The 54,448-nt window shown below is 73.3% G+C and carries 56 protein-coding genes (1 of these 56 cut by a window edge); 29 read left to right on the top strand and 27 right to left on the bottom strand.

The window, feature by feature from the left end; genetic code table 11:
- On the bottom strand, positions 1-987 hold a 987-nt coding region (locus ABTZ54_RS32260), incomplete at its 3' end, for an asparaginase domain-containing protein (RefSeq protein ID WP_351670177.1).
- A 111-nt stretch (positions 988-1,098) separates the two neighbouring features.
- Here ABTZ54_RS32260 and ABTZ54_RS32265 point away from each other — a divergent pair.
- The 3 genes from ABTZ54_RS32265 to ABTZ54_RS32275 all read left to right on the top strand — a co-directional run bounded on the left by ABTZ54_RS32265 (position 1,099) and on the right by ABTZ54_RS32275 (position 3,370).
- Positions 1,099-1,554, top strand: a complete 456-nt coding sequence (locus tag ABTZ54_RS32265; protein WP_351670180.1) for an Lrp/AsnC family transcriptional regulator — start codon at positions 1,099-1,101, stop codon at positions 1,552-1,554.
- Between the two features lie 143 nt (positions 1,555-1,697).
- Complete coding sequence (tmpA, locus tag ABTZ54_RS32270; RefSeq protein WP_351670183.1) at positions 1,698-2,795, top strand: 2-trimethylaminoethylphosphonate dioxygenase; 1,098 nt, start codon at positions 1,698-1,700, stop codon at positions 2,793-2,795.
- The gene (locus ABTZ54_RS32275; protein WP_351670186.1) at positions 2,792-3,370 is read left to right on the top strand and encodes a phosphonate degradation HD-domain oxygenase; all 579 of its coding nucleotides are present in this window, start codon (positions 2,792-2,794) and stop codon (positions 3,368-3,370) included. Before tmpA ends, ABTZ54_RS32275 begins: the two co-directional genes overlap by 4 nt.
- 24 nt (positions 3,371-3,394) lie before the next feature.
- On the opposite strand, the gene ABTZ54_RS32280 is transcribed toward ABTZ54_RS32275, so the two are convergent.
- The 3 genes from ABTZ54_RS32280 to ABTZ54_RS32290 all read right to left on the bottom strand — a co-directional run bounded on the left by ABTZ54_RS32280 (position 3,395) and on the right by ABTZ54_RS32290 (position 6,248).
- A complete protein-coding gene (locus ABTZ54_RS32280; protein WP_351670189.1) occupies positions 3,395-4,150 on the bottom strand; it encodes a GntR family transcriptional regulator in 756 nt (251 codons plus the stop codon).
- A gap of 98 nt (positions 4,151-4,248) precedes the next feature.
- Positions 4,249-5,397 carry a glycosyl hydrolase family 18 protein gene (locus tag ABTZ54_RS32285; RefSeq protein ID WP_351670192.1) on the bottom strand — a complete coding sequence of 383 codons (1,149 nt, stop codon included), beginning with the start codon at positions 5,395-5,397 and terminating at the stop codon, positions 4,249-4,251.
- Positions 5,398-5,459: 62 nt separating this feature from the next.
- The gene (locus tag ABTZ54_RS32290; protein WP_351670195.1) at positions 5,460-6,248 is read right to left on the bottom strand and encodes a GntR family transcriptional regulator; all 789 of its coding nucleotides are present in this window, start codon (positions 6,246-6,248) and stop codon (positions 5,460-5,462) included.
- 166 nt (positions 6,249-6,414) lie between these two features.
- Here ABTZ54_RS32290 and ABTZ54_RS32295 point away from each other — a divergent pair, with 166 nt between their 5' ends.
- Genes ABTZ54_RS32295 through ABTZ54_RS32315 form a run of 5 tightly spaced genes read left to right on the top strand, consistent with a single transcriptional unit; the run spans position 6,415 to position 12,401 of the window.
- Positions 6,415-7,764: an ABC transporter substrate-binding protein gene (locus tag ABTZ54_RS32295; RefSeq protein ID WP_351670198.1), complete on the top strand. Its 1,350-nt coding sequence runs from the start codon at positions 6,415-6,417 to the stop codon at positions 7,762-7,764.
- Positions 7,761-8,690 (top strand): carbohydrate ABC transporter permease, encoded by a 930-nt coding sequence (locus ABTZ54_RS32300; protein ID WP_502997353.1) that lies wholly within the window; start codon positions 7,761-7,763, stop codon positions 8,688-8,690. The genes ABTZ54_RS32295 and ABTZ54_RS32300 overlap by 4 nt, the downstream gene beginning before the upstream one ends.
- On the top strand, positions 8,687-9,568 hold the full coding sequence (locus tag ABTZ54_RS32305) for a carbohydrate ABC transporter permease (RefSeq protein ID WP_351670204.1): 882 nt from the start codon (positions 8,687-8,689) through the stop codon (positions 9,566-9,568). The genes ABTZ54_RS32300 and ABTZ54_RS32305 overlap by 4 nt, the downstream gene beginning before the upstream one ends.
- Positions 9,565-10,836, top strand: a complete 1,272-nt coding sequence (locus ABTZ54_RS32310; RefSeq protein WP_351670207.1) for a 6-phospho-beta-glucosidase — start codon at positions 9,565-9,567, stop codon at positions 10,834-10,836. The genes ABTZ54_RS32305 and ABTZ54_RS32310 overlap by 4 nt, the downstream gene beginning before the upstream one ends.
- On the top strand, positions 10,833-12,401 hold the full coding sequence (locus ABTZ54_RS32315; RefSeq protein ID WP_351670210.1) for a glycoside hydrolase family 3 protein: 1,569 nt from the start codon (positions 10,833-10,835) through the stop codon (positions 12,399-12,401). The genes ABTZ54_RS32310 and ABTZ54_RS32315 overlap by 4 nt, the downstream gene beginning before the upstream one ends.
- A 45-nt stretch (positions 12,402-12,446) precedes the next feature.
- On the opposite strand, the gene ABTZ54_RS32320 is transcribed toward ABTZ54_RS32315, so the two are convergent.
- From ABTZ54_RS32320 to ABTZ54_RS32330, 3 genes are all read right to left on the bottom strand, one after another.
- A complete protein-coding gene (locus tag ABTZ54_RS32320; RefSeq protein ID WP_351670213.1) occupies positions 12,447-13,529 on the bottom strand; it encodes a CU044_5270 family protein in 1,083 nt (360 codons plus the stop codon).
- On the bottom strand, positions 13,526-14,146 hold the full coding sequence (locus ABTZ54_RS32325; protein ID WP_351670216.1) for an RNA polymerase sigma factor: 621 nt from the start codon (positions 14,144-14,146) through the stop codon (positions 13,526-13,528). Before ABTZ54_RS32325 ends, ABTZ54_RS32320 begins: the two co-directional genes overlap by 4 nt.
- A gap of 106 nt (positions 14,147-14,252) precedes the next feature.
- Positions 14,253-15,098 carry an SDR family NAD(P)-dependent oxidoreductase gene (locus ABTZ54_RS32330; protein ID WP_351670219.1) on the bottom strand — a complete coding sequence of 282 codons (846 nt, stop codon included), beginning with the start codon at positions 15,096-15,098 and terminating at the stop codon, positions 14,253-14,255.
- 115 nt (positions 15,099-15,213) lie between these two features.
- Here ABTZ54_RS32330 and ABTZ54_RS32335 point away from each other — a divergent pair, with 115 nt between their 5' ends.
- The 3 genes from ABTZ54_RS32335 to ABTZ54_RS32345 all read left to right on the top strand — a co-directional run bounded on the left by ABTZ54_RS32335 (position 15,214) and on the right by ABTZ54_RS32345 (position 17,561).
- On the top strand, positions 15,214-15,669 hold the full coding sequence (locus ABTZ54_RS32335; RefSeq protein ID WP_351670222.1) for a MarR family winged helix-turn-helix transcriptional regulator: 456 nt from the start codon (positions 15,214-15,216) through the stop codon (positions 15,667-15,669).
- Positions 15,670-15,922: 253 nt separating this feature from the next.
- Positions 15,923-16,723 carry an endonuclease I family protein gene (locus ABTZ54_RS32340; protein WP_351670225.1) on the top strand — a complete coding sequence of 267 codons (801 nt, stop codon included), beginning with the start codon at positions 15,923-15,925 and terminating at the stop codon, positions 16,721-16,723.
- Positions 16,724-16,844: 121 nt separating this feature from the next.
- Entirely contained in the window at positions 16,845-17,561 is a 717-nt protein-coding gene (locus tag ABTZ54_RS32345; protein WP_351670228.1) for a flavodoxin family protein, read from the top strand.
- Positions 17,562-17,567: 6 nt separating this feature from the next.
- On the opposite strand, the gene ABTZ54_RS32350 is transcribed toward ABTZ54_RS32345, so the two are convergent.
- On the bottom strand, positions 17,568-18,215 hold the full coding sequence (locus ABTZ54_RS32350) for a GntR family transcriptional regulator (protein ID WP_351670231.1): 648 nt from the start codon (positions 18,213-18,215) through the stop codon (positions 17,568-17,570).
- A 248-nt stretch (positions 18,216-18,463) separates the two neighbouring features.
- Between ABTZ54_RS32350 and ABTZ54_RS32355 the strand changes: the two genes are divergently transcribed.
- The 3 genes from ABTZ54_RS32355 to ABTZ54_RS32365 all read left to right on the top strand — a co-directional run bounded on the left by ABTZ54_RS32355 (position 18,464) and on the right by ABTZ54_RS32365 (position 21,282).
- A complete protein-coding gene (locus ABTZ54_RS32355; RefSeq protein ID WP_351670234.1) occupies positions 18,464-19,054 on the top strand; it encodes a hypothetical protein in 591 nt (196 codons plus the stop codon).
- A gap of 120 nt (positions 19,055-19,174) precedes the next feature.
- Positions 19,175-20,473: a VWA domain-containing protein gene (locus ABTZ54_RS32360; protein WP_351670237.1), complete on the top strand. Its 1,299-nt coding sequence runs from the start codon at positions 19,175-19,177 to the stop codon at positions 20,471-20,473.
- Complete coding sequence (locus ABTZ54_RS32365; RefSeq protein WP_351670240.1) at positions 20,473-21,282, top strand: hypothetical protein; 810 nt, start codon at positions 20,473-20,475, stop codon at positions 21,280-21,282. Before ABTZ54_RS32360 ends, ABTZ54_RS32365 begins: the two co-directional genes overlap by 1 nt.
- A gap of 99 nt (positions 21,283-21,381) precedes the next feature.
- Here the strand turns inward: ABTZ54_RS32365 and ABTZ54_RS32370 are convergent, their stop codons facing one another.
- The 4 genes from ABTZ54_RS32370 to ABTZ54_RS32385 form a co-directional block, all read right to left on the bottom strand.
- Positions 21,382-22,089, bottom strand: coding sequence for a response regulator (locus ABTZ54_RS32370; protein ID WP_351670243.1), 708 nt, complete (start codon positions 22,087-22,089; stop codon positions 21,382-21,384).
- Positions 22,086-23,390, bottom strand: a complete 1,305-nt coding sequence (locus ABTZ54_RS32375) for a sensor histidine kinase (protein ID WP_351670246.1) — start codon at positions 23,388-23,390, stop codon at positions 22,086-22,088. Before ABTZ54_RS32375 ends, ABTZ54_RS32370 begins: the two co-directional genes overlap by 4 nt.
- 82 nt (positions 23,391-23,472) lie before the next feature.
- Positions 23,473-24,693, bottom strand: a complete 1,221-nt coding sequence (locus ABTZ54_RS32380) for an acyltransferase family protein (RefSeq protein ID WP_351670249.1) — start codon at positions 24,691-24,693, stop codon at positions 23,473-23,475.
- A complete protein-coding gene (locus ABTZ54_RS32385; RefSeq protein WP_351670252.1) occupies positions 24,686-25,678 on the bottom strand; it encodes an alpha/beta hydrolase in 993 nt (330 codons plus the stop codon). Before ABTZ54_RS32385 ends, ABTZ54_RS32380 begins: the two co-directional genes overlap by 8 nt.
- Before the next feature lie 285 nt (positions 25,679-25,963).
- Here ABTZ54_RS32385 and ABTZ54_RS32390 point away from each other — a divergent pair, with 285 nt between their 5' ends.
- Positions 25,964-26,806, top strand: a complete 843-nt coding sequence (locus ABTZ54_RS32390; protein ID WP_351670255.1) for an alpha/beta fold hydrolase — start codon at positions 25,964-25,966, stop codon at positions 26,804-26,806.
- A 33-nt stretch (positions 26,807-26,839) separates the two neighbouring features.
- Here the strand turns inward: ABTZ54_RS32390 and ABTZ54_RS32395 are convergent, their stop codons facing one another.
- Genes ABTZ54_RS32395 through ABTZ54_RS32405 form a run of 3 tightly spaced genes read right to left on the bottom strand, consistent with a single transcriptional unit; the run spans position 26,840 to position 30,337 of the window.
- Entirely contained in the window at positions 26,840-27,412 is a 573-nt protein-coding gene (locus ABTZ54_RS32395; protein ID WP_351670258.1) for a dihydrofolate reductase family protein, read from the bottom strand.
- 40 nt (positions 27,413-27,452) lie between these two features.
- Entirely contained in the window at positions 27,453-27,932 is a 480-nt protein-coding gene (locus tag ABTZ54_RS32400; RefSeq protein WP_351670261.1) for a (2Fe-2S)-binding protein, read from the bottom strand.
- A 50-nt stretch (positions 27,933-27,982) separates the two neighbouring features.
- The gene (locus tag ABTZ54_RS32405) at positions 27,983-30,337 is read right to left on the bottom strand and encodes a molybdopterin cofactor-binding domain-containing protein (protein ID WP_351670264.1); all 2,355 of its coding nucleotides are present in this window, start codon (positions 30,335-30,337) and stop codon (positions 27,983-27,985) included.
- Positions 30,338-30,585: 248 nt separating this feature from the next.
- Between ABTZ54_RS32405 and ABTZ54_RS32410 the strand changes: the two genes are divergently transcribed.
- Positions 30,586-31,293, top strand: a complete 708-nt coding sequence (locus tag ABTZ54_RS32410; RefSeq protein WP_351670267.1) for an NADPH-dependent F420 reductase — start codon at positions 30,586-30,588, stop codon at positions 31,291-31,293.
- Positions 31,294-31,380: 87 nt separating this feature from the next.
- On the opposite strand, the gene ABTZ54_RS32415 is transcribed toward ABTZ54_RS32410, so the two are convergent.
- Together ABTZ54_RS32415 and ABTZ54_RS32420 are read right to left on the bottom strand one after the other, a co-directional pair.
- Positions 31,381-31,782, bottom strand: a complete 402-nt coding sequence (locus ABTZ54_RS32415) for a hypothetical protein (protein WP_351670269.1) — start codon at positions 31,780-31,782, stop codon at positions 31,381-31,383.
- Between the two features lie 71 nt (positions 31,783-31,853).
- Positions 31,854-32,927 carry a LacI family DNA-binding transcriptional regulator gene (locus tag ABTZ54_RS32420; protein WP_351670271.1) on the bottom strand — a complete coding sequence of 358 codons (1,074 nt, stop codon included), beginning with the start codon at positions 32,925-32,927 and terminating at the stop codon, positions 31,854-31,856.
- Positions 32,928-33,082: 155 nt separating this feature from the next.
- Between ABTZ54_RS32420 and ABTZ54_RS32425 the strand changes: the two genes are divergently transcribed.
- From ABTZ54_RS32425 to ABTZ54_RS32445, 5 genes are all read left to right on the top strand, one after another.
- A complete protein-coding gene (locus ABTZ54_RS32425) occupies positions 33,083-33,988 on the top strand; it encodes an ABC transporter substrate-binding protein (RefSeq protein ID WP_351670274.1) in 906 nt (301 codons plus the stop codon).
- Positions 33,988-35,097 carry an amino acid ABC transporter permease gene (locus ABTZ54_RS32430; protein WP_351670277.1) on the top strand — a complete coding sequence of 370 codons (1,110 nt, stop codon included), beginning with the start codon at positions 33,988-33,990 and terminating at the stop codon, positions 35,095-35,097. The genes ABTZ54_RS32425 and ABTZ54_RS32430 overlap by 1 nt, the downstream gene beginning before the upstream one ends.
- A gap of 7 nt (positions 35,098-35,104) precedes the next feature.
- A complete protein-coding gene (locus ABTZ54_RS32435) occupies positions 35,105-35,848 on the top strand; it encodes an amino acid ABC transporter ATP-binding protein (RefSeq protein WP_351670280.1) in 744 nt (247 codons plus the stop codon).
- Between the two features lie 26 nt (positions 35,849-35,874).
- A complete protein-coding gene (locus ABTZ54_RS32440; protein ID WP_351670283.1) occupies positions 35,875-36,621 on the top strand; it encodes a type 1 glutamine amidotransferase in 747 nt (248 codons plus the stop codon).
- Between the two features lie 86 nt (positions 36,622-36,707).
- Entirely contained in the window at positions 36,708-37,172 is a 465-nt protein-coding gene (locus tag ABTZ54_RS32445) for an OsmC family protein (protein ID WP_351670286.1), read from the top strand.
- Between the two features lie 22 nt (positions 37,173-37,194).
- Here ABTZ54_RS32445 and ABTZ54_RS32450 read toward each other — a convergent pair whose 3' ends face one another.
- The gene (locus ABTZ54_RS32450; RefSeq protein ID WP_351670361.1) at positions 37,195-37,887 is read right to left on the bottom strand and encodes an RraA family protein; all 693 of its coding nucleotides are present in this window, start codon (positions 37,885-37,887) and stop codon (positions 37,195-37,197) included.
- 206 nt (positions 37,888-38,093) lie between these two features.
- Between ABTZ54_RS32450 and ABTZ54_RS32455 the strand changes: the two genes are divergently transcribed.
- Entirely contained in the window at positions 38,094-38,861 is a 768-nt protein-coding gene (locus ABTZ54_RS32455; RefSeq protein WP_351670293.1) for a metallophosphoesterase, read from the top strand.
- Between the two features lie 25 nt (positions 38,862-38,886).
- Here the strand turns inward: ABTZ54_RS32455 and ABTZ54_RS32460 are convergent, their stop codons facing one another.
- The 3 genes from ABTZ54_RS32460 to ABTZ54_RS32470 all read right to left on the bottom strand — a co-directional run bounded on the left by ABTZ54_RS32460 (position 38,887) and on the right by ABTZ54_RS32470 (position 42,349).
- Entirely contained in the window at positions 38,887-39,444 is a 558-nt protein-coding gene (locus ABTZ54_RS32460; RefSeq protein WP_351670296.1) for a hypothetical protein, read from the bottom strand.
- Between the two features lie 116 nt (positions 39,445-39,560).
- The gene (locus ABTZ54_RS32465) at positions 39,561-41,045 is read right to left on the bottom strand and encodes a carboxylesterase/lipase family protein (RefSeq protein ID WP_351670299.1); all 1,485 of its coding nucleotides are present in this window, start codon (positions 41,043-41,045) and stop codon (positions 39,561-39,563) included.
- Positions 41,046-41,074: 29 nt separating this feature from the next.
- The gene (locus ABTZ54_RS32470) at positions 41,075-42,349 is read right to left on the bottom strand and encodes an MFS transporter (protein ID WP_351670302.1); all 1,275 of its coding nucleotides are present in this window, start codon (positions 42,347-42,349) and stop codon (positions 41,075-41,077) included.
- A 212-nt stretch (positions 42,350-42,561) separates the two neighbouring features.
- Between ABTZ54_RS32470 and ABTZ54_RS32475 the strand changes: the two genes are divergently transcribed.
- Both ABTZ54_RS32475 and ABTZ54_RS32480 read left to right on the top strand, forming a co-directional pair.
- Entirely contained in the window at positions 42,562-43,833 is a 1,272-nt protein-coding gene (locus ABTZ54_RS32475) for an ROK family protein (RefSeq protein WP_351670305.1), read from the top strand.
- A 70-nt stretch (positions 43,834-43,903) separates the two neighbouring features.
- Complete coding sequence (locus ABTZ54_RS32480; protein ID WP_351670308.1) at positions 43,904-44,278, top strand: hypothetical protein; 375 nt, start codon at positions 43,904-43,906, stop codon at positions 44,276-44,278.
- Here ABTZ54_RS32480 and ABTZ54_RS32485 read toward each other — a convergent pair.
- Both ABTZ54_RS32485 and ABTZ54_RS32490 read right to left on the bottom strand, forming a co-directional pair.
- On the bottom strand, positions 44,260-44,790 hold the full coding sequence (locus ABTZ54_RS32485; protein WP_351670311.1) for a GNAT family N-acetyltransferase: 531 nt from the start codon (positions 44,788-44,790) through the stop codon (positions 44,260-44,262). The two genes, ABTZ54_RS32480 and ABTZ54_RS32485, sit on opposite strands and share 19 nt — an antisense overlap.
- A 205-nt stretch (positions 44,791-44,995) precedes the next feature.
- Positions 44,996-45,367: a cupin domain-containing protein gene (locus ABTZ54_RS32490; protein WP_351670314.1), complete on the bottom strand. Its 372-nt coding sequence runs from the start codon at positions 45,365-45,367 to the stop codon at positions 44,996-44,998.
- Between the two features lie 289 nt (positions 45,368-45,656).
- Between ABTZ54_RS32490 and ABTZ54_RS32495 the strand changes: the two genes are divergently transcribed.
- Positions 45,657-46,040, top strand: a complete 384-nt coding sequence (locus ABTZ54_RS32495; protein ID WP_351670317.1) for a VOC family protein — start codon at positions 45,657-45,659, stop codon at positions 46,038-46,040.
- Here ABTZ54_RS32495 and ABTZ54_RS32500 read toward each other — a convergent pair.
- Positions 46,015-47,268 carry a cytochrome P450 gene (locus ABTZ54_RS32500; RefSeq protein ID WP_351670320.1) on the bottom strand — a complete coding sequence of 418 codons (1,254 nt, stop codon included), beginning with the start codon at positions 47,266-47,268 and terminating at the stop codon, positions 46,015-46,017. The two genes, ABTZ54_RS32495 and ABTZ54_RS32500, sit on opposite strands and share 26 nt — an antisense overlap.
- 256 nt (positions 47,269-47,524) lie before the next feature.
- Here ABTZ54_RS32500 and ABTZ54_RS32505 point away from each other — a divergent pair, with 256 nt between their 5' ends.
- From ABTZ54_RS32505 to ABTZ54_RS32515, 3 genes are all read left to right on the top strand, one after another.
- Positions 47,525-47,962 carry an SPW repeat protein gene (locus ABTZ54_RS32505; protein WP_351670323.1) on the top strand — a complete coding sequence of 146 codons (438 nt, stop codon included), beginning with the start codon at positions 47,525-47,527 and terminating at the stop codon, positions 47,960-47,962.
- Positions 47,963-48,160: 198 nt separating this feature from the next.
- A complete protein-coding gene (locus tag ABTZ54_RS32510; protein ID WP_351670326.1) occupies positions 48,161-48,517 on the top strand; it encodes a DUF805 domain-containing protein in 357 nt (118 codons plus the stop codon).
- A gap of 182 nt (positions 48,518-48,699) precedes the next feature.
- Positions 48,700-49,989: an ATP-binding protein gene (locus ABTZ54_RS32515; RefSeq protein WP_351670329.1), complete on the top strand. Its 1,290-nt coding sequence runs from the start codon at positions 48,700-48,702 to the stop codon at positions 49,987-49,989.
- A gap of 25 nt (positions 49,990-50,014) precedes the next feature.
- Here the strand turns inward: ABTZ54_RS32515 and ABTZ54_RS32520 are convergent, their stop codons facing one another.
- From ABTZ54_RS32520 to ABTZ54_RS32530, 3 genes are read right to left on the bottom strand one after another with little or no spacing between them, the layout of a single operon-like run.
- Positions 50,015-50,503, bottom strand: coding sequence for a GNAT family N-acetyltransferase (locus ABTZ54_RS32520; protein WP_351670332.1), 489 nt, complete (start codon positions 50,501-50,503; stop codon positions 50,015-50,017).
- A gap of 53 nt (positions 50,504-50,556) precedes the next feature.
- Positions 50,557-51,744, bottom strand: a complete 1,188-nt coding sequence (locus tag ABTZ54_RS32525) for a threonine synthase (protein WP_351670335.1) — start codon at positions 51,742-51,744, stop codon at positions 50,557-50,559.
- A 42-nt stretch (positions 51,745-51,786) separates the two neighbouring features.
- Positions 51,787-53,091, bottom strand: a complete 1,305-nt coding sequence (locus tag ABTZ54_RS32530) for a hypothetical protein (protein ID WP_351670338.1) — start codon at positions 53,089-53,091, stop codon at positions 51,787-51,789.
- Positions 53,092-53,299: 208 nt separating this feature from the next.
- Between ABTZ54_RS32530 and ABTZ54_RS32535 the strand changes: the two genes are divergently transcribed.
- Positions 53,300-54,448, top strand: partial view of a PP2C family protein-serine/threonine phosphatase gene (locus ABTZ54_RS32535; protein ID WP_351670341.1) — the 5' portion only. It continues 282 nt past the right edge of the window; only the first 1,149 of its 1,431 coding nucleotides appear in the window; the start codon lies at positions 53,300-53,302; the stop codon falls past the right edge of the window.

A 54,448-nucleotide genomic window follows, 5' to 3' on the forward strand; every position in this document is an offset into this window, starting at 1 on the left:
CCGGTACTTCGGCAGGTCGCCTTCGAGCAGTCGGGTGGTGGTGAGGCGGCCCGCGCCCTCGAAGCCGATGAGGCCCTCGCCCTTGCCGGAGCCGGCGAGCACCGCACCGGCGGCGGCGAGGTCGACGGCCCCGCCCCCCGTGTAGACCTCGGCGACGGGCCCGGACGCGACCCGGGTGGACAGGACGACGAGCACCCCCTGGGAGACGGCCTCACGGACCGCCTCGGCCATCTCGGGCGTGGCGTTGCCGGCCCCCGTCCCGACGAGGACGACCCCGCGGGCCCCGGCGCCGACGGCCGCGTTCAGGAACAGCGGATCGGCGTCGGAGTGGTGCATGACGATGTCGACCCGAGGCACGCCCCGCTCGACGTCGGGCATGGGCAGCGGCGCCGGCCGGACCGGCTCACGCTCGATGTCGACCTGCCCGAACCCGAGCCGTCCCACCCGCTCGCCCGACGGATCGGCGAAGGGATCGGAGGCGAGCGTCTTGGTCTTGACGGTCCCTCGGGCGGCGTGCACCAGCCCGTCGAAGACGACCAGCACACCCAGACCACGCACGGTGGCGGCGACCTGAAGCGCGTCGTACAGATTCCCGGGCCCGTCCCCGTCCCCCGTACCGAAGGGCCGCTGGGCCCCGGTGAAGACGACGGGCCGGGGATCGGAGTGATGCAGGTCCAGGAAGAAGGCCGACTCCTCAAGGGTGTCGGTCCCGTGGGTGACGACGACACCGTCGACACCGGGATCGGCAAGGGTCTCGTGAACGGCCCGCAGCAGCCCGAGCTGCCGCTCGGTCGTCATCCGGGAGCTGTTGACGTTGAAGAGATCGAGAACTTCGACCTCCACCGCGTCGGGCACGGCCGCGGTGGCCACGACGTCGTCACCGGAGGCGTCGGCGGCGTAGCCGCTGCCCGTCCAGCGGCTCGCGATGGTGCCACCGGTGCTGATCACCACGATGCGTCGCGGCCTGGCGTCGCGCGTCCACTTCATGCCCTTACGCCCCTTTCCTCAAAAAATCCCCCGCAAGGATAGGCCAAACAACACGCAAGACGATTGCGATTTCTCCCTGGAATCATGAACTCCGTGGCGAATAATTGCGCCATGGACAGAATCGATCTCCAGATCTTGCGTGAACTCCAGCAGGATGGCCGCCTGAGCAACCAGGAGCTGGCCCAGCGCATCGGCCTCAGCCCCTCCCCCTGCATGCGCCGGGTCCGCCAGCTGGAACAGGACGGCGTGATCCAGGGCTACCGGGCGATCATCGACCCGGCGGCCGTCGGCCGCGGCTTCGAGGTCCTCGTCTCGGTCGAGGTGAGGCGCGACCGGGAGACGGTCGAGGCCTTCGAGGAGGCCCTCCAGGACATCCCCGACGTCATCGAGGCCTACCGCCTCTTCGGCAGCCCCGGCTGCCTGCTGCGGATCGCGGTCGCGGACCTCGCCGCGTACGAGCGCCTCTGGATCGAACGGCTGACGACCCTGGCGGGGGTCACCGAGGTCAACTCCCAGATCATCATGAAACGGGTCAAGGAGCCCCGAGGCCTCCCGGTCGAGCGCTGAAACCGTTCGACTTCGACGCGGACGGCGCCGGGCCGCACCCCAGGCCCGCACCGGTGGCCACCCACCCGTAACCGCGATGTCACTCCGGCTTGCGAGGCTCCCCGCGTCCGGAAGAGTTGTCTGTACAACATGGAGCCGCGCTCATGCCCACCCTCGCGTCCGCACCGCCGTTCTGGCTGCGCGACAACTGCCCCTGCACCGACTGCCGGGACCCGCGCAACGGCCAGAAGCTGTTCCAGATCACCGACCTGCCCGCCGGGCTCACGGCGGCCACCGTCCGCGAGGCCCGTACGGCGGACGGATCGCCCGCGCGGGAGGTCGTCTGGGCCCCCGACGGCCACCGCTCCGTCTACCCCGAGGCCTGGCTCGACGCCCACCTCCCGGGCGACCGCACCGCCCCCGGCGACGGCCGTACCGAGGACGACAAGGAGCTGTGGGACGCGGCGGGGCTCGCGGGACGGTTCCCCGAGGCGGACTGGTCCGCGTACACCACGGATCCCGCCGTCACCGCCGCCGCGCTGGAGAACGTGATGCGCTTCGGCTTCGTCCTGCTGCGCGGCGTTCCCGCCCGCGACCGCCAGGTCCTCGACGTCGCGCGGACCTTCGGGTTCGTCCGCGAGACGAACTACGGTGAGCTGTTCGAGGTGCGCGTCGAGGCCGACCCCAACAACCTGGCCTTCACCGGCGCCCGCATCACCCCGCACACGGACAACCCCTATCGCGACCCGGTCCCGACCCTCCAGCTGCTGCACTGCCTGGCCAACGCGGCCCGGGGAGGCGACTCCGGGCTCGTCGACGGGTTCCACGCCGCCGCGCTGCTGCGGGCGGAGGACCCGGAGGCGTACGAGGTCCTCACCCGGGTACCGGTTCCGTTCGCGTTCGCCGACGCCCACACCTCGCTGGTCGCCCACCGGCCGCTCATCGGCACCGATCCGGGCGGCCGGATCCGGGAGATCCGCTTCAACAACCGCTCCATCGGCACCCTGCGCCGGCCCGCCGAGGAGCTCGACGCGTTCTACGCCGCGTACCGCGCCTTCGGCGAGCTGCTGCTGCGCGGCGAGCTCCAGGTGGAGTTCCGGCTCGCTCCCGGCGACTGCCTGATCTTCGACAACACCAGGCTGCTGCACGCCCGTACGGCCTTCGCCGAATCGGGCGACCGCCACCTCCAGGGCGCCTACGCCGACATCGACGGACTCGCGTCCACCCTCGCCGTGCTCCGCGGGAAGGAAGCCACCGCATGACCAGCGCCACGCACCCCGTCGAGACCCTGGCCCGGCTGTTCGAGGGCGAGGGCAGTGCCGAGTATCTCGGGGAGGCCGTCACGCAGGCCCAGCACATGCTCCAGGCCGGCGCCCTCGCCCAGGCGGCGGGCGCCCCGCCGCACCTCGTGGCGGCGGCGCTGCTGCACGACGTGGGCCACTTCCACGGCGCGGTCACCGGCCGCGACCTGATGGAGAACGGGACCGACAACCGGCACAGCCACACCGGGGCCGACTGGCTCGGCCAGTGGTTCGGACCCGAGGTGACCGAGCCCGTGCGGCTGCACGTCGCGGCGAAGCGCTACCTCTGCGCCGTCGAACCCGGCTACTTCGACCTGCTCTCCGAGGCCTCGGTCCACACCCTCCGCGTCCAGGGCGGCCCCATGACCGAGGAGCAGGCGCGCGCCTTCGAGGCCCACCCGGGCGCGCGGGACGCCGTCGCCGTACGCCGCTGGGACGAGCGGGCGAAGGACCCGGAGCTGCCGACGCCGGACTTCTCCCACTTCCGCCCGCTGCTGGAAGGACTGCTGCGCGCCGAAGGGGTGCCGACGCGCTGAGCCGCCGGGCGCCGGTGCGGCGGCTCAGCGGCTGAGCCGCCGCCCCAGCGCCGAGGTCGCCGTCGAGCTCCGCACGGTGAACGCGACCGTCCCCGGCAGGTAGCGGTCCTGGGACCACTCGACCGGCGATCCCGCCGGATCGGTCGAGAGCCGCCGCTCCCGCAGCAGCGCCTCACCGACCTCGCAGCCGAGGAGCTCGGCGTCGTGCTCGTCCGCCCTGGCGAGGTCGATGGTGTGCTGGGCGTCGGCGAAGAGCACCCCGTGGAGCTCCAGTTGCTCGGAGTGCGAGATCGTGTCCAGCGGCGTCCCGGCGACCAGCTCACCGATCCGCTCCGGGTACGAGGTCCGCTCCACCATCACCGGTGCTCCGGAGAGCGTCCGCAGCCGCAGCACCCGGTAGACGAACGCGCCGGGCTCCAGCCGGAGGCGCTCCGTCTCCTCCTCGTCCGCCGCCGCCCGGTCCAGCGCGACCACCCGGCCGCCCGGCTCCTCCCCCAGGGACCGCGCCCAGCGGGTGAAGCTCCGCAACTCGCCGAAGCCGTGCAGGCGGGGAGCGCCCAGCACCACGCGCCGGGTACCACGCCGGGAGGTGACAAGCCCGTCGGCCCGCAGCGAGCCGAGCGCCTGACGCACCGTACCCCTGGACACCCCGTAGCGGCGCCCGAGTTCGTCCTCCGTGGGCAGCTTCGCCCCGGAGCCGTACTCCCCCGCCGCGATGGCGGCACGCAGATCCGCGGCGACCTTCAGATACAGGGCTGTCCTCGGACGTGGCTCACTCACCCGCCCACCTTGTCATGCTTCGCCGGGCAGTTCGACCCCGCTCTGGTGGGCGACGAGTTCACGGTCCTGACGGACTCTCCCGTTGGCGCAGGCGACGGTCAGCTCACGCGTGCCCGCGGCGGGCCCTGATGGGTCGCCACCCCCGCGGTGTCCGAGAACCAGTGGTTGCCGCCGCCGAGCACCCACACGGACACGTTGTTCACGCCGAGGCCGCGGACCAGCGCCAACTTGCTGTCCAGGGCCTGCTGGTCGACGTAGTCGTAGAAGGTGTCGCCGACGCGCCAGCGGATCTCGCCGGACTCGGGGTCGCGCCGGGACTCGATCACCTTCGGGTCGGTGGAGAAGCCGGGCGCCTTGCGCATATCGGCGTAGGTGAGGTTGCCGACGATGTTCTGGCACCGCCCGGTGGCGGTGTACGCCTCCGAGGGGAGGCCCGCGACGAAGCGGTGGCGCTGGTCCTGCGGGATCTCGGCGAGGGCGCCCTCGATCAGGTCGGTGGCCCACTGGTAAGGCGCGAACGCGATGCAGGTGTCCCCGACCGGCGACTGGTACTGCAGGTCGTAGGCCATCATGACCACTTCGTCGGCCCCGGCGGCGAGCACGTCGCCGTAGTGGAACGCGGTGTCGATGTCCGGCGGGCCCTCGACCTGGAGGCGGAGACCCTTCGCGTGCAGGCCGGCGGCGAGCTCGCGGACGAACGTCATGAAGTTGGCGTGGTCGGTCGCCGACCAGTCCCAGTAGTTCTCGAAGTCGACGTCGACGCCGGTGAATCCGATGTTCTTGGCGAAGGTCGACAGGGTGTCGACGGCGGCTGCCCGCTTGGTCCTGCTGGAGGTGAGCCTGCGCTCGCTGGCCAGGTCGGCGAGGGAGACGGTCACGTACTGCTGGGCCGACCACGCCTTGACGTCGTTGGCGTTGGCCGTGCTGTAGCCGTTGCAGGCGTAGTCGCGGCGGGACGCGTCCATCCGGAAGGCGTCGCCCTTGGCGTTGATGCCGTAGTACTCGGGCTTGAGCGCACCCTGCTTGACCCGGCCGTCGTGGTACTCGGCCTTCGCCGAACAGGTGGTGCTGCCGGCCGGGCCGGGGTAGAGCCATTCCTGGTAGAAGACCCCGGCGGGGGCGGCGGCCCGCGGGCCGGGTGTGCCCAGCCGGATGTCGGTGGTGCCCGACGCCATGGCCTGGGGAACCACGACGACGGCGCCGAGGGCGATTCCGGCCATGACGCGGCGAACGGTGAGAAGTGACATGCGCCCTCCTGGGCGTCTGGGGGGGGGAGCCACGTCCGGGGACGCGGCTCACGGAGGGGGGGTCAGCCCTTCGAGAAGTACGGGTCGGTGGTCACCGTGTCGGCGCCGGGGATGGTGGCCGTGGCGTCCCACAGTCCCCCTTGCCGGCGATCGGAGAGTTTCAGCCGGGTCGTGATCCGGTAGCGGTCACCGCGGTAGACCGCCCGGGTGTACTCCACGATCCGTCCCGAGGTGTCCTCGGTGGTCCGCTCCAGCAGGAGTGCCGGGAAGTACAGCGGCACTCCGAGCAGGTCCGATTCCTCCTCGTCGGTGACGGTGGGTTCGATGCTCTGGACGGCCTCGTCGACCTCGATCCCGTACCGGGCCACGAGCAACTGGTAAAACGAGTGGTTCTCCAGGTCGCGCGCGGTCAGTCCGGGCACGAGCTCGTCGGGGACGTGCACCGTGTCGATGGAGATGGGCTCCCCGTCGGCGAGGCGCAGCCGGGTGACGCAGACGACCTGGGCCGCCGGGGCCAGCCGCATGCGTCGGCCGAGCCTGGCGCCGGCGTCGAACCGGACCAGGTCCAGGGTTCTGCTGGTCCAGACACCGTCCACGTGTCCGGGGGATTCGCCCAGTTCCTGGGCGATCTTCGGCTCGGCGACGAACATGCCGCTGCCGTGCCGGCGGACGAGCAGGCCGTCCCGTACGAGTCCGTCCACCGCCGCCCGTACGGTCGGGCGTGACACCCCGAGCTCCTCGCAGAGCTGACGCTCCGAAGGCACCGGAGAGCCGGGCGGCAACGACTCGATCAGATCGAGGAGATGCTCCCTGATCTGCTGCCGCTTGGGCGAACGATCCACACTGGTCACCTAACCACTTCCCGCGCATTTCCTTTGAAGCCGTTGACTGCGCCGCCAGCGTGGCGCAAACTCGCCGCACTGGTCAAGCAGTTGGACAACTGGTTCACTCGCAAAACTAACCACTTCGTCTCTGCTCGGTGCCGGCCTGTCCCCCATCGCCTTGGAGATCACCATCATGCATCGCCCCCTGCGCGCCGCGGCGACGGCGCTCGTCCTGGCCACGGCGCTCGTCACGAGCCTGACCTCCTGCACCTCCACCGCCGGCTCCTCGGGGCCGGACAAGGGCGCTTCCGAAGCCGACACCACGCCTGTCACGCTCACCTTCTGGCACGCCTTCAAGGACGATCGCGAGGTCGACGCCGTCGCCTCGGTCCTCGACGCCTTCCACCGGAAGTACCCGTACATCACCGTGAACGCGGTCAAGGGACAGGACGACAGCAAGATCAACCAGTCGCTGCGGGGCGGCACCGCGCCCGACGTCGCCGCCTCCTTCAACGCGGGCAACGTCGGCGGCTGGTGCTCCTCCGGCGGTTTCCAGGACCTGACGCCGTACATCACCCTCGACAAGCTGGACCTGGGACGGATCCCGAAGGCGGTACGGGCGTACACCGAGTTCGACGGCAAGCGGTGCACCATGCCCTGGCTGGCCGACGCCTTCGGCCTGTACTACAACAAGAAGCTGTTCGCCGAGGCGGGCATCACCTCCCCGCCGAAGACCATGACCGAACTCGCCGAGGCCACCAAGCGGCTCACCAGGTTCAAGGCCGACAAGTCGATCGACGTCGCCGGTTTCATGCCCTTCATGGGCGGCTACGAGATGCTTCCCGAGCATCTCGTGCCCAGCTTCGGCGGCACCTGGCTGCGGCCCGACGGCACGTCCAACACCGCCGCGGACCCCGCCTTCACCGCCGCGCTGACCTGGCAGAAGGACCTCGTCGACTGGTTCGGCGCCGAGAAGCTGAAGAGGTTCAAGGACAGCCTCCCCGACGAGTTCTCCGCCGAGAACGCCTTCCACACCGGCAAGATCGCCATGATGGTCGACGGCGAATGGCGCAACGCCTTCCTCAAGAACGACAAGGCGGCCGTCGACTACGCCACCGCCCCCATGCCGGTCGCGGACGACAAGCCCGAGCTGTACGGCTCCGGATTCGTCGGCGGCAACGTCATCGGCATCCCGCGCGGCGGCAAGCACCCGGGCGCGGCCTGGAAGCTGGTCAGGTTCCTCACCACCGACCCCGACGCACTCGCGATCATGTCGAACGTCACCGGCAACATCCCGACCACGCTGGACGCGTTGGACTCGCCCAAGCTGACCCTGGCGGGCGACCCGAACATGAAGGTCTTCTACGACATCTTCAAGCACCCGAAGACCTCCTCCACCCCGTCCAGCGCCGACGGCGCCGCGTACCTCACCAACTCCCTGCCGTTCGCGGAGAAGTGGCAGCTCGGCCAGGTGCCGGACCTCAAGGCCGGGCTCGCCGAACTCGACCGGCAGAACGACTCCTCCCTCGGACTCGGACGGTGACCGACGTGGCCACGGTGCCGCTGACCCGCCGCCGGCTGCGCGTCCTCGGGTTCCTGTCGCCCTGGCTCGTCGGCTTCGCGGTCTTCCTGCTCTATCCGCTGGTCACGACGGTCTATCTGTCGTTCACCAACGCCGATCTGCTCCAGCCCGCCGAATGGGTCGGCACGCGGAACTACGTCCATATGTTCACCGAGGACCCGTACGTCGGCAGGTCGGCCCTCAACACCCTCTGGATGATCGCCGTCATGGTGCCCGCCCAGGTGCTCTTCGCCCTCGGGGTCGCCATGGTCCTGGTCCGGCTGAAGTCCGGCGCGGGCTTCTACCGGACGCTGTTCTACCTGCCGTCGCTCGCCCCGCCGGTCGCCGCCACCGTCGCCTTCGTCTTCCTGTTCAACCCGGGCACCGGACCGGTGAACACCCTGCTCGACGCGCTCGGCATCCAAGGGCCCGACTGGTTCAACTCGCCCGCCTGGTCCAAGCCCGCCCTCACCCTGCTCTCCCTCTGGGGCATCGGCAACGTCATGGTGATCTTCCTGGCGGCGCTGCTCGACGTACCGGCCGAGCTGTACGAGGCCGCGGCCCTCGACGGCGCGGGGCCCTGGCACCGGTTCCGTCACGTCACCCTCCCCGCCATCTCCCCGGTACTGCTCTTCTCCGCGGTCACCGGCGTCATCGGCGCCCTGCAGTACTTCACCCAGGCGATGGTCGCCGCCGAGGCCGCCGGCGGCATCCACTCCGGCGCCGACCCGGGCTACCCGGAGGGCTCCACCCTCACCGTGCCGCAGTGGATCTACCGCACCGGCTTCACCCAGTTCCACATGGGCTACGCCTGCGCCCTCGCCGTCGTGCTGTTCGTGGTGTCCATGACCGTCACCGTGGTGCTGCTGCGCCGCTCGTCCGGCTTCCAGCCCCAGGAGGGCACATGACACTCACCGCCCGCCTGCCGCACTCCGCCCGCCGGGCCGCCCGCACCAGGGCCGTCACCCGCGGACGCCTGGTCTGGATCGCCGACCACTGCGTCGCGATCACCCTCGCGATCCTCTTCCTGGCGCCGCTGGTCTTCGTCGTCCTCACCTCGCTCATGACCGACCAGCAGGCCAACACCACCGACCTGTGGCCCCGCGACTGGCAGTGGTCGAACTTCTCCACCGTGCTCTCGGAAGCACCGATGGTCACCTGGTTCCGCAACACCCTGGTGTACGCGGTGGTCAGCACCGTGCTCGTGGTCTGCTCCAGCCTGCCCGTCGCGTACGCCCTGGCCAGATTCCGCTTCCGCGGCGCCAACCTGTCCTTCCTGGCCGTCCTCACCATGATGATGCTGCCGCCCCAGGTGCTGATCGTCCCGCTCTACATCCTGTGGGCCAACCTCGGGCTCACCGGCACCCTCTGGCCGCTGGTCGTCCCCTGCCTCTTCGGCGACGCCTTCGCGATCTTCCTGCTCCGGCAGTTCCTGCTCACCATCCCGCAGTCCTACCTCGACGCCGCCCGCGTCGACGGCTGCGGCGAGGTGCGGCTGCTGCTGCGGGTCGTGGTGCCGATGATCCGCCCCGCCCTCTCCGCCGTCGCCCTGTTCCAGTTCTTCGCGGCCTGGAACGACTACTTCGGCCCGCTGATCTACACCGGCGAGGTCCCCGGCCACTGGACCCTCGCGATCGGCCTCGCGTCCTTCAAGTCCGTGCACGCCGTCCACTGGAACCTCACCATGGCCGCGACCCTGCTCGCCATGGCACCCGTGATCGTCGTCTTCTTCTTCGCCCAGAAGTCCTTCATCGAGGGCGTCACACTGACAGGAGTCAAAGGTTGAAACTGGCCATCGTCGGCGGTGGGTCGACCTACACCCCCGAGCTCGTGGACGGATTCGCCCGGCTGCGCGACACACTGCCGCTGGACGAACTCGTCCTGATCGACCCCGACGCCGAACGGCTCCGGCTCGTCGGCGACTTCGGAAAGCGCATCCTCGCCCGGCAGGGCCACCCCGCCCGGCTCACCGTCACCGCCGACCTCGACGCCGGGGTCGAAGGCGCCTCCGCCGTGCTGCTCCAGCTCCGCGTCGGCGGGCAGGCCGCCCGGCACACCGACGAGACCATCCCGCTCGACTGCGGCTGTGTCGGCCAGGAGACCACCGGAGCGGGCGGCTTCGCCAAGGCCCTGCGTACCGTACCGACCGTGCTCGACATCGCCGAACGCGTCGCCCGGCACGCCCCCGACGCCTGGCTCGTCGACTTCACCAATCCGGTCGGCATCGTCACCCGCGCCCTCCTCGACGCCGGACACAAGGCCGTCGGCCTGTGCAACGTGGCCCGAGGTCTCCAGCACACCATCGGCGACTGGTACGGCGTCGACGCCGACCGCGTCCACCTCGACCACATCGGCCTCAACCACCTCACCTGGGTGCGCCGGGCCGTCGTCGAGGGCGTCGACCTGCTGCCCGAGATCCTCGACAAGCACGGCGAGGCCCTCGCCCGCCGCTGCCGGCTCCCCGTCGACATGCTCCGCCGCCTCGGCGTCGCCCCCTCCTACTACCTCACCTACTACTACGGCCACGACGAGGTCCTCGCCGAACAGCGCGGAGCCGAGTCACGCGCCCACGCCGTCGCCGCGATCGAGCGCGAGCTCCTGGAGATGTACGCCGACCCCGCCCTCGACACCAAGCCCGCCCTGCTCGAACAGCGCGGCGGCGCCTACTACTCCGAGGCCGCCGTCAACCTCATCGCGGGGCTCCTGGAATGCCGCGGCGCCCTCCAGGACGTGCCGCAGATCGTCAACGTACGCAACAACGGCGTTCTGCCGTTCCTGCCGGACTCGGCCGTCATCGAGGCCCCCGCCGCCGTGAACGCCCGGGGCGCCACCGCACTGCCCGCCGCTCCGCTTGACCCGCTCTACGCCGGCCTCGTCGCGCACGTCTCGGCCTACGAGGAACTCGCCCTCCAGGCCGCCCTGCACGGCGGCCTCGACCGCGTCGAACAGGCGCTGCTCGCCCACCCGTTGATCGGCCAGGCGACCACCGCCCGCACGTTGGCGGCCGACCTCGTCGCCGCCAACCGGCAGTACCTCCCGTGGGCCCGCGGATGAGCACCGAACGGGACCTGTACGGGTGGGCCGACGCCTGCCTGCTCCCCGGGTTCACCGGGTACACCGCGCCGGACTGGGTACGCCGCCGCGTCGCCGAGGGCCTCGGCGGCGTGGCCCTCTACCACGACAACGTCGCCGACACCGCGCAACTCTCCAAGCTCACCGGCGAGTTGCGCGCAGAGCGGGCCGACGTGCTGATCGCGATCGACGAGGAGGGCGGCGACGTCACCCGCCTGGAGATCGCCCGCGGCAGCTCCTGGCCCGGCAACCACGCCCTCGGCCGGGCCGACGACACCGAGCTGACCCGGCAGGTCGCCGCCGGGATCGGCCGCACCCTCGCCGAGACCGGGGTGAGCCTCGACTTCGGCCCGGTCGCCGACGTCAACACCACCGCGGACAACCCCGTCATCGGTGTCCGCTCCTTCGGCTCCGACCCGGAGCGCGTGGCCGCGCACACCGCCGCGTACGTCGACGGCCTCCAGTCGACCGGCGTCGCCGCCTGCGCCAAGCACTTCCCCGGACACGGCGGCACCGTGGTCGACTCCCACCACGACCTGCCCGTCGTCCACGACGCCGAGTCGGTCTTCGAGAGCACGGCGTTCCCGCCGTTCCGGGCCGCCATCGAGGCCGGTGTGCGGTCGGTGATGACCGCGCACATCACCGTCCCGGCCTTCGACACCGTGCCCGCCACCCTCAGCGCGCCGATCCTCACGGGGCTGCTCCGCCGACGCCTCGGCTACACCGGAGTGGTGATCACCGACTCCCTCGAAATGGAGGCCGTCAGCAGGACCTTCGGCATCACCGAAGGCGGGGTACGCGCCGTCATCGCGGGCGCCGACCTGCTCTGCACCGGCACGCGCGACGGCGAGCAACGCGTCCATGCCCTGCGCGAGGCCCTGGTCGCCGCCGTCCGCGACGGCCGCCTGCCCGAACAGCGCCTCGCCGAGGCCGCTGAGCGCGTACGTGCGCTCAGCGGCTGGACCGGGCGGGGTGGCGGGCGGGGGGCCGGCACGGGCGCTGGCCGGGGCGCCGAGCGGGGCACCGCCCAGGGGGCCGACCCGGGCGCCGGCACGGACGGCGGCCGGGGGTCCGGCCAGGGCGCCGCCCGGGGCGCCGAGACGCCCCTCGGCCTCGTCGCCGCCCGGCGCGCCCTGCACGCCGTCGGCATCACCCCGCTCACCGCCCCGCCCCTCGTCGTCGAACTCGGCGAGGAACCCAACCCGGCCGTCGGCCGCACCAGCTGGGGCCTCGGCCGTACGCTCCAGGAGGCGCTGCCCACCACCACCGTCCGCAGCTACCACGGTCCCGACGACCGCCCGCTCGACGAGCTGCGGCACACCGGCCCCGGCACCCCGCTGGTCGTCACCGTCCGCGACCGGCACCGCCACCCGTGGATCGCGGCCGCGGTCGCCGAGCTGGTCGCCGCGCGGCCCGACACCGTCCTCGTCGAGATGGGCCTGCCGTACGGAACCCCGCCCGCCCGCCACTACATCCACACCCACGGGGCGGCCCGGGTCTGCGCACAGGCCGCCGCCGAGCTTCTGCTCGGCCGGGAGCTCGGCTGACCCCCGCCGGGCGGGGCGGCACCCGCCGCCCCGCCCGGACCGCCCTCACGGCCGCCGGGGCGTGCGGCCTCCCTCTCCGAGCGCGTCGACGACGGCGCGGTCCAGCACCGCGGAGGCGTGCGTCACCGTGCCCGCGCTGCCGCGGGCGGAGTCCCTGGTCAGCCGGGACCGTTCGCCGAGGAAGGCCAGGCGGGACCTGTCGAAGATCCACTCGGTGCGTTCGCCCGCGCCCTTGTCCTCGCGTGCGACCGCGAGCCCGGGCCGTCCCGCCGCGTCGACGGCGTCGGCGACCTCGACGACGCCGGGGATCCGCGCGGCGGCCTGGTAGAGCGCAGCCGCCGTCTCGGGCGGCAGCACGGTCTCCTGGAGCAGCCCGCCGATGGTGAGGAACAGGGTCTGGGCCTCCTCCTGGCCCTCCACCGGCCGGAGCTCCGACTCCAGGCGCCGCAACAGGGCTTCGGGGTCGGTGGGCAGCGCCGCCAGCCACTGGTAGGTGGGCCGTTCCATCCCCGCCGGCCGACCGGGATGCGCGGCGGGGTCGGCCCCGTCGGGTACCCCCTCGACGATCGGCCAGTCCTTCCCGTACTCCCGGATCAGCCCCTGCTCGCGGGTCGGTCCGGAGACCTGCGTCGTCCAGACCTCCCGCTCGTGGGGCGCGCCCAGCTTCACGGGACCGCCGAAGGCGCCCTCGTTGGGCGTCTGCACCGACCGGACGTAGACGAACTGGTCCTCCCGCACCGTCAGGGCGCCGGAGGTGGCGGCCACGGTGGCGATCCGGTTCAGGAGCACGCTCGCGCGGGGCTCCTGCCCGGCCTGGGCGCGCGCCGGGGTGCGCGGGCCCGCGTCCGTCGCGGTGAGGGTGACGCCGAGGGCTCCGGCCAGCGCGAGCGCGGTGACGGGCAGCGCGACGGCCGGCCGGAGAAACCGGCGGGCCCCTCCCGAACGTGCGCGATCCCGGTCGTGGTCGCGAGCGTGGTCACGAGCGAGGTCGCGGTCGATCTCCTGCATGAGTACGTCCTTGTAGTGCCGGTGACGGCCCGGTCGCAGGTCCCGGTCCGCCGGGGCGGGCAGCAGGACGGCCAGCTCTTCGCGCTCGGCGTCCGGTGAGCCGTGGCCAGTGGTGTTCATCGGGCTTCCTCCTGGATGGGCCAGGCCGCGAACGCGGCCGCACTCTCTACCTCTCCGCGGCCGGAGCGCGGTTCCACGCGCTCCGCGGCGGCTCGTTCGTCGACGAGCCGCCGCAGCCGTTCCCGTGCCCGCGAGAGGCGCGACCGTACGGTCCCGACGGCGATCCCCAGCGCCTCGGCGGCCTCGGCGTAACTCAGCCCCGACCACACGCACAGGGCCAGCACCTCACGCTCCGGGCGGCGCAGCCGCGACAGCGCGTGCTGCATCGCGGCCAGCGTCCGCGCGTCGTCGAGGCGCCCCACCGCCTCGTCGGCGAAGTCCGCGACCTGCTCCGGCGCGGGACGGCGGGCGAGGAACGCCGTGCGCCGCCGCAGAGCGCGGTTGGCGTTGTGCGCCTTGTTCGTGGCGATGCCGAACAGCCACGGGCCGAGCGGACCGCCGTCCGGTTGCACCGTCGCACGCGTCCGCCAGGCCGTGAGGAAGACCTCGGACATGACCTCCTCGGCCGTGGACCAGTCGCCGGTCATCCGCAGAGCGTGGTTGTAGACGGCCCGCGCGTACGTCTCGTAGAGCTCGGCGAAGGCCTCGCGGTCGCCCGCCCTGATCCGTGCCCGCATGTGCGGCCCTCCTGTGTCGCCAGTAGTTCACATCTCCTGTCTCTCCGCGGGTGTCAGGGGGTTCCTGTGCTCTGTGTCACCCGCCGGGGCTGCTGTGAGGGGGGAGTCAGCGGAGCCAGCCGCCGGTGAGTTCCTGGACGGCGGCCCCGTCGAGGTCGGCCAGCTTGGTCCCGGCGAAGTCGCGCGCCCATTCGGTGGTCTGGATACGGAACGGCGGCTGCTCGGCGTCGAGCGCGGCGACGATCGGGGCGGCCGCCTCGGCCGGGGACTGCGCGACGGCGAAGGACTTCTGGGTGCGCTCGACGTAGGCGCGCAGCGCCGGGGCGTACGGGCCGGCCGCCGACAGCAGGGCGGGGATGTCGATGCGCTGGCTGGCGACGAACTCGCTGGCCACCGCGCCCGGTTCGACGACGCTGACGTGCACGCCGACCGTGGCGGCGACGGGGGCGAGCGACTCCATGAAGCCCTCGACGGCGAACTTGGCGGCGCAGTAGGCCTCGTTGAAGGGCTGCCCGACCACGCCGCCGACGCTGGTGACGGTGATGACGCGCCCCTTGGAGGCGCGCAGGTGCGGGAGGGCCGCGCGGGTCACCTCGACGACCCCGAAGTAGTTCACCTCCATGGCGGCCCGTACCGGGGCCATGCCGTCCTGTTCGACGGTGCCGACGACTCCGGACCCGGCGTTGTTGACCACCGCGTCGAGCCGCCCGTGCTGGGCGACCACCGCGTCCAGGCACTCCGCGACGGAGGCAGGGTCGGTGACGTCCAGGCGCTCGACCTGGACGAGCGGACCGACGCCCGCGGCCTGCGCCGCCTCGGTGAGCGCGCCGGCCCGCCCGGTGTCGCGCATCGTGGCGACGACTCGCCACCCGGCGCGGGCGGCGGCGACAGCGGCGGCGAGGCCGATGCCCGAGGAGGTGCCGGTGATCAGAACGGTCTTCGAGGAAGCCATGGTGGCTCGCTTTCCAGGTGGTCGAGGGGCCGTGACGCCAGAGAAGGTGTGTGTGCACGCACACTGTATGCGTGATTCGTGTGTACGCGCACACAAACACGGTAGGCTCCGCGACATGGCCCGCAAGCGCACCGATCTGACCCTGGGAGAACTCCCGGCCCGCGACCACGCCTTCTACGGACTGGTGTGGGCGGGCGCCACGCTCAGCGCGCGAGTCGACCAGGCCCTGACCCGGGCGCACGGCCTCCCCCTGTCCTGGTTCGAGGTGATGCTCTGGCTGCACGGCCAGGACGAGCCGGTCGCCGCCTCCGACCTGGGCGCCAAGACCCTGCTCAGCCGCAGCCAGGTCTCCCGCGTGGTCGACGCGCTCCAGGCCCGCGGCCTGGTCGCCCGCGCCACCTCGCCGACCGACGCCCGCTCCGTACGCATCGCCCTCACCGATACGGGCCGCACGGCGTTCGCCGAGGCCGACGCCACCCGCCGAGCCGCCCTCGCCGAGGCCTTCGACGACCGCCTGGACGACACCGACATCCAGGCCCTCGAAACGGTGTGGGCCAAGCTCAAGTCGTAGGGGAGATCCGGCGGGTCGAGGCGTTCCGCACGGGGGCCCGTCGATCCGGGAACGGGTGGTTGCCGACAACTCCTCCGAAGTCGGCACCTGTTCACGAAAAATATGGGCGCCGACGGGTGACATCAGGCCACGCCGTCGATCACCATGGACACCTCAAGGCAGTCAACGCGCGTAGCGCCACGAGCCGACACCTACCGGGGTGCCCACGCGCGACGGAACACGCCACCCTCACTCCCCGAGAAAGGCACCCCCCATGTCCGTTGCGCCCCTTGGCAGATGGAAGGTGTGGGCAGCGCTGTCCGCCGCCCTCGTCGGCCTCACGCTCCCCACGCTCGCGGCGACCCCGGCGAGCGCCACGACCACCGCGTACGACGCCACGTACTACAAGAACGCGGTCGGCAAGACCGGCACGAGCCTGAAGTCCTCGCTGCACACCATCATCAGCAGCCAGAGCAAGATCTCGTACGACGCGGTCTGGAACGCGCTGAAGGTCACGGACCAGGACCCGAACAACACCGCCAACGTGATCCTGCTCTACAGCGGCACCTCGCGCAGCAAGACCCTCAACGGCGGCGCCGTGGGCAACTGGAACCGCGAGCACGTGTGGGCCCAGTCGCACGGCAACTTCGGCACCTCGGCCGGTCCCGGCACCGACCTGCACCACCTGCGCGCGGCGGACGTCCAGGTCAACAGCATCCGCGGCAACAAGGACTTCGACAACGGCGGCAGCGCCGTCAGCGGCGCCCCCGGCAGCTACACGGACAGCGACTCCTTCGAGCCGCGCGACGCGGACAAGGGCGACGTGGCCCGCATGATCCTCTACATGGCCGTCCGCTACGAGGGCGACGACGCGTGGGCCGACCTGGAGCCCAACGAGTCGACCGCCAACGGCAGCGTCCCCTTCATGGGCCGCCTGTCCGTCCTGAAGCAGTGGAACGAGCAGGACCCGCCGAGCGCCTTCGAGGAGCGGCGCAACGACGTCATCTACAACAGCTACCAGGGCAACCGGAACCCGTTCGTCGACCACCCGGAGTGGGTCGAGGCGATCTGGTAACCACGCACACGCCGGGAGGCGCTCCTCCCGGCGGCGTCACGCGTTCGGCCGCCCGCGCTGGCGGTCCGGCGCCGCGCCTCGCAGGCTGGGAGGGCCCGTCCCGTCTGCGAGGAGTCGGCCGATGGCCTCGACCGCGTACCGTTACGACGATCTCAGCGCGCTCTTCATCAACTGCACCCTCAAACGCTCCCCCGAGGTGAGCAACACCGAGGGGCTGATCGAGCGCAGCCGCCAGGTGATGACGGGGCAGGGCGTGACGACCACGCTCGTGCGGGCGGTCGATCACGACATCGCCACCGGTGTGTGGCCGGACATGACCGAGCACGGGTGGGCGTCGGACGCCTGGCCCGCGCTGTACGAGCAGGTGATGGCCGCCGACATCCTGGTGCTGTGCGGGCCGATCTGGCTCGGTGACAACAGCTCGGTGATGAAGCGGGTGATCGAGCGGCTCTACGGCTGTTCCGGGCTGCTCAACAGCGAGGGCCAGTACGCGTACTACGGGCGCGTCGGCGGCTGTCTCGTCACCGGCAACGAGGACGGCGTCAAGCACTGCGCCATGAACGTCCTCTACAGCCTCCAGCACCTCGGCTACACGGTCCCGCCGCAGGCCGACGCGGGCTGGATCGGGGAGGCCGGGCCCGGGCCCTCGTACCTGGATCCCGGCTCGGGCGGTCCGGAGAACGACTTCACCAACCGCAACACCTCGTTCATGGCCTGGAACCTGATGCACCTGGCCGCCCTCATCAAGCGGTCCGGCGGGATCCCGGCGCACGGCAACCAGCGCTCCGCCTGGGACGCGGGCTGCCGGTCCGACTTCGCCAATCCCGAGCACCGCTGACGGTCCTCACCCCGCGAACAGCAGGCGTACCGCCACTTCGCGGTAGTGGCGCACGTGGTGCAGGGCGTGGTCGGCCGCCGCGTCCGCGTCCGCCGCGGCGATGGCCTCGTACAGGAGGCGGTGCTCCTCCCACAGCGGCCCCGGGTCGTCCACCTGCTGGAACAGCCAGCGCAGCCGCCCCTCCAGGGACTCCAGGGCGGTCATGAGCAGGTCGTTGCGGGACATGCGCACGATCTGGGTGTGGAAGGCGGCGTTGGCGCGCGACAGGAGCTCGGGGCCGCCGGAGTCGGTCGCGGTGCGGGCCCGCGCGAGCAGCCTGGCGAGCGTGTCGAGCTCGGTGGGGGTCCGGCGTTCGGCGGCCCGCCGCACGGCCAGGACCTCCAGGGCCTCGCGCATGTCGAAGAGGTTCTCGACGTCCTGCCGGGTCATCTCGCGGACCACGATCCGGCGCTGCGAGACGGTCTGGAGGAAGCCCTCGCCGATGAGGATGCGGATCGCCTCCCGTACGGGGACCCGCGAGACGCCGAAGTCCTCGGCCACATCCCGCTCGACGAGCCGGTCGCCCGGCTTGAGCCGGCCCGTGATGATGCGGTCGCGCAGCCCCTCGCACACCTGGTCGCGGAGCCAGCCGCCCTCGGGCGCGGTGCCTCCCACGACACCCTGCCGCGACACTCCCGCACCCGCGCCTACCCCCGCGTCTGCCCCCGCGCCCGCCCCTACGGCCGCGCCCGTGCCCGCCCTTGACCCTGTCCCGGTCACATGTCCTCCCGGTGTTCAGCCCTTACCGTATGCCACCCGGACCGCCCTCCGATGATCCATTTGACGTGCACACAGAAGACACTTAGCTTCGCCTTACCTAAGTTACATGTTCATGCCCCCCCACCAGCCGAAAGACTCCCCCCATGCCAAGACCCCTGCCGCGCCCGCCCCGTACCAGCGACACGGCGACGGCGCACGCGGCAGCGCGGCACGAGCTCACCCCCGGCTGGCTGCTCGCCGCCCTCGGCGTGCTCGCCACCGCCGCCCTCGCCGCCTCCCTCTGGACCGCCGGACACGTGCGGGCGGACCTCACCCTGCTGACCACGGCCAGGTTCCTGCACGTGGCGAGCCTCGTCGTGGGGCTCGGCGCGGTGCTCGCGGTCGACTGGTTCGCGGTGCTGTGGCTGACCGGCCGGCGCCCGCTCGCCGGGGTCCTCGACACGGCCTGCGCGCTCCAGACCCCGATCTGGGCCGGGCTCGGCGGCCTCACCGTCACGGGCCTCTTCCTCCGCCCCGACCTCGGCTCGCCGCTCACCCTGGTCAAGCTGGGCCTGGTGCTCGCCGTCACCCTCAACGGCCTGTACGCACACCGCCTCGGCCAGCTCCTGGAACGGTTCCGGACCCACGGCGGGGTGCCGCGCCGCCTGCTCGTCCGCTCGGGCGTCGCCGCGACCGTCAGTCAGGCGGGCTGGTGGGGAGCGACGTTCATCGGCTTCCTCAACAGCCAGTCCTGAAGCGTCCGCCACGGACCCGGGCCCCCGCCGTGACCCCCTTCGACCGGTCCTGACCCCCTTTCACCGGCCCCGGCCCGGCCCGGTTTTGGATTGCCGGACGATCATCCATACGATCCTGCGATGATCACGAGAAAACGGCTGGCGACCGGGGCCTGCGGCGCGCTGCTCGCCGCCCTGGCCGTCGGGCTCCTCCCGACGAGCGCCGCCGCCGACGACGGTCCGGCGGCCACGGACTCCCCCAAGGAATCCCCCAAGGTCGAGCTGGTGCTCGACGTCAGCGGCTCGATGCGGGCGCGCGACATCGACGGCCAGTCCCGCATGGCCGCCGCGAAGCAGGCCTTCAACGAGGTCCTCGACGCCGTCCCCGAGGAGGTGAGTCTCGGCATCCGCACCCTCGGCGCCGACTACCCGGGCCAGGACCGCAAGCGCGGCTGCAAGGACACCCGCCAGCTCTACCCGGTCGGCCCGCTGGACCGCACCGAGGCCAAGACCGCGGTCGCCACCCTCGCCCCCACCGGGTGGACGCCCATCGGTCCGGCCCTGCTGGGCGCCGCCGAGGACCTCAAGGGCGGCGAGGCCACCAAGCGGATCGTGCTCATCACCGACGGCGAGGACACCTGCGCCCCGCTCGACCCGTGCGTGGTCGCCCGGGACATCGCCGCCAAGGGCATCCACCTGGTCATCGACACCCTGGGCCTGGTCCCCGACGCCAAGACCCGCCGTCAGCTGATGTGCATCGCCGAGGCCACCGGCGGCACCTACACCTCCGTGCACCGCACCGAGGAGCTCTCCGGCCGCGTACGGCAGCTGGTCGACCGCGCGGCCGACCCGGTCGTCACCCCGGTCGCCACCCAGGGCGCCGAACGCTGCGCCGACGCCCCGGTGCTCAAGCCGGGCCTGTACACCGACCGGCAGGTCATCGGCCGGCACCGCTGGTACCGCGTGGACGTCCTCCCCGGCGAGGAACTGCGCGCCTCGGTGAGCGTCTCGGCCGACCGGGCCGTCAACGCCGACTACGGCGTGCTGCTCCGGGCCGTCACCGTACACGGACGCGAGATGGTCCGCGGCACCGAGGCGGGCGACGGGCGCACCGACGTCATCTCGACCGGCCTGCGCTACCCGAAGGCCGACCTCGAAGAGAGCTTCGGCGACGGCGACGCCAAGCCGGTCGCCGAGACCGTCTGCCTCCAGGTCAGCAACTCCTTCTCCGCTCCCCCGTCCGTCAAGACCACCCCGGGCATGCCGGTCGAACTCGCCATCGACCTCGTCGACGGACCCGGCTCGGCCTCCGACGTGGCCTCGTTCGGCCTCGGCCGCGGCTGGTGGCTGCTCGGCGCGCTGGCGCTCGCCGGCTTCCTCGGCGGTCTGCTCTGGGGCTGGCTGTCCCGTTGGCGCCTCGCGGTCTGGAGGACCCACTGATGCCGATCGTCCCGCGCACCCTCGGCCGGCTGACGGCGGGCCTCGCGCTCGCCGGCGCCGCCCTGCTCGGCCCGGCCGCCCCGGCCGGGCTCGCCGACACGGCCACGCCCAGCCCCAGCGCCTCGGCGACGGACGCCGGGCCCACCGAGGCCGGCACCTCCTTCCGTACCGCGGCCTTCTTCCGGCAGGGCCAGCAGGCCACGGCGCAGGCGTCCACGGGTGACTACCTGTACTGGGTGTTCCCCGCCGACACCGGCCAGCGCCCGACCGTCTCCGCGACGGTCACCCTGCCCGACACGGCCGTGCGGCACGGCTCCTCCGCCTGGCGGATCGACGTGTACGACGGGCTGCGCAGGCGCCAGCCGTGCATGTACGGGATGCAGAGCCGCCTCGCGGCCAAGGAGACGCCCACGGTCGAGCTGACCTGCGTGCTGCGTCCCGTCCGGGCCGCCGCCGACACCTGGTCGAACGACCCGCTGCCCGGCAGCTACTTCGTCCGCCTCACGGTGACCGGGCTCCCCGAGGAGGACCTGGGCCAGCCGTTCTCGGCGCGGCTGACGGCGACCTCGCTCGACAAGGGCGGGGCTTACGCGGCCGACGGCTCACTCGCCGTGCCGCTCGTCCCGGGGGCGAGCACGCCGGAGACGGTCGAGGCCCGCGCGCCCGAGGGCGGCTGGTCCTCGGGCTTGTGGTCCGACCGCTGGATATGGACGGCTGCGGGTGGCGTGCTCGCCGCCCTCGCGGGGATCGGCGGCTACGTCCTGACCCGCGGCTCGGGCCGCCCGAGCCGGGTCCCGCCGACCGCCTGACGGTCCGCGCGGCCACGATGAGGCCCCCGTCGCTCGTACTCAAGCGGTACGAGCGGCGGGGGCCTCGTCATGCCATCGTCGTGTACGCGTCGTGCCCGGTCAGAGCCCGCCGGGCCGGACGAGCCCCGTCTCGTACGCGTGGACGGCGGCCTGGGTACGGTCGCGCAGCGACAGCTTGGTGAGGATCCGGCTCACATACGTCTTCACGGTCTGCTCGGCGACCACGAGCCGTGCCGCGATCTCGGCGTTGGAAAGACCCTGCGCGATGAGGGTGAGCACCTCGGTCTCCCGCTCCGTCAGGGCGCCCACCCGGTCCATGAGCGGGGAGCGGGGCGTGGGGCTGAGCCGGGAGAACTCCGCGATGAGCCGCTTGGTCACATTGGGCGCGAGCAGCGCGTCGCCGCGTGCCACGACCCGTACCGCCTGGGCGAGTTCCTCGGCGGAGGCGTCCTTGAGGAGGAAGCCGGACGCGCCGGCGCGCAGCGCCTCGTACACGTACTCGTCCAGGTCGAAGGTGGTGAGGACGAGGACCTTGACGGTGGCGTCGGCGGGCGCGGTGAGGATGCGGGTGGCTTCCAGGCCGCCGGTGCCGGGCATCCGGATGTCCATCAGGACGACGTCGGGGGCGAGTTCGGCGGTCTTGGCGACGGCGTCGGCGCCGTCCACGGCCTGGCCGACGACCTGGATGCCGGGCTCCGCGTTCAGCAGGACGGTGAAGCCCTGCCGGACCATCACCTGGTCGTCGGCGATGAGGACCCGGATGTCCCGGCCGTCGCTTGCGTCGCTTCCGTCGCGTCCGTCGGTCATGAGGCGTCCTTCGTGCGGGGTGGGTGGAGCAGGGGCGCGGGCAGGGTGACGGTGACGTCCCAGCCGCCGTCGGGGGTGGGTCCGGCCGCGAGCTCGCCGCCCAGCATGGCGGTGCGTTCACGCATGCCGAGCAGCCCGTGCCCGGGCTCCCCGCCTCCTCCCGAGGGTACGGGGCCGACCGCGCGGGTGGCGGCGGTGTTGGTGATCCGCACGGTCAGCCCGTCGGCGTGGTAGTGCGTCGCCACCGCGGCCCGCGCGCCGGGAGCGTGCCGCATGGCGTTGCTCAGGGCCTCCTGGACGATGCGGTACGCGGAGAGTTCGGTGCCCGGGGAGAGCGGCCGGGCCTCGCCGACGGTCTCGGCGGTGACGTCGAGGCCGGTCGCGCGGACGTTGGCGAGGAGGTCGCCCAGCCGGTCCAGCGTGGGCTGCGGGGCGTGCCGTACGCCCGCCGCGGCGTCGCCCGCCGCCCCGTCGCCGCGCAGGACGCCGAGGACGCGGCGCAGTTCGGTGAGGGCGTCGACGGCGTTCTGCCGGATGCCGGCCAGGTTCTCGCGCAGCTCGGGCGACGGGTTCTCGACCAGGTGGGGGGCGACCTGCGCCTGGATGGAGATCACGGACATGTGGTGGGCGACGACGTCGTGGAGCTCGCGGGCGATCCGGCCGCGCTCCTCCAGGAGGGCGCGCCGGGCGCGTTCCTCCGCGGTCAGCTCCTCCTGCTCGACGAGCCGGGTGCGCGAGACCCGGGTCGCGCGCAGCGAGGCGCCGACGACGGTCGCGGTGGCGAAGGCGACGGTGCCCGACCAGAGCGTCGGCAGGTGCGGGACGCCGCCGGGGGTGAGCGCCCCGATGCCGGTGAGCAGGCTGACGCCGAGGGCCGTGGCGGCGGCGACGGGCCGGACGCGCAGGGAGAGGAGCAGCAGCACGAGGGTGTGCAGGGCGATGGCGCCCGCGTTCCAGGGCCACTCGGCGCCGAAGACGGAGGAGGTGAGCGTCACCGACACCATCAGCGCGGCCGTGGAGAGCCACCAGCCGGCGGCGGGCCGGGCGAGGGCGAGGATGGGGGCGGCGCTCTGGGCGACGACGAGCAGCGGGACGCTGCCGGGGACCTGGTCCATGTAGCGCGCGTTGAGGTTGAGGTCCCACACCCCCAGCAGCACGGTCAGGAGCATGAGATGGGCGTGCGGGAGCCAGTTGAGCCAGCGGTTGCGCGGCAGCGGGTCGCGGCGCGCGGTCCACAGGTCCGCGCGCAGGATCCCCGGCACGGCCCGCAGCGCGCCCTCCCACCGTGTGGCGTCCTTCACCGTGCTCCCCCTGAGGTGTGTGCGGTCGTGGCCGTCGTCCACGTGGTCGTGGCCGTTCGGATGATCATCGCGCCGGCTCAGCCTAGGCATGTCCCGCCCCCGTCCGGGCGTCGGTGCGCCGTTCGGCCCTGCGTGGCGGCCGGGGTTCCCGGCTCGTACCGGATCGCGTGGTGCGCTCGTACGCGTGGAAGGCGGCGCCGCAGACCAGCAGGGCGCAGACGAAGACGGGCAGCCAGGCGAGCCGTGCGAGGACCCACGCGTAGCCGTCGGGGACGGTGTGGAGTCCGGTCAGCGGCCCGTGCCCGAGGAGCCCCGCGCTGAGGAGTCCGCCCGCGGTGACGGCGATCATCGCGGTCTGGTGCCAGAGGAAGACGGTCATGGCGCACAGGTTGAGCAGGGCGACGGCCGCCCAGGCGGCGGGCCGGCGCAGGGCCCGGCGGAGCGGGCCGAGGAGCAGCAGGGCGCCGCCGCACTGGGCGAGGCCGAAGGTGACGGCGGCGAGCGTGGGCGGGTTGAGGTTGGAGACCGGTGCGCCGGGCACGCCGACCATGGAGCCGGGGTAGCCGGCGAAGGCCACGAGCAGCCCGGTGGCGGCGGCGCCGCCGAGCAGCAGCCCCCAGGCCGCGCCGCGCGCCAGCGGGCCGCGGCGGGCGAGCAGGGTGCCGAGGCAGTACGGGACGAGCCAGCCCGCGGGCAGGTTGAGCCAGCCGAGCGTGTCGGGCCCGTCGAAGCCGAAGCGGACCAGGTCGACGTGGAGGACGACGGCGAGCGGCCACAGCGGGTGGATCCGGGCGACCAGCGGGGTGGCGGCGGTGAGCGCGGCGAGGACCAGCAGGAACCACAGCGGGGAGAGCACCAGTTTGCCGAGGGTGTGGAGGGTCTGCCAGGGCACTCCACAGGCCAGCATGACGCCGGTCGCCACCGCCCAGACCCCGAGCAGCGGGACGACCGGCCGGAACAGCCGGCGCAGCCGGGCGCCGATCCAGCCGAGGTGGCTCTCGCCCCGCGCGCGGGCGGCGGCATGACCGCGGGCTGCCACGTAGCCGCCGACGAGGAAGAAGACGGCGAGGGTCTGGAACACCCAGGAGACCGGGGTGAATTCGGGCAGGTGCCCGAGCGGGCTCTCGGCGCGGAGCGTGCCGCTGTCGGTGACCAGCGCGGTGACGAGCCAGTGCCCGAGGACCACCCCGAGGATGGCGAGGCCGCGCAGCGCGTCGAGGGCGCGGTCGCGCCCGGGCGGGGTGGCGGCCTCGATCCGGGCGACGAAGCCGCGGAGGGCAGCGCGGCGGACGGGCTCAGACATGGCGCGGCTCCCGTCCGTCGGCGATTCTCGCGATGTTCTCCAGGGGTACGGAGCCGGGGACGAGGTAGTCGCTGTGGCCGCCGCCGCCCGCGTCGAAGGTGCGGGCACCGAAGCCGGCGGCCAACGGGTCCTCGCCGAAGCCGAGTTCGGAGCCGTCCGGCAGCGGGAGGCTCAGGTGCGGGACCTGGCCGATCCAGTCGGCGGCGCCGCGCCCGGCCCAGACGGCGGCCCGGGTGCGCAGGTCGGCGACGGTGTCGAAGCCGGTGCCGGGGCTGCCGTAGAGGACGAGGGCGTCGGCGGGGAGGTCCGGGGCGGCGAGCGCGCAGACCACGGAACCGTACGAGTGGCACAGCAGCGTGATGCGGGCGCCGGGCTTCGCTCTCCGCAGCTCGTCCACGAAGGCGTGCAGCGCGGGGGCCGCCTGGTCGGCGCGGCCGGGGGTCAGGGAGGCGGTGCTGCCGGTGGCGGGGGTGCGGTAGCCGAGCCAGGCGACGACGGCGGCGCGGGCGCCGGGCCGGTGCCGCAGCTCGTCGTGCAGGGCGACGGCACCGGCCCGGAAGCGCCCGTAGCGGTCGAGGTCGGTGTCGGCGCCGGGGACGAGCACCGCGATCCGGTCGGCCCCTGCGAGGTCGCCGACGACCTCGGCCGCACGGCCGCCGTCGCGTCCGTCGAAGGAGAGGAACTGGCGCCCCGGCGCGGCCATGGCGTGCAGCGAGGCGGCCCGCTTGTGGGCCCCGTACGTGTCCGCGCTCCGCTCCGCCGCCCGCACCGCCGCCCGCCCGGCCGCGTACCGCGCGGCGAGCTCCCCGGACGTCGCCGAGGTCAGCGGCGCCACGGGCGCCGGGGCGGGCGCGGGCACGTCGACGGGCCGCGCGGCCCCGGCGACCGGCACCGCGACGGCCGCGGTGACGAGCGCGGCGAGCAGCGTGCGGCGAAGCCGACCGGGAGAGGATGCGCGGCGGGGGCCGCGCGGCAGGGGCGCCATGGGTGTTCCTTCCGTACCGGGGTTCGATCCGGTCCCGAAACTAGGCACCGCGCCTTGTGGTCGGCGTCCCGCCGGGGAGCCAAACCCCGGGGTAGCTCTCAGGTATGACGGGTAGTCCGCGAGGTGCTGCCGGACGGTCCCGACGGGGGATGCCGGAGGATACGGACGACGGCGGATGACAGGGGATACCCTCGGCACCGACCGCCGCACCACCAGCCGCCGCACCACCAGCCCCCGCCCACCAAGCCCCACCCCCACCAGACCCCTACGTCTTCCGGTGATCCGATGACCACAGTCCACGCCCGGGGGATCTCCCTGGGCATCGAGTCGTCCGGGGCCGACGACGCGCCCCTCGTCCTGCTCGTGGGCGGGCCGACGATGCTCTCCTGGCCCGACGCGCTGTGCGAGCGCCTCGTCGCGGCCGGACGTCGTGTGGTGCGCTACGACCTGCGGGACAGCGGGGAGTCGACGACGCGGGATCCGGAGGCGCCCGCCTACACCCTGCGCGACCTCGCCGCCGACGCGGCGGCCCTGGTCGGCGCGCTCGGCGGGGGACCCGCGCACCTCGCGGGGATCGGCGTCGGCGGGATGGTCGCCCAGGTGGCCGCGCTCGACCATCCCGGCGCGTTCTCGGCGCTCACCCTGGTCGGCACCCGCGCGGTGGCCCCCGGCCCGCCCGACGACGACCTGCCCGGCCATGACGAGGAGACGATGGGTCGGCTGTTCGCGCGGGCGCTGCCCGACTGGGCCGACCGCGAGGCGGTCGCGGAGTTCGCCTCGGCCGGGGCGCAGATCCGCGGCGACGACCCCGTCGCCGCGCGTGCCGTCGCCGCGCGGGTCTGGGACCGTACGCCCGGCACCGCGCCCGCGGTCCACCTGGCCAACCAGCTGGGCCTGGTGTTCTCCCGGCTCGACTGCGCGCCCCGCTGGCGCGAGCGCCTGCCCGGGATCGGGGTCCCGACGCTCGTCGTGCACGGCCGCCGCGACCCGTTCTTCCCCGTGGGCAACGCGGAGGCGCTCGCCCGCGAGATCCCCGGGGCGCGGCTGCTCGTCCTCGACGAGGCCGCCACCGCGCTCCCCGAGGCGGCGGCGGGCGAGGTCGCCGGGGCGATGCTCACGCTCGGGTAGGCGACGGCGGGTGGCGCCGGCGCCCGTCCCGGGTCACGCGCTCCCGGCCTTCTCGTAGCGCAGCATCACCACCCCGTTGGGGAAGGTCCGCGTCGTGTCGAGCCGGAGGTCGTTGAAGGTGTCCGTCGGGGTGAGGAGCGGGGTGCCCCGGCCGATCAGGACGGGGTGGACGTAGATCTGGTAGACGTCGATCAGGTCGTGGTCGCGGAAGGAGGCGGCCAGGTTGGCGCCGCTGAGGGTCAGGTCGCCGTCCGAGGAGGCGGCCAGGGCGCGGACCTCCGCCGGGTCGACGCGCGGGACGACGGTGGTGTTCCAGTCGGCCCGGTCCAGGGTGGTGGAGTAGACGGTCTTCGGCATCGTGCGCCAGATCCCGGCGAACTCCCGCGTGGCGGGGGAGCTCTCCGGGTCGGCGTCGGCGGTGGGCCAGAAGTCGGTCATCAGCTGGTGGGTGCGGCGCCCGCTGAGGAACCGGCCCATGGCGGCGAGTTGCTCGTTGAAGTGGAGATGCAGCTCCTCGTCGACGCGGTGCCACGCGATGTCGTGGTCCGGTCCCTCGATGTAGCCGTCCAGGGACACGCCCGCGAACAGCACGATCTTTCCCGGCATCTGGTGCACGCCCTCTCGTAGGCGAGGGCCCCGGGCCGTGTCAGACCATGCGGCGGGCGCCCTCCTTGATGGCCTCTCGGATACGGTTATAGGTTCCGCAGCGGCAGATGTTGCGGATCTGGTCGAGATCGGCCTCGTCGACCTCGCGCCCGGCCTCGTGGGCGCGGCGCACGGCCGCCACGGCGGTCATGATCTGGCCGGGCTGGCAGTAGCCGCACTGGGCCACGTCGATGTCGAGCCAGGCCTCCTGCATCGGGTGGAGGTCCTTGCCGACCGTCGCGGGCAGGCCCTCGATGGTGGTGACCTCGTCGGCGGGCGCGAGGTCCTTCACCGGGACGGAGCAGGGCGTGAAGGCCCGGCCGTTGAGGTGGCTCGTACAGGCCTGGCAGACGCCGACGCCGCAGCCGTACTTGGGTCCGGTGACGCCGAGGACGTCCCGGAGCACCCAGAGCAGGCGGACGTCGTCCTCGACCTCGGCGGTGACGGGCTTGCCGTTGAGGATGAAGGTGTGCTGGGGCACGGTGGTTCCTGTTCTCGGTCGGAGTCGGAGTCGGAGTCGGAGTCGGAGGATCAGAGGGCGCGGGCGCGGCCGTCGGTGGGGGCGGCGGGGATCGGCGGGACGGTCGGCAGCGGGGTGAAGGGGAGCGGCTCGTCGTGGTTGACCGGGAAGCTGGTCGGCATGGTGCCGGTGGCCCGGCCGTAGGCGCAGGCGACGGCGGCCGCGGCGGCCCCGACGGCGAGTTCGCCGGCGCCGCCGGGCTTGTCGCCCGTGGGGGGCATGACGATGATCTCCAGCTCGGGCGGGGTGTTCCACTGCCGGGTGTAGTAGTAGTTGTCCCAGCTGCTCTCCTGGAAGTGCCCGTCCTTCAGGTGCAGGGAGGAGGTCAGCGTGAGGGCGATGCCGTCGATGATGCCGCCCATCATCTGGGCCTCCAGGCCGCGCGGGTTGACGGCGAGACCGACGTCGACGGCGCAGACGACCTTGGTGACGCGCGGGCCGGTGTAGGCGTCGCGGACCGTGCGCCCGGTGGTGGCGGGCCGGCAGTCGATCTCGGCGAGCACGGCGACGAAGGCGTGGTACTCGGGGTGGACCGCGATGCCCTGTGCGGTGCCGGGCGCCATCTGCCGTCCCCAGCGCCCCACTTCGGCGACCTTGTCGAGCACGGCGCGGGCCCGCTCGTCCTTCAGGAGGCGCCGCCGGAAGGCGAGGGCGTCCTGCCCCATGCGCTTGGCGAGTTCGTCGAGGACGAGCTCCTGCGCGCAGCGCACGTTGGGCGAGTAGATGTTGCGCATGGAGCCGGTGTTGAAGCCGTGGTCGACCTCGTTGAGGAGCTGGGTGGTGACGCCCAGGTGGTAGGGGCTCGCCTGGGTGAGCTGGAACATCGTCTCGGAGAACGCCAGGTTCGCCACCGGGAGCTGGGCGACCTCGGAGGTGATGATCTCGCCGATGCCGTGGCCGAAGTCGGTGGCGACGGAGGTGTGCCGCTGCTCGTACGTGAGGACCTCACCCAGCGCGTACGTGGCGCGCACCCGGGAGGTCGCCATCGGGTGCGTACGGCCCTGACGGAAGTCGTCGGTACGGTGCCACATGAGCCGGACCGGCTTGCCCATCTTCTTCGAGATCTCGGCCGCCTCGCCGGCCGCGTCGTGGAACAGCTTGCGGCCGAACGAGCCGCCGCCCTCGGTGACATGGACGGTGACGGCGCCGATGGGCAGGCCGAGCTGGAGCGCGATCTTCTCCTGGGCGACGATCGGCGACTTCAGGCTCGCCCAGATCTCGGCGGAGCCGGGCCGGACGTCGGCGACGGCGCAGTTGGTCTCCAGGGCGCCGTTGCTGGCGAAGGCGAAGGTGAAGCGGGCGTCGACCGACTTGGTGAGCAGGTCGATCGGCGGTACGACGAGGGGCAGTTCGGCCCGGCGAAGCTCCTGGAGGACGGTGGCGTCGGAGGCGCCCTCGGCGGTGCCGGGGCCCCAGGTGACCTTGAGCGCGCGGACGGCGTCGATGCACTGGCCGAAGGTGCGGCCCCGGACGGCCACGCCGGTGGAGACGGCGACGACATCGGTGATGCCCGGCATGGCCCTCACGTCGGCGAGGTTGTCCACGGAGCGCACGGTGCCGTTGATCGTCGGCGGGCGGCAGACCATCGTGGGCAGCGCGCCGGGCACCTGCACGTCCATGGCGAACTTCTTGCGCCCGGTGACGGCTTCGAGCGCGTCGACGCGCCCACGTCCGGTCCCGATGACGCGGAACTTCTCCGGGTCCTTGAGGGTGACGGAGACCTGCGTGTCGGTGAGCGCGGCGGCCTTCACCGCGAGGTCCCCGTAGCTGAGGCTCACCCCGGCGGCGGAGGTGATGACACCGGCCTTGGCGGTGAGCGTGCCGACGACCTCGCCGAGTTCGAGTGCGGCGGCGCGCAGCAGCCGGCCGCGGGCGACGGCGGCGGCGACGCGGATCGGGGTGAAGGTGGAGATGGTGGTGTTGGAGCCGCCGGTGAGCTGGTTGAAGAGCAGTTCGGGGCGGGCGTCGGCGAGGGTGACCCTGATCCGCTCGACGGGCAGGTCGAGTTCCTCGGCGATGATCATCGCGGTGGAGGTGGTGATGCCCTGGCCGACCTCGGCGCGGGGCAGCGCGAAGTGGGCGGTGCCGTCGGGGTCGATGCGGATGGTGATGAGGTTCGCCGTCGGGAGGGCGGCGTGCGTGAGCATGTCGTTGAGGTCGTAGATGTCGGCGGGCCCGGGGAGCGACGGCACGACGGCCGGCACCGCGGCGGCGGCCGGTGCGGGCGCGAGCAGGTCGGCGCCGACCTGCGCGGCGACCGTGAGGGTCGGCGCGGCCAGGACGTACCCGAGGAAACGGCGCCGTCCGATACCGCGGGGCGACGCGGCCTCCTGCTCGTGCTGTGCGGCGCGGTCCTGCGCTGTCATCGGCGCTGCCCTTTCGATGAGGGGTGAGGGTTGAGGGGTTACGGGTGAGAGCTGGGGGGTGAGAGTTGAGGGGTGAGGCGTTACGGGTGAGAGATGCGGGTTGGACGTGGCTGGTGACGCGCCCAGTGGATCATCACCCGTCCGGGCCTGCGGCGGGACCGGAACGGTCCGGCCTTCACCCGGGACACGCCAAGTTCTCACGTCCCCGGCGGGGAATAGCGGGCGGGGTGGCCCGGTTGCGAACTCCCGTGACGGCGAACCGCGCCTCCCGCTCGGAAGGATCGACCACCATGAAGATCGGCATCATCGGGGCAGGCAACATCGGCGGCAACCTGACCCGCCGTCTCACCGCCCTCGGGCACGAGGTGTCCGTCGCCAACTCCCGTGGCCCGCAGACGCTTTCGGCTCTCGCCGAGGAGACCGGGGCGACCCCCGTCACGGTCACGGAGGCCGCCCGCGGCGCGCGGATCGTGGTCGTCACCATCCCGCTGAAGGCGATCCCGGACCTCCCGGTGACGGGCCTGTTCGACGGGGCGGCGGAGGGCTTCGCCGTCATCGACACCGGCAACTACTACCCGCGCGAGCGCGACGGCCGCATCGCCGCCATCGAGGACGAGGGCCTGACCGAGAGCCGCTGGACCGAACGCCACCTCGGCCACCCGGTCATCAAGGCCTTCAACGGCACGTACGCCCAGGACATCCTGGACCGCCACCGCCCGTCCGGCGACCCCGAGCGCATCGCGCTGCCGGTCGCGGGCGACGACGAGCAGGCGAAGAAGACGGTCCGCGAACTCATCGACGAACTGGGCTTCGACACGGTCGACGCAGGCGGCATCGACACCTCCTGGCGCCAGCAGCCCGACACCCCCGTCTACGGCCTCCGCGCCGACGCAGCGGCAGTCGAACGCGCCCTGTCGGAGGCATCGCCGGAACGCCCGGAGTCCTTCCGGGGCTAGGCTCCCGCACCATGGCCGAAGCGGCGCACGGCCTTCGGCAAGGAGGTACGGTCACGAGGTCGGCCGCGTCGCCTGCCGCCGCTCCGTCTACCCCCGCCCCGTCGAGCGCGTCGCCTCGCTCCGCGACGGCGCGGGCTTCCGCGTGACCGCGCGCCCGGTGCGCGAGCCTGCCCCGGCCGGAGCGACCCCGCACCAGTCCCCGTCGGCCCGCCGGCCGGCGCGGCCCCACGCGCCCCGTGCCGTCGCGAGCGCTCGGCCCCCGCAGGTGCGCAGTTGCGTGCGGGACAGGCGGGCGCGCTGGCCGCCGCTCGCGATCAGTGCGTTCACCGAGACCATCGGGTCTCCCCCGGCGGTGCGGGCCACCAGCGCGCCGAGCATGAGTGGCAGCAGGGCGACCGCGAGGGCCGAACCGGTGGCCGTGGCCGTGGTCGTGACGTTGCGCGGCGGGCGGGGGGCCCGGGGGCGGCGGCGCGGGGGCTGCGTGTTCATGGTGACAGTCCATCAGCGGCCCGGGGGGCGGAGCACCGTGCGGGGTACTCAGGTGGACGGGTGCCGGGTACTCATCCTTGGGCGGGTCGTGGCGCCCGGACCGCTCGGTCCCGCTGGGTCGACTCCCCCGGCACGAGCCGCGACGGCACCGTGACCCGTTCGGGTTCGGCGCCCGTCAGGCGGTCGATGAGGGCCGCCGCGCAGACCGCGCCGACCCGCCGGGGGTCGAGGCTGAGGGTGGTGAGGGGCGGGCGGGTGCCCGGTTCGGCCTCGTCCATGACGGTGACCAGGAGGTCCCCGGGGATCGACAGGCCGAGCTCCTGGGCCGCGCCCAACACCGCTTCGCCGTAGGTGCGGTTGAGGGCGTGGACGGCGTCGGGGCGGGTGGCGAGGAGGCGGCGGGCGGCGTCGCGGGCCGGTTCGCCGGGGGCCGTGCGCTCGACGGCGGCCGGGAGGCCCCGGTCGGCGCACCACTCCGCGTAGGTCTGCTCGCTGTCGAGGGTGAACGAGTCGAGCTCGCAGCCGCTGAGCAGCCCGATCCGCCGGGCGCCCGCGTCGTGCAGATGGTCCATCACCAGCCCGATGCCGGTGACGATGTCGCTCTGTACGTACGGGAGTTCGGCGTGCGCCGGGTCGATCGGGCGGCCGTCGGTGACGACGGCGAGCCCCCGCCGCAGGGCCTCGTCGATGACGGGGTCGCCGGCGATGGGGTCGACGACGATCAGGCCGTCCATGGGGATGCGGGTCCACAGGTCCGTACCGGGCCCGACGGGCACGACGACGAGGGCGTAGTCGCGGTCGACGGCCTCGACCATGGCGCCCGCGGTGAACGCCGCGTAGTAGGGCCGGTAGGTGCGCTCCCAGGGCTCGGAGCTCTGGTGTCCCGCCGCGAGGCCGATGACTCCGGTGCGGCCGGAGAGCAGGACCTGGGCGGCGGGGTTGGGGCGGTAGCCGAGCTCCTCCGCCACCTGCCGGACCCGTTCCCGGGTGCGGGTGCTGACCTGGCCCTTGCCGTTCAGGGCGTGCGAGACCGTCGTGATGGAGAGACCGGCCGCCCGGGCCACGTCCTTGATGCCGACGGTCCGCCCGCCCTCGGCGCCGCGCCCCGCTCCGGCCGCCCGGCCGGTGTCCTTGGGCCTGCCCATCGCCGGGTTCTCCTCACCCTTGACTCCCAAAACCTTTTGGGTCAGCATACTCGACATTCCGCCACCCAAAAGGTTTTGGGAATCCCCCGGCCGCTCGTCCGGCCGCCCTGCGTCCCCTGTTCTCCGCGCCCCTTCGCCCAGTCCCGGGAGCCCCCGTGCGCCGTCCCGTCCCCGCCCTCCTCCGATCCCCGGCCCGCGCCGCAGCCCTGCTCGCGGCGGCCGTCCTCACCCTCTCCGCCTGCTCCTCCGGCCCCGGCGGCGACGCCACCAGCGCCGACACCAAGGCGCAGGGCAACCGCTACGGCGACTGCACGGTGAGCGGCAAGCGGGGCGAGCTGAAGCTGAAGACCGTCACCCCCGGCACCCTCACCGTCGCCGGCGACCTCCCCTCCGCCGGCTGGTGGAACGGCAACACCGTCGCCGACATCAAGAGCGGCTTCGAGTACTGCCTCGCCGCCGAGATCGCCCACCGCGCCGGACTCGACACCCTCACCATCCGCAACGTCTCCTTCGACGCGATGGTCGCCGGAAAGGCGCAGGGCTACGACCTCGCGCTGGCCGAGGTGTCCATCACCGACGCCCGGCGCAAGGTGGTCGACTTCTCCACCCCGTACTTCGACTCCAACATCGGCGTCCTCGCCAAGCCGGGCTCCGTCACCGCCGCGAACATCCGCGGACTGCGTCTCGGCGTCAAGCAGGCCACCTCCGGCGCGGCCTTCGTCAAGGACGAACTCAAGCCCGAGAAGCCGGTGTCGGTCTTCCCCGGCGACCCCGAGATGCTCGCCGCGCTCCAGTCCGGGCGCATCGACGCCGCCCTCACCGACACGGCGATCCTGCTCGGCCAGGCGGCGAAGTCCAAGGGCGCGTTCTCCGTCGTCGGCCAGTACGCCACCGGTGAGTCGTACGGCGCGATCCTCCCCAAGAACGGCCCCGACACCGCCGCCCTCGACGGCGTCCTCGCCGCCCTGAAGAGCGACGGCACGCTCGACCGGCTCTCCCGCGAGCACCTCGCGAAGGCCTTCGGCGGCGACCCTGCCACCCTCCCCGTCTGGAGCCTGTGATGAGCGCCGCCACCACCACCGCCAAGCCCCCCGTCACCGCTCCCCCGCCCTCCGTCCGGCTCCCCCGCGTCCTGCCGCCGGCCGCGCTCGCCGTCGCCGTGCTGGTGTGTCTGGGCGCCGCCTGGACCGCCGCCGTGCTGTGGCAGGCCGCGCCCGCCGACGGCCCCTGGTCCTGGACTCTGCGGATCGTGGCCGCCGTCGGCGGGCTCGCCGCCCTGGCGGTCCTGAAGCCGGCCGGTCAGTCGGTACGGGCCGCCGCCCGGGCCCGTAAGGCGGCCGTCGACCGCTCGCGGCTCGCCGAGGCGCGCGCCGAGGCGGCCGACGCCCGCGAGTCGGCCTGGGTCACCATCGGCGCGTCCGCCTCGGTGCTCCTGCTGACCTCGCTCACGCTCTTCCTGCTCGCCAACGACCACGCCGTCCAGGCGACGTTCTTCAGCCCCGAGGCCATCGCGTCGAGCGCGGCCGACGTCGCCCGCGCCTTCGGCACCAACGTGTTCATCGCCGTGGCCGCCGAGGTCCTCGTACTCGGCTGGGGTCTGCTGCTCGCCGTCGCCAAGCTGGCCCCCGGCCGCGCCGGACGCCCGCTGCGGCTGCTCGCCACCGCGTACATCGACGTCTTCCGTGCCGTACCGAGCATCGTCGTCATCTATCTCATCGGCTTCGGCCTGCCGCTCGCCCAGATCCCGGGGCTGAGCGCGCTCACCCCGACCTGGGCGGCGATCCTCGCGCTCACCCTCACCTACGGCGCGTACGTCGCCGAGGTGTACCGCTCCGGCATCGACTCCATCCACTGGAGCCAGACCGCCGCCGCCCGCTCGCTCGGCCTGTCCCACTCCCGCACGCTGCGGCACGTCGTCGTCCCGCAGGCCGTGCGCCGGGTGGTGCCGCCCCTGCTCAACGACTTCATCGGGCTCCAGAAGGACACCGCCCTGGTGACCGTCATCGGCACCATCGACGCCTTCAACCAGGCCCGTATCTACGCCTCCAACGACTTCAACCTCTCCTCCGTGACCGTCGTGGCCGCGCTCTTCGTCGTGATCACGATCCCGCAGACCCGGCTCGCCGACCGGCTGCTCGTCCGGTCCGGCGCGGCTTCGAAGGGCGACTGAGACCCCCATGGCATTTCTCGATATCGAAGGCATCCGGAAGTCCTACGGCGCCCACGAGGTGCTGCGCGGCCTCGACCTGACGGTGGATCAGCACCAGGTGGTCACCCTCATCGGGGCCTCCGGCTGCGGCAAGTCCACCCTGCTGCGCTGCGTCAACGCCCTGGAGACCATCGACGCCGGGCGGATCGTGCTCGACGGGGACCCGGTCTCCGGGCGCGGCGTCGACGTGGACCGGCTGCGCCGGGACGTCGGCATCGTCTTCCAGCACTACAACCTCTTCCCGCACATGGACGTCCTCCACAACATCACCCTCGCGCCGACCGTGCTCGGCGTCCTGGGCGAGGAGGAGGCCGAGGAGCGGGCGATGGAGCTGCTGCGCCGGATCGGCCTCGCCGACAAGGCGAAGGCGCTGCCCGACCGTCTGTCGGGCGGCCAGCAGCAGCGCGTGGCGATCGTCCGGGCGCTCGCGATGCGGCCCCGGCTGCTGCTCCTGGACGAGATCACCTCGGCGCTCGACCCCGAGCTGGTCGCCGAGGTCCTGAACATCGTGCGCGACCTCGCCGAGGACGGCATGACGATGCTCCTCGCCACCCATGAGATGGGCTTCGCGAAGGAGGTGGCCCACCAGGTGTGCTTCCTGCACCAGGGCACCGTGCTCGAACAGGGTTCGCCGGAACAGATTTTCGGCGACCCTCGGGAGGAACGCACCAAGGCGTTCCTGCGACGCATCGTGGAGGCGGGTCGACTGTGACGCATCTGTCCGCACACCCTGTACTGGTGGTCCAGCACGAGGCCGACACCGGCCCCGCGCTGGTCGGCGAGCGGCTCCGCGAGGCCGGGCTCGACCTCCGGGTCCACCACCCCTGGCGCGGCGAGGAGTTGCCCGCCGACCTGTCCGGCTGGGCGGGCCTGCTCGTCCTGGGCGGCGCGCCCAACTGCGAGGACGACACGGCCGCGCCCTGGCTGCCGCGCGTCCGCGAGCTGATACGCGAGGCCGTCGAGGCCCGCCTCCCGGTCCTGGGCATCTGCCTCGGCGGCCAGATCCTGGCCCATGCCCTGGGCGGCCGGGTCGTCCGGCGCCCGCAGGGCCCCGAGGTCGGGGCCGTACCGCTGCGCCGGCTGCCCGCCGCCGACGGCGATCCGGTGCTTGGCGCGGTGCCCGAGGGGGCGCTCGCGGCCCAGTGGCACTGGGACGAGGTCGCGGAGCTGCCGGCCGGCGCGGTGCCGCTGCTGACCGGGGACGACTGCCCGTACCAGGCCTTCCGGGTCGGGCCCCGGGCGTGGGGTGTGCAGTTCCACCCCGAGGTGCTCGCCGACGCCATCGCCGACTGGGCGGACTCGGACGGACCTGCCGTACGGGAGGCCGGCGGCGACCCGGACCGCGCGATCACCTCCGTACGGGAGGCGGAGTCCGGACTGCGCGCGGTCTGGGGCGAGATGGCCGGGGCGTGGGGCGCCGTCGTGCGGGAGGCAGCGGCCGAGGACGGCCGGGTCGCGGTGCCCGGGTCCGGCGCGCGCCGCTGAGGGCGTGCCCGGCGGCGGGGATGATGGGATGGTCCGTGCGCACGCGTCCGTGTGCGCACGGACCGCAGTGAGGAGCAGTGCCACCCATGGCCGAGTACCGGATCGAGACCGTCCGCACCGGATACCGCACCTGGACCGCCCGCAACGACCGGGGCGCCGAGGTGAGCATCGGGGCCGCCGACGACGCGGACGCCCAGCCCTCGTTCACGCCGGTGGAGCTGCTGCTCGCGGCGATGGGCGGGTGCGGCGGCATGGTGATCGACCGTACGGCGCGGGCCGTCGACCACGACGACCTGCGGATCGTGGTCGAGGGCGTGGCAGGTCCCGAGGACGACGGCCGGGTCGGGCGGATCCGGGTCAGCTACGAGTTCGAGCTGCCGGACAGCAACCCGCGCGCGGCGGACGTGTTCGCCCGGGGGGTACGGCTCACCCACGAGAAGTTCTGCACGGTGAGCCGCACGGTCGAGCACGGCGCGGAGGTCGAGGCGGTGCTCCCCGACGGCACGGTCGGCTTCCGGGCGGGCGGAGCGGCGTCCGGACACTCGGGCTGACGAACACCGCCTCGCGCCCCGGCTACTCCTCGATCGCCCCGCCGATCCGGCGCAGGTGCTGCCGGAAGGTGTACGACGGGTCCTGGGCGCGCTGTTCCAGGTAGGCGTCGAAGCGGGTCTGGTCGCGCAGGGTGCGGCCGGACCTGATCAGCCGGGCCTGGTTCCGCTCGGTGCGGAAGATGTCCTCGGCGGTGTCCAGCACGGCTTCGGCGCGGGCCGCGGCCACGAACAGCACCCCGTCGTCGTCGGCGAACACCACGTCGTCCGCGCCGACCGTGTGCGCGCCGACCCGGGCGCTGCGCAGCGCCTCGGGCCCGCGCGGGTCGAGCCGTACCGGGCCGGGCGCGTACGCCCCGTACGAGAAGACCGGCAGGCCGATCCCGACGAGGTCGGGGGTGTCCCGGTGCAGTCCCCAGACGACGACGGCCGCGATGCCGGCGGTCCCGGCCTCCAGGACGGCGAGGTCCCCGACGCAGGCCTCGTCGGCGCGGCCCTCGTTGTCGATGACGAGGACGTCGCCGGGGGCGGCGCGGGTGTAGGCCTCCAGGAAGACGTCGACGCTGCCGTAGTGCCGTACGGGCAGGGCTCGGCCCGCGACCCGGTGGCCGGGGAGCACGGGCCGGATCCCGGCGGGCGCGGCCCGCAGCGGCTCCCCTAGCCGTACGCAGGCGTCGGCGATCAGCGGGGTGGCGAGCGCGGCGAAGCGCTTCGGCAGGTCGGTCACGGTGGGGTGCTCCCTTCGACGGGGTGGGGGTCCGGATGCTAGCCGAGCGGACACGTGCGGAGACGGCCGACGCGGGGTCGTCGGCCGGTGCCGGACGTTCGGGTGGCGCGGTACGGTCGCACGGTGCCGGAAGGCACCGGGGACCGGAGGGCAGCGGCCCGAGGAGCCGGAGGCCGACACCGAGGGGGAATCGCACCGTGATCGTCATCGCGCACCTCAGCGACATCCACGTGGACGCGTCACCGCGCAGCCGTGAACGGACGCGGGCCGTCATGGAGTTCCTGGACTCGCTCCCGTACGCCTTCGACGCGGTGATCGCCACCGGTGACCTGGCCGACCACGGCGAGGAGTCGGAGTACGCGTGGATCCGTGAGCACGTGCTGGGTTCCCGGCACCCGGTGCTGACGTGTCCGGGCAACCACGACCGCAGGGACGTGTTCCGGCGCGTCCTGCTGGAAGCCGGGCCGGCTGCTCCGGAGGCTCCGGTGAACCAGGTGCTACGAGGGGACGGCTTCGTCCTGGCGCTGTGCGACTCCTCGGTTCCGGGGAAGGACGAGGGATTCCTGGAGGAGGAGACGCTGGACTGGCTGGCGGAGGAGCTGGCCCGTACGCCCGGGGACGTCCCGGTCTTCGTGGGCTTCCACCACCCGCCGGTCGCGTTGGGCATCCCGTTCGTGGACGGTCTGCGCCAGTTCGGCGAGGAGCGTCTGGCGGCGCTGGTACGGCGCCACCCGAACGTCGTCGCGCTGCTCTGCGGACACGCGCACACCGGCGCGGCCACGGCGTTCGCGGACCGGCCGCTGCTGGTCGCACCCGGCGTGGTGTCGACGGCGAAGCTGCCCTGGGAGCAGGTCGGCGGCCCCCGGGACCATGTGTACAAGGACGAGGTGCCGCCGTCGCTGGCGTTCCACGTCTTCGACGACGGCCGGCTGACGACGCACTACCGGAGCGTGCCGGTGCGCTGACACCGCCCTGACGGGTGCGCTCGCCTCAGCCGGTCCGCGGCGACGGTTCCACCGGCGGCGGCTCGGGCGAGTAGCGGGCCCCGTGGGAGTTGAAGTGGGCCAGGTAGTAGGTGACTCCGGAGCGCCGCAGCTCCAGGGGCGGGGGGTCGGAGACCTGGAAGGGCGTCAGCCGGGGCTGATCGTCCAACCGGGCCGTCATGGCGGGGGTGTTCCACTCCCGCGCCCGCTCCTCCTCCTGTTCCCGCTGCCAGAGGAATCCTGCTCCGTACGGGATCTCCTCGTCGCGCTCCAGGTCGCACAGCGCCCGGAGCAGGGCCGTGCTGTAGCAGGTGCGGACCCGGAAGTTCGTCAGGAACCGGCGCTCGGTCACGATCCGCATGTACCGGAGGCTGTTGCGCCGGTGCCGTCCGACCACGACGACGGAGGCGTTCCCGATCGGGTTCGCGATCCACACCTTCGCCCCCGGCGCGAAGTGCCGCAGGCCGCGCCGGATCTCCAGCCCGCCGTCGCCGTGGCTGGTCTCCTCGGCGATGTTGGCCACGACGAACACGCCCAGCGCCTGCGGTCCGGATGCTGCTGTCATGAACACCATGATCTCCGCGGGCGAGCGCAGGTGTCACGCGCTTTCCGGGTGGCAGCCCCCGGCAGCGGGGACGGCCGGCCTCTTCGGGAGACCGGCCGCCCGCCGCCCCTCCCGCCTCAGCCCAGCCAGATCTCCCGGACGCCCCTCAGCGGGTCCTCCGCCACCTCGGGCGTGGTGTTCCAGAGCATCGTGGCGCGGTCGGTAGAGGTGTACGCGGGCCACTGCTCGCCCGGGTTCCGCTCCGTGATGAACGCGACCCACGCACGGTGCATGGCGTCGGCCAGCGCCTGCGGCGGGTTGTCGCCCGCTGCGGCCGTGACGCCCTCCGCGTCGAGGAGGTCGAAGGCGTAGGGCAGGTCGAGGCAGTGGAAGGACTGCCCGTTGACCGGCGAGGTCCAGTCGAACTGGTAGAGCCAGGTGGGCTCGCCGCGTTCCGCGCGGGCGTCGGCGACCGCGAGGGACGGGGCGCGGAAGGTCGCGTCGGTCAGGGCCTGGCCGAAGAGACCGGCCGGGTCGCCGTCCGCGTACGTCTCCGTGAACGCGCCCGCCCGGACCTCGTCGAGGCCGAGTCCGCCGAGCAGCAGCGGCAGCGGTACGGGCGTGCCGTCGGGGCCCGCGGCGGGCGTGGGGATCATGTTGAACTCGTGGGCGGTGAAGCCCAGCATCAGCGGCACCCCGGCACCGGCGTCGCCGGTGGTGAGCGCGTCGAGGACGGGCTCGGGGATCAGCTCGCCGTCGGCGAAGGGCACGAGGGAGAGCATCGGCGGCAGGCCCTCGCGGTCGGGGCCAGGCTCGCCGAGGCGGTCCTGGAGGCCGAGGATCTCGTCGTCGCCGAGGTCCTGGAGGGCGGCGGCGGTGGCCGGGAGGCCCGTACGGGCGGTGAAGAGGCGCGAGACGGCGCGGGCGACCTCGGGGCCGTCGGGGCGCATGACGGCGCCGGACACGGAGATCACGCCACGGAAGAGGTCCCGGGCGGACGGGACGGCGAGGAGGGTCTGGACGGCGCCGCCGCCCGCCGACTGCCCGGCGATGGTGACCTTGGCGGGGTCGCCGCCGAAGCGGGCGATGTTGTCGCGGACCCACTCCAGGGCGGCGATCCAGTCGCGTACGCCACGGTTGTCGGGCGCGTCGTCCAGGTGGAGGAAGCCCTCGATGCCGAGCCGGTAGCCGAGCGAGACGAGCACGACCCCGTCGCGGTTGAACGCGGCGCCGTCGTACCAGGGGCTGGCGGCGGAGCCCGCGACGTAGCCGCCGCCGTGGATCCAGACGAGGACCGGCAGGGCGGCGTCGGTGCCGGGCGCGGGGGTGAAGACGTTGAGGTTGAGCACGCCGTCGCCCGGGATCGACGGCTCGGGGATGGTGGTGACGTCCGCGAACGGGCGGCGCTGCGCGGTCGGTCCGTACGCGGTGGCGTCCAGCGGCTCGGTCCACGGCTCCGGCGGCACGGGCGCGGCGAAGCGGAGCGGGCCGACCGGCGGCTGCGCGTACGGGATGCCGAGGAAGCGGCTGCTGCCGTCGGCGCGGAGCTCGCCGCGGACCGGGCCGCGGGTGGTGGTGACGAGGGGCCGGCCGGTACCGGCCGTCGGGTCGGTGCTGCTCATGGGGGACTCCTGTCGGGGCTCGGGGCGGTTCACTTGACGCTCTTGATGGGTTTGATGGCCAGGGCGCCGACGAAGACGACGGCGATCGCGAAGACGAACAGCGCGCGGTAGCCGGGCGCCTTGTCGGCTCCGTCGGAGAAGAGGCCGATGATCCCGGCGGCGACCAGGGGGCCGAGGGCCTGCGGCACATTGGTGGCGATGTTGAGGATGCCGAGGTCGCGGCCCGCGCTGTCGCCGGCCGGCAGGACCTCGGTCATGAGGGCCATGTCGAGCGACATGTAGGTGCCGAAGCCGACGCCGGCGAGCAGCGCGTACACGTACATGGCGGTCGTGGTGGGGCTGATCAGCGGGACGACCATGGAGGCGGCGAGGACGAGCGCCGCGCCGCCGACGAAGATCTTGCGGCGGCCGGTACGGTCCGACAGCTTCGCGGCGGGCAGGGACCCGGCGAAGGTGCCGACGAGGGTGAGGACGGCCATGAGGGACTGGGCCCGGTCGACGGCGGGGCCTTCGAGGCCCACGTAGTCGGTGAGGGCGTAGCGCTGGTACATCAGCACGCCCCAGAAGCCGAGCACGAAGACGACGCGGGCGAGGAAGGCCCAGGCGAAGTCGGGGTGCTTGCGCGGGGAGACCCAGAAGCCCTTGAGGAAGGCGCCGAGCTCGAAGGGTGCGGGCTCCTCGGTGACCGGGGTGTCCTTGTTGAGCAGGACGAAGCCGAGGGTGACGACGAGGACGCAGGCGGCGAAGACGGCGTAGCCGATGCTGACGTCCGAGGCGAAGCGGGCGCCGATGACGATGCCGAGGGTGATGCCGATCTGGCCGCCGACGCCGATGAACGCGGAGAACATGCCGAGGCGTTCGGCCGGGACGCGGTCGGCGAGGATCGCGGTCATGGGGGCCTGGATCACGTTGAGCAGGACCTGGACGGCGACCCACATGACGGTGAGCCAGAGCAGCCCGGTGGCCTGGCCGATGGCGAGCAGCGCGAGGGTCGAGGCGATGGCGCCGAGCGCCATCCAGGGGGTGCGGCGGCCGAAGCGGCCCCGGGTGCGGTCGGAGAGCGCGCCCGCGATGGGCTGGACGAAGAGGGTGACGATCGAGGAGGTCATCGTCACCATCGCCAGGCCGGCCTCCTTCGAGTCCGGGGCGATGGCCTCGACCTGGATCGGCAGCAGGACGCTCAGCAGGCCGGAGTAGGCGAGGTAGAGCGTGGTGAAACCGGCCAGCATCGACCACAGGAGGGTCGTGGTCCCCGGGGCGCCGGCCGTCGCGGCGGCGGCCTGCGGGGAGGACGGGGTGGACATGGCGGTACTGCCTTCCTGGCCGGGCCGCCCCAGGTGCGTGGGGCGGTCGCGGTGGCCTCGTCGGCCTCGACCTCTTCGTCGGGGACGTCCACAGCGTCTGGCCGGAAACCATTTACGTCAATGGTCGAAATAAAAAGGTGACGCGTGTCACTTACTCGTGTCAACGCAGGGTGGTCCGCCGTGCGCTCCCCGCCGTCGGAGACAATCACCGGGTGCCAGGACCCGCCGTCGGACCGCCCTCCGACTCCGCCGCCGTACGCCGGCTCAACCTGTCGCGCGCCCTGCGGCACATCGCCGAGCGCGGCCCCTGCTCGCGCAGCGAGGTCTCGGCCGCGACGGGCCTGGCCCACGGCTCCCTCACCGCGCTCACCGCCGACCTCATCGACCGGGGTCTCGTACGGGAGGCCGGGCTGACCCCGGCCGGCGGGCGCGGCCGGCCCCGGCGGCAGCTGGCACTGGTCCCCGGACGGGTGCTCACCCTCGCCGTGCGGATCACCCGCGAGCGCCTCCAGGTGGCGGTCGCCGACCTCGCGGGCGAGGCCGTGCACCGCGCCACGCTCCCCCACCGCACCCCGCAGGGCGACCCGGCGGCCCTCGCCCGCGCCGTCGCGGACGCGCTGCGCGAGGCCCGGGCGGCCGCGGAGGCCGTGCCGGGGGCGCATCTGTGGGGCGCCGTGCTGGCGATGCCGGGGCCGGTGCACGCGGACGGCGCCCACGCCTTCAGCACCGACTTCGGCTGGCCGGGGCCGGTGGACCTGACGGGGCTCGTACGGGCCGAACTGCGGCGCGCGGGAACGGGCGAGGGCCTCCCGGAGCTGCCGCTGACCCTGGTCAACGACGCCAACCTCGCCGCGCTCGCCGAGTACCGCGCCCTGACCCCGCGCCGCGCCACGCCGCCGCGCTCCCTCGCGTACCTCAAGGCGGACATCGGCGTCGGCGGCGGGCTCGTCCTGGACGGGCGCATCCACACCGGCGGGCACGGGGTGGCGGGCGAACCGGGGCACATGCCGGTCGCCTTCGACGGGCCGGTGTGCGCCTGCGGCGGGCGCGGCTGCCTCGCGCTGTACGTGGGACCCGAGGCGCTGACCGACGCGGCGGGGCTCGCCGGGCTGCGCGCCTCGGCGGGCCCGGACGAGGCGCTGCGCGCCCTCGGTGAGGCCCTGGCGGCCGGGGAGCCGCGGGCCCTGGCCGCCCTCGACGCCGCCGGTGAGGTGCTGGGCGCGGCGGTGCTCGCGGTCACGAGCCTCCTGGACGCCGACGAGGTCGTCCTCGGCGGCTATCTCGCCGACTGGCACCGCTGGCTGGAACGCGGCCTCGCCGCCCGGCTCTCCGGCCGCCGCGCCCTCGCGGACCGGCTCGTCCCGGAGCCGGTGCCGGGTGTGCTGGGCGCGGACGCGGCGCTGGCGGGCGCGCTCACGTACGGGCGGGACGCCGTCCTCGACGACCCGGCGGCCGTACCGTCGCCGGGCCAGGTCGCGGAGTGACCGGGGCAACCGCCTGGCGGACGCCGGACGCGCCCGGTTGCCCGCTCGCGCGTCAGGGAAGGCTGGGCGTGTGAACGTGAGTCCCGATGCCCTGCTCGGAGCCCTGGTCGTGGTGGCCGGTGCCGTCCTCGTCGTCGCGGGTGTCCGCTGGAAGGGGCGGTCCGTGCGCCCGCCCGCGCCTCGGCGTGCGCGGCGGGCCGCCTGGCAGAGCTACGTGCGGGCGCTGACCCGCTCGGCCGAACTGGCCATCGCCTCCGCCCGGGGCGCGGCGGGGCGGGGCGAACCGGCCATCGTGACCGTCGAGTCCGTCGTACGTCTGGCGCACGAGCGCTTCGGTTACGAGGAGGTCAGCCGGGCGCACGCGGCCGCCGCGCTGCGCCACGCGTACGAGCGCGGGCGGTGTGCGGCGGACTGCATGACCGACGCCTACAGCTCGATCCAGTAGCGGCGCTTGAGGCCGATCTCGGTGGGGCGGACGTCCTCCAGGACGCCGCCGTTGCGCTCGATGGTGCGCGCCGAGGCGGTGTTGGAGTCGTCGCAGGTGAGCAGGACCCGGGTCAGGCCGAGCGACCGGGCCTCGGGCAGGACGGCGGCGAGCGCCCAGGTGGCGAGGCCCCGGCGGCGGGCGGTGGGGCGGATGCTGTAGCCGATGTGGCCGCCGGCCCTGAGCAGGAAGTCGTTGAGCTCGTGGCGCAGGTCGATCGCGCCGAGGTAGGTGTCGTCCTCGGCGATCCACCAGTGGGTGGCGTGCACCCGGCCCTCGGGCTGGGGCCGGGTGAGGTCGGACTGTTCGCGGAGCCGGCCGACCCAGGAGGCGAAGACCTCGGGGAGGGCGAAGGCGTCGTCCGCCGCGAGCCGGATGCCGGAGCCGTCCTGGTTGGCGCCGGGGCTCCACTCCGCGTGGGCTTCGAGCCAGGAGGTGTGGAGTCGCGCGGTGGGGGCGATCAGCTGCGGCATGCGGTGACGATAACAGCCGTCGGTGCCACGGCCACCAGGGGTTTCTTCCGCTGCGGGCGGCGGTGACGGGAGAGCGCCCGCCGCACGCCCGCCACGCGCCCGCCACGCGCCCGCCACGCGCCCGTGACACCGTCGACGCGCGCGCCGCCTCCGGCCGCGGTTCGCACTCCCGAACGAGCAACGGCGTCCCGCTGTGCGGGCGGGGTCAGGAGCCGGACGGTACGGCGTAGTCGCCGAAGCCGACCCAGTCCAGGGCCACGCAGGCTTCGTCGCCGAGCACCCAGGCGTCGTGTCCCGGCTGGATCTCGTAGAAGTCGCCGGGGCCCAGCTCGGCGCTGTCGCCGCCCTCGGTGACCACCTTGATGCGGCCGCTGACGACATAACCGACGTGGTGCGCCTGACAGCTGTCGGTGCCCGCGATCGGCTTCACGTGCTTGGTCCACTGCCAGCCGGGCTCGAAGACGGCCCGGCCGACCTGTCCCTTGTCCGTGTTGAGCAGGTCGAGGCGGCCCTTGCCCCCGTCGAAGGGGCGGGTCTCGTCTGCGGAGTCGAAGCTCCTGGAAACGATTCCGGTCATCGTCGTCCGCCTCCCGGCGGTGGAACGTGCGCAGGGTCCCCGAGTCCACTTCCAGGCTACGCCGACCTGCCGGACCTGGCCGTAAACCCCGTTGTCGCACAAGATCGGCAGGGGCTAGCGTGGCGGTATGACTGCCGGGTCGGCCATGGGCCGCGATCGAGTGAGGCGCCCGGCCGTGGCGTGAGCGCCGCCGGGCGGGGGGCGCGGGGTCCGCCGCGGCCGTCCCTCCCGTACCGCGTGTACGGGGTAGGAGACAGTCGACAGCGCTCGCCCTGTGAAAGGACCCCCCATGGCCGTTGAGCTCAACCACACCGTCATATACGCCCGTGACCGGCAGGTCTCCGCCGAGTTCCTCGCGGAGGTGCTCGGCCTCGCGGTCGGTGCCCCGATGGGCCCGTTCCTGCCGGTGGAGACCGGTAATGGCGTGACCCTGGACTACTACCAGCAGGGTGACGAGCCGTTCACGCCCACGCACTACGCGTTCCTCGTGCCGGACGACGAGTTCGGCACGATGATCGACCGGCTGGAGCGGATGCGGGTCACGTACTACGCGGACCCGAACCACACGGATCCGGGCCGGATCAACCACCGTGACGGCGGTCGGGGTGCCTATTTCGCCGACCCCGACGGCCACAACATGGAGATCATCACCCGCCCCTACACGCGCCGCTGACCTCGATGGCCTGGATGACCTCGATGGGGAGCCGGGCGAGCCGCCGGACGAAGAGGCTCGGTACGTAGCCGGGGGCGGCGTCCGCCGGCAGGGTGAGGCCGCTGGTCGCCGCCAGGAGGAGGCGCAGGGCGACCACGGCCTCCAGGCGGGCCAGATGGGCGCCGAGGCAGAAGTGGATGCCCCGCCCGAAGGCGGTGTGTCCCTTCGGCCCCGGCCGGTCGAGGTCGAGGGTGTCCGGCTCCGGGTGGGCCGCCGGGTCCCGGTTGGCGGCGCCCCAGAGCAGCATCAGCCGTGCTCCGGCGGGGAGTCGTACGCCGCCGAGCACGGCCGGGCGGGTGGTGATCCTGAAGTGGCCACGGAACGGGCTCTCCAGCCGCAGCGCCTCCTCCACCAGCCGTTCGACCGCAGGCGGGTCCTTCCGCAGCCGGTCCTGGAGCTCGGGGCGTCCGGCGAGCAGCCGCACGGCGCTGCCCAGCAGGCTGGTGGTGGACTCGCTGCCCGCGATGACCAGTTGGAGCAGCATGGCGGTGGCCTCGTCGGCGGCGAGTTCGCCGCGTGTGCGGGCGGCGACGAGGGTGTCGACGAGTCCGCCGGTGGGCCGGCTGGCGGCGGCGTCGAGCCGTACGCGGAGGTAGCCGAGGAAGTCGCCCATGTCGGCCCCGAGCCGGAGCATGCGGTCGGCGTCGGCGTGTCCGGAGAAGAGCTCGACGCCGGCGTCCGCCCAGGCGGTGAGCCGTGCGGCGTCGGTGTCGGGGAGCCCGAGGACGCGGGCGATGACGAGCACCGGGAGCGGCGCGGCGACCTCGGCCATCCAGTCGCCGCCGCCGCGTGCGGTCAGGGCCGCGATCCGGGATGCGGCGATCTCCTCGACGGCGGTGCGCCAGGACTCCACGGAGCCGCGCCCGAAGGCGTGCCGGACGATGGCGCGTTGCGCGGTGTGGGCGGGCGGGTCCGCGGTGGCGAGGACGTCGGGTCCGGTGCCGCCCGCGTCGAGCAGGGCGGGGCGGCCGTCGTCGCCCGCGAAGAAGAGCGCGGTGAGGTTGCTGGAGTAGGTGGCCGGGTCGTCGAGGACCTCCAGGACCTGGGCGTGCCGGGCGACCAGGTGCAGTCCGGCTCCCGGCAGGTGGTGGACGGGTCCGGCGGCGCGGAGCCGGGCGTAGAGGGCATGCGGGTCGTCGAGCGCGGCGGGGGTGAAGACGTCCTCGGCCAGGTCGGGGGCACGCGTCATGGACGGAGGATGGGGGACGGTGCGTGACGATTCAAGAGCGAGCGCATATCGATGCGCCGATTTCCTTGATCTTTTCGCGGGCGTTCGCCGGGCATTCTCCGCTTTGGTGGTTCCCGGCATATGCGAGGGCTGTTTTCTGTGCGGATCACCTATCGGGCAGATCTACACATAAAGGCCAGATAAGCGGACAATGAAACCGCGGCATCATGTCGCAAGCGCGGTCAGACGTGCAGGACGCCAGAAGGAGGCGAGTCGTATGGCCGACGTCTCTCACCGTCCCGGTGATATCAGCGGACACCCGGACGCGGGGGAAATGCGGGACCGTTACGCCCGCATGATGCAGACCCGTGGTGTCACGGCGGTCGAGGAGCTGGTGATCCTCGCCGGGCTCTGGGCCGCGGTCTCCGCGTGGACCGTCCACTTCGCCGCCGCAAAGCCGGAACTGGCCATCAGCAACCTGATCGTCGGCATCGCACTCGCCGGACTCGGGCTGTGCATGTCGATGGCCCCGGAGCGGTCCCAGGACCTCAACTTCGTGGTGCTGCTGCTCGGTGCGTGGCTGATCGTCTCCCCGTGGGTGGTCTCCCGGAACGCGGGAACCGGCGCGATCCTCAGCAATGTGATCACCGGCGCGTGCGTCTGCCTCTTCGCCCTCACGGCGGGCGGACTGCTCATGAGCAAGAGAAGGACGTGACCCTGATCCTCTCCCAGGAACGGCGTCGCCCCCTCGCAAGAGGAGGCGACGCCGTTCACTTCCGTCGCGCCCATATCTGTGAACGGCCACTGCCGGGTAACGGTTTGACCCCCACGGTTTCAGCCACATAAGTTCTGCGTAAAGTGAGCTCCACGGGGGCAGAATCCCCACTCGCAACCCAGTCCTTGGGGGGACAAAGTGAACTGGTATCTCGACGTTCTCAAGAAGTACGCGGTATTCACCGGCCGTGCGCGCCGCCAGGAATTCTGGATGTTCGCTCTCTTCAATCTGATCGCGGCGGTCATCCTCGTCATCGTCGACGCGGCGCTGGGCACGTATCCGCTGCTCTACGGCATCTACGTCCTCGGCGTGCTCCTTCCCAGCCTGGCCGTGATGGTCCGGCGTCTGCACGACACGGGCCGCTCCGGGTGGTGGATCCTCATAGACCTGGTGCCGCTGGTCGGCGCCATCATCCTGATCGTCTTCCTCGCCACCGAGGGCGAGGCCCAGCAGAACGCCTACGGCCCGAACCCGAAGGCCGCACCGACCTACTGACGGCCGTCCGCTCGCCGAAGCCCCCGTACGCGTCCGGTACGGGGGCTTCCCGCGTGCATAGAGCCGGTACGGCGCGTTCGACCGCGCCGCCTTGTGCACGATGGAGCGGGACCCGCCCCCGCCACCGCCCCTAGCCTCGCCGACACGGAGCGCGACAGCGGAAACGAGGGGCGGAACCACCGGTGAACTGGCTCATCCACGACTACCGCGAGAGCGATCTCGCCGCGGTCGTCCATCTCATCGACACCACGGCCGAGCTCGGCCAGGAGTCGGTCTTCTCGCTCGCCGAGTGCATCGGCGCCCTGACCTCGCGCCAGCCGGCCGTCGTCGCCGTCCACCAGGGCACGCCCATCGGCGCGGCGCTGGCCTGCGTCGCCGGCGAACGGGCCTGGGTCATGCGGATCGCCATCGCGTCGGCCTGGCGCGGCCGGGGTCTCGCCAGCGCCCTCCTCGTGGAGCTGGAACGGCGCCTGGTGGCCGCCCGGGTGGGCCGGATCGCCTACGTGCTGCCCGAGGAGGAGCTCGTCGGCGAGGGACTGCTCAACGCCGGGTATACCCGGCAGCCCGCCGTGGCCTACTTCGAGAAGGTCGAGCCGCTGCACGGGCCCGCCGCGAACCTCCTGGACGACCTCGGCGGGCGGCTGCTCCCCGCCGACCTGTGGGCGAGGGTCGCCGGCATGGAGCGGGAGAAGGACCTGATCGAGCGGCGGGTCGTGCTGCCGCTCGCCGAGCCCGAGCGGGCCGCCCGGCACGGGGTCAGGCCGCCGCGCGCGCTGGGCCTCTTCGGGCCGCCGGGCACCGGCAAGACCACCTTCGCGCGGGCCATCGCCTCCCGGCTCGGCTGGCCGTTCGTGGAGATCCTGCCCTCCCGGCTCGCGGACGAGGGCAACCTGGCGGCCGCGCTGCGCGCCGCCTTCGCCCGGATCGCCGAGCTGGAGCGGGTGCTGGTCTTCATCGACGAGGTCGAGGAGATCGCGCCCGTACGCACCGAGCCCGCGCAGCCCGGCGGGACGCACGGCGTGACCAACGAGCTCCTCAAGCTGATCCCCGGCTTCCGGGAGCGGGACGAACGGCTGCTGGTCTGCGCGACCAACTCGATCCGCTCCCTCGACCCGGCGTTCCTGCGCCCGGGACGCTTCGACTACCTGATCCCCATCGGCACCCCGGACAAGGCGGCCCGGGCCGCGATCTGGTCCCGCTACACGGACGCCCGGCCGGACGTCGACGTGGACGAACTCGTCCTCGCCAGCGAGCTGTTCACCCCCGCCGACATCGAGCACGCGGCCCGGATCGCCGCGCAGAACTCCTTCGAGCGGGACCTCGTGTCGGTCGGCGCCCGCGCCGGGGACCAGCCCGCGCCGGGCGCGACCACCCGGGACTACCTGGACGCGATCGGCCAGTGCCGGCCGACCGTGACCCCCGAGATGATCACCCAGTTCGAGTCCGACATCACCACCCACGCCCGGTTCTGAGCGGGCGGACGGCGGTACGGGACCCTCAGGCGCGCCGCCGCCGGTACAGCACCTGGTGGGCGTCCCACTCCACGAAGGAGTCGGCGTGGGCCATGCCCACGGCCTCCAGGAGCCGCCGCGAGGGCCCGTTGGCCTCCTGGGTGAGCGCGACGACGCTCGGCGTGGCGTCCAGGGCCCGCTCGACGGCGGCGGCGACGGCCTCGCGGGCGTAGCCCCGCCCCCAGTGCTCGGGCAGGAACTGGTACGACACCTCCGTCTCCCCGTCCCGCGCGCCCGTCTCCACGGTCACCAGGCCGAGCACCACGCCGTCGGCGGCCCGCTCGACGGCGTGGAAGCCGGGCGCCCCGACGATCCGCCGCTGCCGGATGCGCACCACGGAGTCGATCACGGGCCCGCCCAGGTGGCGCCGCACCTCGGGGTCGGTCCACAGCCGCGTCACCGCGGGCAGGTCCCGGGCCCGTACGGGGCGCAGGACGAGCCGCTCGGTGCGGAGGGGGGCGGGTGCGGGGGCCATCCCTCGATGATGCCAGGCCGCCCGGCGTGCGGAGCCCGGCCCCGCCCGCACCCCTACGCCAGCAGCGCCTTCACCTCGGCCCACTCCAGCTCCATGGTGGCGTGGCTCTCGCGGGCGGTCGCCGTGTCCTTGTAACCACTGGAGGTGACCACACAGACGACGGGACCGTCCGTCTCCCGGGGCCCGTGGGCGCGCAGGCTGGCCAGCCCGGCCGCCGAGGACACCTCGCACCACATCCCCTGTGCGGCCAACTCGGCGTGCGCGTCCGCCATCTGACTCTCCGTCACCGTACGGGCCGCTCCCCCGCTCGCGCGCAGGGCGACGACTCCGCGGTAGCCGCTGATCTCGCAGCCGATGGCGTACGCGGCGGTCGGCCCCACGGGGACGCGCGCGGTGTCCGCTCCCGTGCGCATCGCCTCGGTCAGGGCCCCCGCGGCGGCCGGCTCGGCCGCGTACATCCGGGGGACGGAATCGGTGACGCCGAGCCGCGCGAGCTCCTGGAAGCCCTTCGTGACGCCGAAGAGCAGCTCGCCGTACCCCGTGGGCAGATGGACGGCGGCCGGGGCGCGGCCCAGCTCCAGGGCGATCTCGTACGCGATCGTCTTGTACCCCTCGGGCCCGAAGGGGTGCCCGGTGTGCGCGCTGTCCGTCACGCCGCTCACCGGCTGGTAGCCGAGCTCGTCGACGATCCGGCGCATCAGCGGGCGCACCGAGGGGCGCGGGGCGGTGAGCACGGTCGCGCCGTAGGCGCGCAGGTGGGAGGCGACCGCCGGCGGGGCGAGGGCCGACGCGAAGACCACGCACGGCAGGCCCGCGCGGGCCGCGTAGGCGGCGGCAGCGGCGCCGTGGTTGCCGGAGGAGGACACGACGATCCCGCGCGCGCCGGACGCCACGGCGGCGCTCACCGCGACCCGGTTCAGCCGGTCCTTGTGGCTCCAGGTGGGGTTGCGCGACTCGTCCTTGATCCAGACGCCGTCGCCGAGCGCCACGAGCGGCGTGTTCCCCTCACCGAGCCCGGGCGCGGCCAGCGGCGGGAGCAGCGGCGCCCAGCGCTCCAGGCCGTGCGCGGCGGGCCGGGCGAAGAGGTCGTCCGGGACGCGGTCGTAGGCGTAGTCGATGTCCAGCGGGTAGGCGACCTCGTCCGTGGAGGTCACCGGACACCCGGCGGTCAGCGGCGGCCAGAGGGGATGGCGCACGGAAGGGTCGAGCAGAGCGCGCTGCGCGGTGGCGAGGGAGGTCACGGCGTCCTTTCGTACGGTACGGGCGAGAGGGACGTGCGGGCTTCAGCCCATCCTCCGTTGCAGTGCGGCGAGCGCGCCGGCGCGGCGGCCCGGGACGTGGCGGCGCAGTTCGACGAGGGACGGGCCGAGGGCGCGGGCCCTGGCCGGGTCCTCGATCTGCTCCCACTGGTGGTGGGCCCGGTCCACGGCCCCCTCGACGTCCGGTTCGTCGGGGCCCTGCCGGAGGCCGAGCCGGGCCTGCGCGGCGGCGATCCACAGCTCGCAGCTGCGCGCCGGCTCCCCGGCGAGCCGCGCGAGGTCGGCGCGTACCTCCACCCAGTGCACCGCCTCTCCCGACCGCGCGCCGTGGCGGCGCAGCGCCTCGCTCTCCCACGCGGCGGCCATCGCGGAGGCCTCGCCGTGCCGACCGGCCATGGCGGCGGCCAGGATGGCGGGGTGCGGGTCGTCCCCGCTGCCGGGCCGAGCCGCCGGGGCAGGGACAGAGACAGGGACAGGAGTAGGAGGAGGAGTAGGAGGAGTGGTCGGCCGGGGCGGCGCTGTCCGCGCCCCGACGGTCTGCCGTACGACGGGAGGGGCGGGGACCACCTCGGCCGGGGCCACTGCGGCGGGCGCCGGGACCGTCGCCGCGCGTCGTTCGGCCAGGGCCGGGCCGCCCGTTCCCTCCGGCCGCCTGGCCGGCGGTGCGACGGCGGCGGCCGGGGCCTGGCGCGGCGTGAGCAGGATCGCGTCCGTGGCGGCCGCCGCCGCAGCGGCCTCCGTGTGGAGGTCCGGGAGCGGGGGCCGGGCGCCCGTGCGCCAGACCGTGGCGAAGTGGCGGAGGTACTCCGGGGTCGAGGGGGCGCCCCGGCGCGGGAACGGGGTCAGGTGGGCGAACAGGGCGACCGAGGGCCCGAGTTCGAGGGCGTACGGGTCGGCGGCGAGCTGCTGGAGGAGTTCGGGCTCGGCCGCCAGGTCCGCCACGACGGTCGTGGAGCCGGGGCTGCGCGGCGCGAGCTCGGCGGCCAGCCAGTGCCAGGGAAGACCCGTGTAGCGCAGGGTCGTCGGGGTGCTGCGGGCGAGCGCGAGGTGCGGAAGGCGCTGTCTGCGGTCGAGTTGGAGCTGCCCGGCGAGGCAGAGGGTGAGCGGGCCGGGTGCGGTGGCGGCGGCCCGCAGCCGGGTCAGGACGGTCTGCGGGTCCAGCGGGTCCGCCAGTTCGACGACCGTCGCCATGTCCGTGCCCGTGAGCGCCCCGGCCGGCACCGCCGCGAGCGCGGGCAGCACGGAGGCCGCGTCCATCGCCCGGCCACGTCCGGCCGGCGCGGCCGCCAGCAGCAGGGCCGTACCCACGGTGTTCACTTCGTCGCTCACCACACCAGCACCGTAACCCGAGTCGGTGTGGCCGAAATGCATTCGGGTACCGGCCGGTCACCTGGTGGGCCTTTGGCATATGCCAGAAGCACCACCGTATCGAGTGTTGCCAAATCCCTTACGAGCTGTCTCGGCCTGTGCGAAAGTCGTCACCGGGCTTTCAACTTCATGACCTGGCCGCGCCACGTCGCCTGTATCGGAGTACGACATGCCGTCCCCTCTCTTCGCGGACCGTCCCGCCCAGCCGCCCGAGCCGGGCACGGTCGACGCGCTGATCTCGCAGACGCGCCGGCTGCGGGGCGACGTGGACGCGGTGCGCAGGGACTCCGCGGTGGACGAGGACGACCCGCACAACCGGTGGCAGCGCGCCCTGTGCGATCTGGCCGTGAACCAACTGGACGACCTCGGCGCGCACTTGGGCCAGCTGAAGGCGGGCCTGCCCGCCGAGCAGCCGGCGGAGGCGCCCGCCGCCTACGCGGTGCCGGCCCCCCGGACCACCGGCTCGCTCCTCTCCCGGGTCGGCAGCGCCGAGTGGGACCTGCTCACCGACGACGTGCACTGGTCCGAGGAGCTGTTCCAGATCTTCGGCCGCCCCGAGGAGCGCGGCCCCCTGTCGCTCGACGAGCTGCCCTCGCTGGTCTTCGCCGAGGACCAGCCGCTGCTCCAGGCGCTGGTGACGGACTGCCTGATCGACGGGAAGCCCATCGACGGCGAGTTCCGCATCGTGCGCAGCGACGGCCGGGTCCGCACGGTCCACATGACGGGCGAGCCGGTCCTCGACTCCGACGGCTGCACGGCCTCGATGTGGGCCGTGCTGCGGGACGTCAGCGAGCTGCGGCGCAGCGAGCGCGCGGTCCGCGAGAGCCGCGACAGCCTCCAGCGGCACCGGCAGATCGAGCACACCGAGCGCCGGGTCGCGGTCGAGCTCCAGGAAGCCGTGCTGCCGCCCTGGCGCGGCTCGCTCCGCTTCGCCCACGACGGACCGGCCCCGCTCGACGTCGCCGGCCACTATCTGCCGGCCGCGTCGACCGGGCTCATCGGCGGCGACTGGTACGACGCCCTGGCGCTCCCGGACGGGGACGCGCTCCTGACGGTCGGCGACCTGACCGGGCACGGGGTCGCGGCGACCTCCTCGATGGCCATGCTCCTCGGCGCGCTGCGCGGCATGGCGGTGGCCGGGATCCGGCCCGGCGCGCTGATGGGGCACCTCAACCAGCTCCTGGAGACCTCCGTCCAGCCGGCCCTGGGCAGCGCGATGTGCTGCCGCTACGACCCCAGGTCCCAGGTGCTCACCTGGTCCCAGGCCGGGCACCCCGCCCCGCTGCTCTTCCGCGACGGGGCGGTGCGCGCCCTGGCC

Source organism: Streptomyces sp. NPDC094032 (assembly GCF_040303965.1).
In the GTDB taxonomy this organism is placed as follows: Bacteria; Actinomycetota; Actinomycetes; order Streptomycetales; family Streptomycetaceae; genus Streptomyces.

What these genes read in the sequence shown, in the direction of transcription:
- ABTZ54_RS32265 (WP_351670180.1), top strand. Translation starts at nt 1,099, where the DNA reads ATGGACAGAATCGATCTCCAGATCTTGCGTGAACTCCAGCAGGATGGC.
- tmpA (WP_351670183.1), top strand. Translation starts at nt 1,698, where the DNA reads ATGCCCACCCTCGCGTCCGCACCGCCGTTCTGGCTGCGCGACAACTGC.
- ABTZ54_RS32275 (WP_351670186.1), top strand. Translation starts at nt 2,792, where the DNA reads ATGACCAGCGCCACGCACCCCGTCGAGACCCTGGCCCGGCTGTTCGAG.
- ABTZ54_RS32285 (WP_351670192.1), bottom strand. Translation starts at nt 5,397, where the DNA reads ATGTCACTTCTCACCGTTCGCCGCGTCATGGCCGGAATCGCCCTCGGC.
- ABTZ54_RS32295 (WP_351670198.1), top strand. Translation starts at nt 6,415, where the DNA reads ATGCATCGCCCCCTGCGCGCCGCGGCGACGGCGCTCGTCCTGGCCACG.
- ABTZ54_RS32305 (WP_351670204.1), top strand. Translation starts at nt 8,687, where the DNA reads ATGACACTCACCGCCCGCCTGCCGCACTCCGCCCGCCGGGCCGCCCGC.
- ABTZ54_RS32315 (WP_351670210.1), top strand. Translation starts at nt 10,833, where the DNA reads ATGAGCACCGAACGGGACCTGTACGGGTGGGCCGACGCCTGCCTGCTC.
- ABTZ54_RS32320 (WP_351670213.1), bottom strand. Translation starts at nt 13,529, where the DNA reads ATGAACACCACTGGCCACGGCTCACCGGACGCCGAGCGCGAAGAGCTG.
- ABTZ54_RS32325 (WP_351670216.1), bottom strand. Translation starts at nt 14,146, where the DNA reads ATGCGGGCACGGATCAGGGCGGGCGACCGCGAGGCCTTCGCCGAGCTC.
- ABTZ54_RS32330 (WP_351670219.1), bottom strand. Translation starts at nt 15,098, where the DNA reads ATGGCTTCCTCGAAGACCGTTCTGATCACCGGCACCTCCTCGGGCATC.
- ABTZ54_RS32335 (WP_351670222.1), top strand. Translation starts at nt 15,214, where the DNA reads ATGGCCCGCAAGCGCACCGATCTGACCCTGGGAGAACTCCCGGCCCGC.
- ABTZ54_RS32340 (WP_351670225.1), top strand. Translation starts at nt 15,923, where the DNA reads ATGTCCGTTGCGCCCCTTGGCAGATGGAAGGTGTGGGCAGCGCTGTCC.
- ABTZ54_RS32345 (WP_351670228.1), top strand. Translation starts at nt 16,845, where the DNA reads ATGGCCTCGACCGCGTACCGTTACGACGATCTCAGCGCGCTCTTCATC.
- ABTZ54_RS32355 (WP_351670234.1), top strand. Translation starts at nt 18,464, where the DNA reads ATGCCAAGACCCCTGCCGCGCCCGCCCCGTACCAGCGACACGGCGACG.
- ABTZ54_RS32360 (WP_351670237.1), top strand. Translation starts at nt 19,175, where the DNA reads ATGATCACGAGAAAACGGCTGGCGACCGGGGCCTGCGGCGCGCTGCTC.
- ABTZ54_RS32365 (WP_351670240.1), top strand. Translation starts at nt 20,473, where the DNA reads ATGCCGATCGTCCCGCGCACCCTCGGCCGGCTGACGGCGGGCCTCGCG.
- ABTZ54_RS32370 (WP_351670243.1), bottom strand. Translation starts at nt 22,089, where the DNA reads ATGACCGACGGACGCGACGGAAGCGACGCAAGCGACGGCCGGGACATC.
- ABTZ54_RS32380 (WP_351670249.1), bottom strand. Translation starts at nt 24,693, where the DNA reads ATGTCTGAGCCCGTCCGCCGCGCTGCCCTCCGCGGCTTCGTCGCCCGG.
- ABTZ54_RS32385 (WP_351670252.1), bottom strand. Translation starts at nt 25,678, where the DNA reads ATGGCGCCCCTGCCGCGCGGCCCCCGCCGCGCATCCTCTCCCGGTCGG.
- ABTZ54_RS32390 (WP_351670255.1), top strand. Translation starts at nt 25,964, where the DNA reads ATGACCACAGTCCACGCCCGGGGGATCTCCCTGGGCATCGAGTCGTCC.
- ABTZ54_RS32395 (WP_351670258.1), bottom strand. Translation starts at nt 27,412, where the DNA reads ATGCCGGGAAAGATCGTGCTGTTCGCGGGCGTGTCCCTGGACGGCTAC.
- ABTZ54_RS32405 (WP_351670264.1), bottom strand. Translation starts at nt 30,337, where the DNA reads ATGACAGCGCAGGACCGCGCCGCACAGCACGAGCAGGAGGCCGCGTCG.
- ABTZ54_RS32415 (WP_351670269.1), bottom strand. Translation starts at nt 31,782, where the DNA reads ATGAACACGCAGCCCCCGCGCCGCCGCCCCCGGGCCCCCCGCCCGCCG.
- ABTZ54_RS32420 (WP_351670271.1), bottom strand. Translation starts at nt 32,927, where the DNA reads ATGGGCAGGCCCAAGGACACCGGCCGGGCGGCCGGAGCGGGGCGCGGC.
- ABTZ54_RS32430 (WP_351670277.1), top strand. Translation starts at nt 33,988, where the DNA reads ATGAGCGCCGCCACCACCACCGCCAAGCCCCCCGTCACCGCTCCCCCG.
- ABTZ54_RS32435 (WP_351670280.1), top strand. Translation starts at nt 35,105, where the DNA reads ATGGCATTTCTCGATATCGAAGGCATCCGGAAGTCCTACGGCGCCCAC.
- ABTZ54_RS32445 (WP_351670286.1), top strand. Translation starts at nt 36,708, where the DNA reads ATGGCCGAGTACCGGATCGAGACCGTCCGCACCGGATACCGCACCTGG.
- ABTZ54_RS32460 (WP_351670296.1), bottom strand. Translation starts at nt 39,444, where the DNA reads ATGACAGCAGCATCCGGACCGCAGGCGCTGGGCGTGTTCGTCGTGGCC.
- ABTZ54_RS32465 (WP_351670299.1), bottom strand. Translation starts at nt 41,045, where the DNA reads ATGAGCAGCACCGACCCGACGGCCGGTACCGGCCGGCCCCTCGTCACC.
- ABTZ54_RS32470 (WP_351670302.1), bottom strand. Translation starts at nt 42,349, where the DNA reads ATGTCCACCCCGTCCTCCCCGCAGGCCGCCGCCGCGACGGCCGGCGCC.
- ABTZ54_RS32485 (WP_351670311.1), bottom strand. Translation starts at nt 44,790, where the DNA reads ATGCCGCAGCTGATCGCCCCCACCGCGCGACTCCACACCTCCTGGCTC.
- ABTZ54_RS32490 (WP_351670314.1), bottom strand. Translation starts at nt 45,367, where the DNA reads ATGACCGGAATCGTTTCCAGGAGCTTCGACTCCGCAGACGAGACCCGC.
- ABTZ54_RS32495 (WP_351670317.1), top strand. Translation starts at nt 45,657, where the DNA reads ATGGCCGTTGAGCTCAACCACACCGTCATATACGCCCGTGACCGGCAG.
- ABTZ54_RS32500 (WP_351670320.1), bottom strand. Translation starts at nt 47,268, where the DNA reads ATGACGCGTGCCCCCGACCTGGCCGAGGACGTCTTCACCCCCGCCGCG.
- ABTZ54_RS32505 (WP_351670323.1), top strand. Translation starts at nt 47,525, where the DNA reads ATGGCCGACGTCTCTCACCGTCCCGGTGATATCAGCGGACACCCGGAC.
- ABTZ54_RS32520 (WP_351670332.1), bottom strand. Translation starts at nt 50,503, where the DNA reads ATGGCCCCCGCACCCGCCCCCCTCCGCACCGAGCGGCTCGTCCTGCGC.